Annotated in this window: 41 protein-coding genes, 1 tRNA gene and 2 pseudogenes; 31 read left to right on the plus strand and 13 right to left on the minus strand. The window is 74.6% G+C overall.

All coding sequences use genetic code 11. From position 1 onward, the window contains the following. Positions 1 to 137 precede the first annotated feature (137 nt). Positions 138 to 317: a hypothetical protein gene (locus PQI07_RS24985; RefSeq protein ID WP_043355784.1), complete on the plus strand. Its 180-nt coding sequence runs from the start codon at positions 138 to 140 to the stop codon at positions 315 to 317. 17 nt (positions 318 to 334) lie between these two features. On the opposite strand, the gene PQI07_RS24990 is transcribed toward PQI07_RS24985, so the two are convergent. The 3 genes from PQI07_RS24990 to PQI07_RS25000 all read right to left on the minus strand — a co-directional run bounded on the left by PQI07_RS24990 (position 335) and on the right by PQI07_RS25000 (position 1,654). Next, positions 335 to 592, minus strand: a complete 258-nt coding sequence (locus PQI07_RS24990; RefSeq protein ID WP_043756558.1) for a hypothetical protein — start codon at positions 590 to 592, stop codon at positions 335 to 337. A gap of 311 nt (positions 593 to 903) precedes the next feature. After that, positions 904 to 1,257: a hypothetical protein gene (locus PQI07_RS24995; RefSeq protein ID WP_043382308.1), complete on the minus strand. Its 354-nt coding sequence runs from the start codon at positions 1,255 to 1,257 to the stop codon at positions 904 to 906. A 208-nt stretch (positions 1,258 to 1,465) separates the two neighbouring features. Then, on the minus strand, positions 1,466 to 1,654 hold the full coding sequence (locus PQI07_RS25000) for a hypothetical protein (RefSeq protein WP_148311233.1): 189 nt from the start codon (positions 1,652 to 1,654) through the stop codon (positions 1,466 to 1,468). A gap of 159 nt (positions 1,655 to 1,813) precedes the next feature. Here PQI07_RS25000 and PQI07_RS37745 point away from each other — a divergent pair. The 4 genes and pseudogenes from PQI07_RS37745 to PQI07_RS25020 all read left to right on the plus strand — a co-directional run. Continuing rightward, positions 1,814 to 2,941, plus strand: a pseudogene (locus PQI07_RS37745) (catalase family protein). Then, entirely contained in the window at positions 2,938 to 3,117 is a 180-nt protein-coding gene (locus PQI07_RS25010) for a hypothetical protein (protein ID WP_043355788.1), read from the plus strand. Before PQI07_RS37745 ends, PQI07_RS25010 begins: the two are co-directional and overlap by 4 nt. A gap of 236 nt (positions 3,118 to 3,353) precedes the next feature. Continuing rightward, positions 3,354 to 4,394: an AraC-like ligand-binding domain-containing protein gene (locus PQI07_RS25015; protein ID WP_075379970.1), complete on the plus strand. Its 1,041-nt coding sequence runs from the start codon at positions 3,354 to 3,356 to the stop codon at positions 4,392 to 4,394. Between the two features lie 355 nt (positions 4,395 to 4,749). Further along, positions 4,750 to 4,899, plus strand: a pseudogene (locus tag PQI07_RS25020) (methyl-accepting chemotaxis protein); the annotation flags it as partial. 24 nt (positions 4,900 to 4,923) lie between these two features. Here PQI07_RS25020 and PQI07_RS25025 read toward each other — a convergent pair. Both PQI07_RS25025 and PQI07_RS25030 read right to left on the minus strand, forming a co-directional pair. Further along, entirely contained in the window at positions 4,924 to 5,067 is a 144-nt protein-coding gene (locus tag PQI07_RS25025) for a hypothetical protein (RefSeq protein WP_167380411.1), read from the minus strand. A 455-nt stretch (positions 5,068 to 5,522) separates the two neighbouring features. Further along, a complete protein-coding gene (locus tag PQI07_RS25030; protein WP_179698532.1) occupies positions 5,523 to 5,807 on the minus strand; it encodes a hypothetical protein in 285 nt (94 codons plus the stop codon). Between the two features lie 634 nt (positions 5,808 to 6,441). On the opposite strand from PQI07_RS25030, the gene PQI07_RS25035 reads away from it, so the two are divergent. The 9 genes from PQI07_RS25035 to PQI07_RS25080 all read left to right on the plus strand — a co-directional run bounded on the left by PQI07_RS25035 (position 6,442) and on the right by PQI07_RS25080 (position 20,815). Next, the gene (locus PQI07_RS25035; RefSeq protein ID WP_043382316.1) at positions 6,442 to 7,551 is read left to right on the plus strand and encodes an ATP-binding protein; all 1,110 of its coding nucleotides are present in this window, start codon (positions 6,442 to 6,444) and stop codon (positions 7,549 to 7,551) included. Continuing rightward, positions 7,548 to 9,053, plus strand: a complete 1,506-nt coding sequence (locus tag PQI07_RS37900; protein WP_446720973.1) for a DUF5682 family protein — start codon at positions 7,548 to 7,550, stop codon at positions 9,051 to 9,053. Before PQI07_RS25035 ends, PQI07_RS37900 begins: the two co-directional genes overlap by 4 nt. A gap of 835 nt (positions 9,054 to 9,888) precedes the next feature. Next, positions 9,889 to 11,019 (plus strand): WGR domain-containing protein, encoded by a 1,131-nt coding sequence (locus tag PQI07_RS25050; protein ID WP_274927638.1) that lies wholly within the window; start codon positions 9,889 to 9,891, stop codon positions 11,017 to 11,019. A gap of 141 nt (positions 11,020 to 11,160) precedes the next feature. Further along, the gene (locus PQI07_RS25055; RefSeq protein ID WP_274927639.1) at positions 11,161 to 11,580 is read left to right on the plus strand and encodes a hypothetical protein; all 420 of its coding nucleotides are present in this window, start codon (positions 11,161 to 11,163) and stop codon (positions 11,578 to 11,580) included. A 629-nt stretch (positions 11,581 to 12,209) separates the two neighbouring features. Continuing rightward, positions 12,210 to 13,742, plus strand: a complete 1,533-nt coding sequence (locus PQI07_RS25060) for a DUF4132 domain-containing protein (protein WP_274927640.1) — start codon at positions 12,210 to 12,212, stop codon at positions 13,740 to 13,742. A 14-nt stretch (positions 13,743 to 13,756) separates the two neighbouring features. Further along, positions 13,757 to 17,671 carry a DUF4132 domain-containing protein gene (locus PQI07_RS25065; protein ID WP_274927641.1) on the plus strand — a complete coding sequence of 1,305 codons (3,915 nt, stop codon included), beginning with the start codon at positions 13,757 to 13,759 and terminating at the stop codon, positions 17,669 to 17,671. Beyond that, positions 17,668 to 18,798 (plus strand): VWA domain-containing protein, encoded by a 1,131-nt coding sequence (locus PQI07_RS25070; protein ID WP_043756542.1) that lies wholly within the window; start codon positions 17,668 to 17,670, stop codon positions 18,796 to 18,798. Before PQI07_RS25065 ends, PQI07_RS25070 begins: the two co-directional genes overlap by 4 nt. 9 nt (positions 18,799 to 18,807) lie before the next feature. After that, positions 18,808 to 19,956: a YehQ family protein gene (locus PQI07_RS25075; protein WP_274927642.1), complete on the plus strand. Its 1,149-nt coding sequence runs from the start codon at positions 18,808 to 18,810 to the stop codon at positions 19,954 to 19,956. A gap of 220 nt (positions 19,957 to 20,176) precedes the next feature. Beyond that, positions 20,177 to 20,815, plus strand: a complete 639-nt coding sequence (locus tag PQI07_RS25080) for a hypothetical protein (RefSeq protein ID WP_490356182.1) — start codon at positions 20,177 to 20,179, stop codon at positions 20,813 to 20,815. A gap of 575 nt (positions 20,816 to 21,390) precedes the next feature. On the opposite strand, the gene PQI07_RS25085 is transcribed toward PQI07_RS25080, so the two are convergent. Next, on the minus strand, positions 21,391 to 21,873 hold the full coding sequence (locus PQI07_RS25085) for a hypothetical protein (RefSeq protein WP_274927644.1): 483 nt from the start codon (positions 21,871 to 21,873) through the stop codon (positions 21,391 to 21,393). Between the two features lie 961 nt (positions 21,874 to 22,834). On the opposite strand from PQI07_RS25085, the gene PQI07_RS25090 reads away from it, so the two are divergent. The 6 genes from PQI07_RS25090 to PQI07_RS25115 all read left to right on the plus strand — a co-directional run bounded on the left by PQI07_RS25090 (position 22,835) and on the right by PQI07_RS25115 (position 29,017). After that, entirely contained in the window at positions 22,835 to 24,061 is a 1,227-nt protein-coding gene (locus PQI07_RS25090) for a hypothetical protein (protein WP_274927645.1), read from the plus strand. Beyond that, on the plus strand, positions 24,058 to 25,722 hold the full coding sequence (locus PQI07_RS25095) for a hypothetical protein (protein WP_075379962.1): 1,665 nt from the start codon (positions 24,058 to 24,060) through the stop codon (positions 25,720 to 25,722). The genes PQI07_RS25090 and PQI07_RS25095 overlap by 4 nt, the downstream gene beginning before the upstream one ends. 328 nt (positions 25,723 to 26,050) lie before the next feature. Then, on the plus strand, positions 26,051 to 27,757 hold the full coding sequence (locus PQI07_RS25100) for a reverse transcriptase family protein (RefSeq protein WP_274927646.1): 1,707 nt from the start codon (positions 26,051 to 26,053) through the stop codon (positions 27,755 to 27,757). Continuing rightward, on the plus strand, positions 27,754 to 27,900 hold the full coding sequence (locus PQI07_RS25105; protein WP_274927647.1) for a hypothetical protein: 147 nt from the start codon (positions 27,754 to 27,756) through the stop codon (positions 27,898 to 27,900). Before PQI07_RS25100 ends, PQI07_RS25105 begins: the two co-directional genes overlap by 4 nt. Beyond that, positions 27,897 to 28,646 (plus strand): SEL1-like repeat protein, encoded by a 750-nt coding sequence (locus PQI07_RS25110; protein ID WP_274927648.1) that lies wholly within the window; start codon positions 27,897 to 27,899, stop codon positions 28,644 to 28,646. Before PQI07_RS25105 ends, PQI07_RS25110 begins: the two co-directional genes overlap by 4 nt. Further along, positions 28,643 to 29,017 (plus strand): hypothetical protein, encoded by a 375-nt coding sequence (locus PQI07_RS25115; RefSeq protein WP_274927649.1) that lies wholly within the window; start codon positions 28,643 to 28,645, stop codon positions 29,015 to 29,017. Before PQI07_RS25110 ends, PQI07_RS25115 begins: the two co-directional genes overlap by 4 nt. A gap of 65 nt (positions 29,018 to 29,082) precedes the next feature. Here PQI07_RS25115 and PQI07_RS25120 read toward each other — a convergent pair whose 3' ends face one another. From PQI07_RS25120 to PQI07_RS25130, 3 genes are all read right to left on the minus strand, one after another. After that, positions 29,083 to 30,186, minus strand: coding sequence for an adenylate/guanylate cyclase domain-containing protein (locus PQI07_RS25120; protein WP_274927650.1), 1,104 nt, complete (start codon positions 30,184 to 30,186; stop codon positions 29,083 to 29,085). A gap of 338 nt (positions 30,187 to 30,524) precedes the next feature. Continuing rightward, positions 30,525 to 30,600: transfer RNA gene (locus PQI07_RS25125), tRNA-Ile, on the minus strand. A gap of 37 nt (positions 30,601 to 30,637) precedes the next feature. Next, entirely contained in the window at positions 30,638 to 31,315 is a 678-nt protein-coding gene (locus tag PQI07_RS25130) for a DNA-3-methyladenine glycosylase family protein (RefSeq protein ID WP_274927651.1), read from the minus strand. 188 nt (positions 31,316 to 31,503) lie between these two features. Between PQI07_RS25130 and PQI07_RS25135 the strand changes: the two genes are divergently transcribed. The 3 genes from PQI07_RS25135 to PQI07_RS25145 all read left to right on the plus strand — a co-directional run bounded on the left by PQI07_RS25135 (position 31,504) and on the right by PQI07_RS25145 (position 32,765). After that, positions 31,504 to 32,061 carry a metallophosphoesterase gene (locus tag PQI07_RS25135; protein WP_075379960.1) on the plus strand — a complete coding sequence of 186 codons (558 nt, stop codon included), beginning with the start codon at positions 31,504 to 31,506 and terminating at the stop codon, positions 32,059 to 32,061. Positions 32,062 to 32,128: 67 nt separating this feature from the next. After that, positions 32,129 to 32,446 (plus strand): hypothetical protein, encoded by a 318-nt coding sequence (locus PQI07_RS25140; protein WP_075379959.1) that lies wholly within the window; start codon positions 32,129 to 32,131, stop codon positions 32,444 to 32,446. A gap of 154 nt (positions 32,447 to 32,600) precedes the next feature. Continuing rightward, entirely contained in the window at positions 32,601 to 32,765 is a 165-nt protein-coding gene (locus PQI07_RS25145; protein ID WP_274927652.1) for a hypothetical protein, read from the plus strand. Positions 32,766 to 33,003: 238 nt separating this feature from the next. Here the strand turns inward: PQI07_RS25145 and PQI07_RS25150 are convergent, their stop codons facing one another. Continuing rightward, on the minus strand, positions 33,004 to 33,765 hold the full coding sequence (locus PQI07_RS25150) for a sigma-70 family RNA polymerase sigma factor (RefSeq protein ID WP_043382349.1): 762 nt from the start codon (positions 33,763 to 33,765) through the stop codon (positions 33,004 to 33,006). Between the two features lie 371 nt (positions 33,766 to 34,136). On the opposite strand from PQI07_RS25150, the gene PQI07_RS25155 reads away from it, so the two are divergent. The 6 genes from PQI07_RS25155 (at position 34,137) to PQI07_RS25180 (ending at position 40,740) form a co-directional block, all read left to right on the plus strand. Next, positions 34,137 to 35,306, plus strand: a complete 1,170-nt coding sequence (locus tag PQI07_RS25155) for a YihY/virulence factor BrkB family protein (RefSeq protein ID WP_274927653.1) — start codon at positions 34,137 to 34,139, stop codon at positions 35,304 to 35,306. A 407-nt stretch (positions 35,307 to 35,713) separates the two neighbouring features. After that, positions 35,714 to 36,424, plus strand: coding sequence for a Crp/Fnr family transcriptional regulator (locus tag PQI07_RS25160; protein WP_274927654.1), 711 nt, complete (start codon positions 35,714 to 35,716; stop codon positions 36,422 to 36,424). 111 nt (positions 36,425 to 36,535) lie between these two features. Then, positions 36,536 to 37,963, plus strand: a complete 1,428-nt coding sequence (larC, locus tag PQI07_RS25165) for a nickel pincer cofactor biosynthesis protein LarC (RefSeq protein ID WP_274927655.1) — start codon at positions 36,536 to 36,538, stop codon at positions 37,961 to 37,963. Continuing rightward, entirely contained in the window at positions 37,960 to 38,781 is an 822-nt protein-coding gene (gene larE, locus PQI07_RS25170) for an ATP-dependent sacrificial sulfur transferase LarE (protein ID WP_182592955.1), read from the plus strand. The genes larC and larE overlap by 4 nt, the downstream gene beginning before the upstream one ends. After that, on the plus strand, positions 38,778 to 39,458 hold the full coding sequence (gene larB, locus PQI07_RS25175) for a nickel pincer cofactor biosynthesis protein LarB (RefSeq protein WP_043355532.1): 681 nt from the start codon (positions 38,778 to 38,780) through the stop codon (positions 39,456 to 39,458). Before larE ends, larB begins: the two co-directional genes overlap by 4 nt. A 157-nt stretch (positions 39,459 to 39,615) precedes the next feature. Beyond that, positions 39,616 to 40,740: an aldo/keto reductase gene (locus PQI07_RS25180; RefSeq protein ID WP_274927656.1), complete on the plus strand. Its 1,125-nt coding sequence runs from the start codon at positions 39,616 to 39,618 to the stop codon at positions 40,738 to 40,740. A 63-nt stretch (positions 40,741 to 40,803) separates the two neighbouring features. On the opposite strand, the gene PQI07_RS25185 is transcribed toward PQI07_RS25180, so the two are convergent. Beyond that, positions 40,804 to 43,077 (minus strand): xanthine dehydrogenase family protein molybdopterin-binding subunit, encoded by a 2,274-nt coding sequence (locus tag PQI07_RS25185; protein WP_274927657.1) that lies wholly within the window; start codon positions 43,075 to 43,077, stop codon positions 40,804 to 40,806. A 228-nt stretch (positions 43,078 to 43,305) separates the two neighbouring features. Then, positions 43,306 to 43,875, minus strand: coding sequence for a PepSY domain-containing protein (locus PQI07_RS25190; RefSeq protein WP_043382364.1), 570 nt, complete (start codon positions 43,873 to 43,875; stop codon positions 43,306 to 43,308). Between the two features lie 210 nt (positions 43,876 to 44,085). On the opposite strand from PQI07_RS25190, the gene PQI07_RS25195 reads away from it, so the two are divergent. After that, entirely contained in the window at positions 44,086 to 44,334 is a 249-nt protein-coding gene (locus PQI07_RS25195) for a hypothetical protein (RefSeq protein WP_043355542.1), read from the plus strand. Positions 44,335 to 44,338: 4 nt separating this feature from the next. Here the strand turns inward: PQI07_RS25195 and PQI07_RS25200 are convergent, their stop codons facing one another. Continuing rightward, positions 44,339 to 45,103 (minus strand): SDR family NAD(P)-dependent oxidoreductase, encoded by a 765-nt coding sequence (locus PQI07_RS25200; protein WP_274927658.1) that lies wholly within the window; start codon positions 45,101 to 45,103, stop codon positions 44,339 to 44,341. 395 nt (positions 45,104 to 45,498) lie between these two features. Between PQI07_RS25200 and PQI07_RS25205 the strand changes: the two genes are divergently transcribed. Beyond that, on the plus strand, positions 45,499 to 46,213 hold a 715-nt coding region (locus PQI07_RS25205), incomplete at its 3' end, for an SGNH/GDSL hydrolase family protein (protein WP_274927659.1).

Consider the following 46,213-nt stretch of genomic DNA (forward strand, 5'->3'; position numbering starts at 1 on the left):
TTCGGGGCGCCGTTCAGAGTGCAGAACGGTCGATCCGCGGTCGCGCGGACGGCCATGAACGATTGCGGCGTGCGGGAACCGGGCCTTAATCTTCCGACGGCCTGATGCCGCCGTCGGCTTCGCCTGAGTGTTCCGTGATGAGCTTCGCGATTATGATTGCCCTCGTTGCCGGAGCGCTCTGCCTCGGAGTCCTGTCCGCGCTCCTGCCGTTCGGGGGGCGGGAGGCTGAGGAACCGCAGGACCTGCTCCCGTACGAGGATGAGTTCTTCGATCTGGGCGGCCCGGTGATCGATCTCGAGGCGCGCCACACCCCCTGACCCCGCCGGGAGGTGTCCTACGGGATGCCGGATTCCACCGTGCCGGGCGGCGGCGTCTGCCGGGCAGACCAGACGACCCGGCCTGCGGGGTCCCTCAGAGCCGCCGAGCCCGACCGGCCGGAGAGCAGCTGCGTGAAGCGTGCCTTCGCGGTGGCGACCGCCGCTTCGTCGGTGGCGCCGGGAATCTGCTCGTCGTGGATAATGATGCCGCCGGCACTCTCCCGGTGGACGATGCATTGAAGCCGGTAGGGCACCGGGGTCTCGATCGGGGCCATGGCGATCTCCTGGCCGGTCATGGGGGCGGCGCGCCGCCAGAGCCGGCGCGGCGATGCAGGATTCCGGACGGCGGCCGTTTGTCGGTCCGGATGGCGAGGACGCCGCAGGACATCCGGCCGGCTTGGGATCGATGACTGGCTCACCTCCTTACCAGATTCCTTCGGCGCGGGCGGGGCTCCCAGCCGCGGTCTTCGCGCCCGCCCCGGCCGTCGCCGGGGCACCCCGGTGACACGTCTCAAGGCTCTCGAAGCGCGGTTCTCGCCCCTGCTCGCCCGCCGGGTCAGCGGCATCCCGGGCCGGCCATGGGGCCCTAGCCGCGCCGGCGCCCGATGACGCGTGGGCGGTGCGTCGGCCTGTCCGGCAGGCGGGATGGGCTCGATCCGGCCCGGTCGTCGGCCGAGGTCCGGGGCGCGGGCAGCAACAGGGGCGGGGGTCGGGGGCGCTCGACGACGACCGCCTCAAGGAGGACCGGCCGCATCGTCCGTGTGGGCCGCGTCACGGGCCCCGGACGTGTCGCGAGGGTTCCGAGGGCCCAGAGCCCGAGGCAAAGCAGGCCGATGAGGATCCCGTCCCAGGACGGCTCGGTCCGGCACATCAGGATGCCGGTCCCGGTGAGGGACGCCCCGGCCGCGAGCAGGCGCGGTGTCGGATCGGCGGAGTTCATGCCGTACCCTCCGTGGCGTTCCCTGAAGACGCGTGAACGGCATCGCTACACTTGTCGGCAACCCCCCTGTTCTCCCCGATGCACACAGCGGTCGCTGTGGTCGGTTCCGGCGAGCGCATCTCGATCCGCCAGCCCGGGATGGGATATCGGCGCCGCACGTCCAGCCGCACGTCCAGCCGCCCGGCCCGTTGCTCGGCGCGGCGCGGATTCAGACCTCCACCTCTTCGACATGGAGGCCTCCGGCCCGCAGGTGGCTCGGGATCCGGGTGCTGTCGCGGAAGCCGGCTGCGCGCGCCATCGCGTCGAGGGCTGCAAGGGGATCGAGCGCGGAGCCGATCCAGAGGATCGCCCCCGTCGCCGCCTGCATGATCCGGAACACCTTCACGCCACGCCCCAAGTCTCGACCTTCGGACAAGCTCGGGGGGCTGCCGGGTGTTCCCGGCGGAAACGGCGCGGCCCGCAGCTCCCGCCGCCCTAAATGCCCGGAACGGCCTGCATCCGAACGGTTTGCGGCTCGGATCCGCTGCCCGGCGCCCCCGAGTCTTCCCCGAGGCCCATGACCGCCTTCATTCGCTACGCGCCCGACCTGGAGGCTCCGCAGCCCGATGAGGCGGTGGTCCAGGCGGGCATGGTCGAGCAACTCGCCAAGATCCAGGGCATCACCCTGAAGGATGACGGCCACGCGGTGCGCGGGGTTCATGCCAAGGCGCACGGCCTGCTGGTCGGCTCCCTGGAGGTGCTGCCCGGACTGTCCCCCGCGTTCGCCCAGGGCGCCTTCGCGGCGCCGGAGCGCCACGATGTGGTTTTGCGCTTCTCGACCAATCCCGGCGACATCCTCGACGACAGCGTGTCGACACCCCGGGGCCTCGCCATCAGGAATCTCGGCGTTGCCGGCGAGTGCCACCGACACCCCGCAGGTGTTCAAGAAGGGCTTCTCGGCCCTGCTGCGCGGCGTCGAAGCGGTGCTTGAGGGACTCGGCACGAAAAGCCCGACAGTCATCGCCCTCGGCGGTCATCCCGAAACCCACATCCTGGGCGAGACCTTCTACAGCCAGGCGCCCCTGCGCTGGGGCGATTACGTCGCGAAGGTCGCGGTGGCGCCGGTCTCGCCCGAACTGACCGCGCTCACGGGCGCCGCCCTGAACGTCAACGGCCAGCCGAACGGCCTGCGCGAGGCGGTCGCGGCCTTCTTCGCCGCGCAGGCGGGCGTCTGGGAAATCTGGGCTCAACTCCTCACCAATTGCGAGACGATGCCGGTCGAGGACGCCTCGGTCCCCTGGCCCGAGGCCGAGAGCCCCTATCGCCCCCTGTGGCGCGCATCACCGTGCCGCGTCAGGAGGCCTGGAGCGACGCGAAGGCGCGGGCTCGCGATGACGGCCTCGTCCTCCGTCCTTGGCACGACCTCGCCGCCCATCGTCCGCTCGGCGCAATCATGCGCGCGCGCCGAGTGGTCTATCCCCGCTCGGCCGGCTTCCGGGCCGAGCACAACGGCTGCCCGATCCACGAGCCGGGCAGCGCGGCCGCATTCCGGGTCTGGATGCTTGCACGGGCATGCCCGAGGTCCGCGGCCGATTCGCGCCGCTCCCGTCCAGGCGGGAACAGGGCGGGCCGGGGGCGGTTCTCGAAGGCAAGCCGGCATGGGCCGGCACGTCGAGAATCCGATCGGGATCCAGGAGAGCCATGACCAGCCGAACCGTTCAATCCGCCCTGCTCGCTCTCGCCCTCGTCGCCGGCAGCGCCGGGATAGCCGCCGCGCAGAGCACGCCCAACGGCAACACCTCGTCCCCCGGCGCCCCTGCGGGCGACAACAGCACCGGCAACGGTGCCACCGGCAGCGGCGCAGCCCCGAGCGGACGGTAACGGGGCTCGACCATCAGGATCGCAGTCCGCGATCCTCACAACCGTGTCCCGTCCCGTCCCGCGGCCGACCGGCCTGCGGGACGTTCCGCATCCGGCACCGGATCCCGCAGGACAGGACGAGCCCGGAGCGCAGAGTCCGGTGTTTGGAACGGAGTGCCACTTTTCTAAGCAGCAGGAATCGCCATACTGGCGGCGGGGCCGATGCCATGTGCGCGGTCCGGACCACAACACGGGCGATGCGACCAAAACCGATCCTGCTGCTCACGGGTGAGAGCCCCGGTCATCGTCAAGCCGACGACTGGCGCGACGCCGTCGCGCCGTTCTGGGACTTCACGATCCGCAAGGAAGATCTGTCCGATTTCCGCGGTCAGTCGCGGGTTCGGCACCTCGGCACCGCGATCGTCTGCAGCGCCCGCGCCTCCGGGCTCCGGTTCGTGCGCGAGCGTGGCCTGGTGGCCCGGATGGGCGTCGATCACATCGTCGCCCACATGCGTGTCTCCGGACAATCGAGGGTGGCGGTCAGCGGCAGGGAGCAGGACTGCGCGCCGGGGGACATCTGCCTGTTCGACCTGTCGCGGCCCCTCTCCGCCGCCTCCACGGATTACGAGGCGATCACGGTCGTCCTGCCGCGGCCGCTCTTCGGCGTCCGGCAAAGCGCGCTCGACACCCTGCACGGGGCGGTGATCCGGGGTGCGACGCCGTTCGGCCGGATGCTCACCGACCACCTGCGCTCCCTCAGCACGCACGCGACCGGGTTCTCGGAGCCGGAGGCCGCTGCGGCAGCTGAGGCCACGGCGGCGCTGCTCGGTGTGGCGGCCTTGGGCCTGCCGCAGGAGGATGGGGGCGTCCAGCCACTCGAGCGGGCCCCCCTGCTCGTCGCCATCCGGCGCTTCATCGAGGCCGAGCTTGCGTCCACGGACCTGACCGCCGAGGCGATCGGGCAGCGGTTCGGCGTCTCGCGCAGCGCCCTGTACCGGCTGTTCGTCCCCCTCGGGGGCGTGTCCGGCTATATACGGCAGCGCCGGCTCGCCCGCGCCTATCGGGACCTCGCCGCCGGCGACGGGCGCTTCGCCCGCATCTCCGATGTGGCGTATCGCTGGCGGTTCGAGAGCCCCGCACATTTCACCCAGGCCTTCCGCGCAGAGTTCGGCTGCGCCCCTCGGGATGTCCGCGCGCAGGTCGCGATCGAACCCGGGAAATCGTCGGGCACAGAGCCGGCGGCCCCGTCGGAGACCTGGACCGACTTCTACGATTGGGTTCTCAAGCTGGCGGCCTGAGCGGATTCGGGCTCCGAACCGCGTGCCCCGGCTCCGGCGGGCGCTCTGGAGCCGCGATGACCTCCGGGATTCGGCAGCGGCACCCGCGGGTGTCGATCCCGGCCTCTCAGGGCACCTCCCGTGGCGCTGCCATCGGGCGATCCGCATGGAAGCAGCCGGGATCGCCTCCCCGGCGCTGCGGCTTCAGCCTTGCCCGATCCCGTCCGGTAGCCTGCCGCCGGCCCGGCGGCAGCGTCGTCCAGCCGATGGAGCCGCGCTGCGACGCACCGCCCGCCGGGACCTTCCGGTTCCTGCGGCAGGGGGGCGCCGGTCTGGTGCGGGGGATCGATCCTGGTTCGCTGAATGATGCGGCGTCGCCCCGATCGAGGCCGCCCGCGCCGGTGAGGCGGGCCGTGGCTTCGCCGTGGTCGCCGCGGCGGTGAAGGTGACCGCCGGACAGACCGCCCGGACGACGGACGAGATCGGCGGCCGGATCGCCGCGATCCAGGCGGCGACCGAACGGGCCGGGCCGGGGCGGCGGCGGTCTCGCTCAGGCCGGGAGGATGTGCAGCATCCCGCCGACCATGCCGAGCGCCCCCATGCCGATCAGCCCGACGGTGATGTACAGCCGCATCCGGCTCGCGTCGGCGGCCGACGACGGGGGGATGTCTTCGGGCAGGTCGGACCAATCCATCAGGTGAGTACAGCCGGTCGGGTGGGCGGGAGGCGCCGCCCTAGGCCGGCCCGATGACGGCTGGATGACGGGGCCGCCGCAGCGGCACAGGTCCCGGCTATGCTGCTGCCGCGATGCCGCCGCGGTGCGCCGCCGCGGTGCCGCGACGGCTTCACGAGCAGAACGTTCGCTGCCCGGGCGCGCAGGGGGACGGCGCCGCCGTCCTCGAATCCCGGCGTCTCCGGCAGGTCGACGGCCTTCGTCAGGGCCCTGCGACCGGCTCCGCCTCGACCTGGGCCATCACGGCCCCGCCCTTTGATCGCCGTCGCCGTGGCGGGGATATCGTTGCGCGCACCGTGCTCCATGGGGCCGCCGCATTGCGCGGCCCGTCCGGTTGCCGCCCCCGCCTGTCGCGGCTGGGGCTCCGGCTTCAGGGGCGGGATCGTGGGCCGGATCCCGCCCCGGCATGAGGCGAATCAGCGACGGTCCGGGGCTCCGGCCGCGCCGCCGGCCTTGTCGCCGCCCGGCTGGAAGCCGGCCGCATTCGGCGGTCCCTTCATCCGGCCGTCCTGTTTCGGCATCTCCGAGCCCGGTGATCCGGTCGTCGTCCCCGTCGTTGCGCCCTTCCCCGTCTCGTCCTTGCCCGTATAGCCGGCCGCATTGGGCGAGCCCTGCATGCGGGGGCCGGTATTCTCCGCGGCCGTGGCGGCCGCGCCCGTCGCCAGGAGGCCCGCGACGGTCAGGCTGATCAACGTCTTCATGTGTGAATCCTCGGAACGCTTCCCCAGGCTGCCTCTACCGGGCCTGTCGGGAGCAACGCGGCCGGACGGATCCCGTTCACGTCCCCGGGATCGGGGTTGCGCGAGCGCCGGGCCTGCGGGGAAATACTTGCTGCGATGCAATATTTCCGCGTCCGATAAGGCGCGGCGCGCGTTTCGCGGAGTGATGTATTAATTTATCTTCCGGCTTGCGCGGGTTCGAACAATTGCAATCCACGGCAAAATCTGATTGAATATTCGTATACGTCGCGTCCTATCGTGGTGACTGAATTCGCTTGTGGCCTCTCGGGCTGCGCGAGGAGGTCGAACATGTACGCTTTGGCCAAGACCAAAGAGAGAACCGACTGGGAGCTGGTCGTTGTCTTCGGTGGCTGGATCGTCTTCGAGATCGCGATCCTGACGTTGTGCTTGGTGTCGATGTAGACGCTCTCGGAAAGACATCCGTTCTGGCCCGTCCGGTGCCGTGCGGGCCGGCCGGACGCATGCGCTGGGCCACCAATGCTTGGAGATGCTCGGAGATGCTCGGAGGCGCTTGAGAGACATGCCCGTGCCGGGGCATGCTCTGCCGATCGCAGGACACGCCGACAGGATCGGCGCGACGGCAGGGGACGGGTGCATGGCGAAGGCGGTGCGGGCGGGCGGCGATCGCGAGGCGCGTCAGAGACCCCCGGCCGAGGACGTCCACGCTGCGGAACTCGCCCGCCTGCGGGCCGAGGATTCGGCGCCGCGGCCGCCCGGCTGGCAGCTCTCGCTCCAGGCCGTGCGGCGCTTCATCTGCGGTGACGGCGCGACCCCCGCCAAGGTGGTCTGCGCGCCCGCGCTGGTGGAGCGGGCCATGGTCACCCTGGCGACCTCGCGCGCCCTCCTGCTGATCGGGGAGCCCGGGACCGCCAAGAGCCTGCTCTCGGAACTCCTCGCCGCCGCGATCAGCGGGTGCTCGACCCTGACGATCCAGGGCGGTGCGTCGCTGACCGAGGACCAGATCCGCTACGGCTGGAACTACGCGCTGCTCGTCGCCGAGGGGCCGAGCCCCCGCGCCCTGGTGCCGGGCGCCCTCCATACCGGCCTCAGCGCGGGGCGGATCGTCCGCTTCGAGGAGCTGACCCGCTGCCCGCTGGAGGTGCAGGACAGCCTGCTCTCGGTCCTGTCCGACCGGGTGCTCGCCGTGCCGGAACTCACCGGCGCGGACGGGATGGTCTACGCGCGCGACGGCTTCAACCTCATCGCCACCGCCAACACCCGCGACCGGGGCGTGAACGAGATGTCGGCGGCCCTCAAGCGCCGGTTCGGCTTCGAGACCGTGTTCCCGATCGCCGATCTTGAGGCCGAACTCGCCCTGGTGCAGCGCGAGGCCACCGCGCTTCTGGCCCGGTCCGGCGTGCCCCGCAGCCCGGATCCGGAGGTGCTCGAACTCCTCGTGACCTGCTTCCGGGAGCTGCGCGAGGCCGTGGATACGGAGGGCACCGGCATGGAGCGGCTCTCCTCCGTGATGAGCACCGCGGAGGCGGTCAGCGTCGCCCACGCCATCGGGGTGAAGGGCCATTTCCTGCGGGGCGATGCCGGCCAGCCGGAGGACATTGTCGCCTGCCTCGCCGGCACCGCCGCCAAGGACGACGCGGAGGATCTCGCCCGCCTGCGCCGCTATCTCGACCAGCGCGTCAGCCGCCGCTCCGGCGCGGCGTGGCGCCAGCTCTACGCGGCGCGGCACCTCCTCACCCCGCAATGAGCGGTCCCGCGCCGGATTCCGGCCGCCTGACCGTCATCGGCGTACGCCACCATTCCCCGGCCTGCGCCGGGCTCGTCCGGCGCAGGATCGCGGCGTTGCGGCCGGCCTTCGTGCTGATCGAGGGTCCGGTGGACTTCAACCCGCACCTGCCCGACCTCGCCCTCGGCCACGACCTGCCGGTGGCGATCTTCTCGTTCCGGGCGGATGCGACCGGCAGCGCCGCCTCCTACACGCCGTTCTGCGCCTTCTCGCCGGAATGGCAGGCGCTGGAGGCGGGCCGGGCGGTGGGTGCGCAGACGCTGTTCTGCGACCTGCCGGCCTGGGACCCGGCCTTCGGACGCCGCGCCAACCGTTACGCCGACCCGCACGGGGCCCGCGCCGAGGCCGCCGAGCGGGCGCTGGCCGCCGCCCTCGGCGTTGCCGACCAAGACGCCCTCTGGGACGTCCTCGCCGAGGCGGCCTCCGAGGCGGAGCTGCCGGCCCGGCTCGACCGCTACTTCGCCCTGCTGCGCCCGCCGGGCACGGACGATCCCGCCGAGGCGGCCCGCGAGCGCTTCATGGGCGCCTACGCGGCCCACGCCCTGCGGGCGGCCGGCGACCGGCCGGTGGTCCTCGTCTGCGGCGGCTGGCACGCGGACGCCGTCCGGCGCCACGCCGCGCAGGCGGACGGGACCCGGCCCGAGCCGGCCGCCGCCAGGCCGGACCTGCGCACCGGCAGCTACGTGGTGCCCTACGCCTATCTCCGGCTCGACCGGTTCTCGGGCTACGCGGCCGGCATGCCGGCGCCGGGCTACTACGAGCGCGTGGCCGAGGCGGGCCTCGCCCCCGCGGCCGACTGGGCGATGACGGCGATCACCGCGGCCCTGCGTGAGGCCGGGCAGGTCGTCTCCACCGCCGACCGCATCGCCTGGCGGGTCCATGCCGAGGCCCTCGCCCGGCTGCGCGCCCATCCGGCGATCCTGCGCGCCGACCTGATCGACGCGGCTCTCGCCGCCCTGGTGAAGGACGCCCTCGACCGCCCGCCCGCCTGGGCGGCCGGCGGCGCCGCGCCCGGCCACCCCGCGCTCGCCGCGATGCTGCGGGCGCTCACCGGCCGGCGCGAGGACGCCTCGCTCCCGGCACCGGCAGCCGCCCCTGGTGGCCGACGTCGCCGAGCGTCTGCGCGCCGCCGATCTGGAGCCAGGGCCGGCGCGCCGCAGCATCGACCTCGACTGGGCCGCGCCGGGCGACCGGGCGCGGGCGCACCTGCTGCACCGGCTGGCGCTGCTCGGGCTGCCGGGGATCGCCCGCGAGGGCCGGACCGCGCCGAGCCCGGCCTGCCGCGGGAGCGCTTCACGCTCGTGCGCCACCCGCACTGGCTCGGCGCCCTGATCGAGGCCTCGCTCTGGGGCGGCACCCTGGAGATGGCCGCCGCCGCTCGGATCTCCGCCCGGGTCGAGGCGGCGCCGGATTCCTCGCCGTTCTCACCGGGGCCCTGTCCGACGCGCTGTTCGCCGGGCTGACCCTGGAGGGCGATCTGCTGGCCCGCTTGAGCGCCGGCATCGCGGCGGCACACGACGTGGCCGCTTTGGGCGCCGCCGGGGCCGGGATCGTGCGGCTGTACCGGTTCGGCGACGCCTTCGCGCCTTCGCGGCCCGCCCTCGCCCGCCTCTGCGCCGCTCTGGCGGCCGGGCGCTCTTCGTCGTCGAAGGCATCCGGGAGCCCCGCGCGGGGCTCGGCGCCCATCCCGCTGCTCCTCGCCTGCCGCGACTTGTTCCGCGAGGTCGGCGCCGAGGTTGCGGGCCTCGACGAGCTGCGCAGGCCCTTCGCCGCCATGCTCGGCCGGCGCCTCGCCGACCCGGAGACGCCCCCGGCCCTCGCGGGGCGGCCCTCGGCTTCCGGGTCGCCTGCGGCGCGGTCGGCTCGGACCCGGAGGCCGCCCTGTCCCGGCTGCGCCGCTTCGGCCTGCCCGCGACGCTGGGCGACTTCCTCGCCGGCCTGTTCGCCCTCGCCCGCGAGGAGATCGCCGCCGACGCCACCCTGGCCTCCGTCGAGGGGCTGGTGGCCGCCTGGGGCGATGAGAGTTTCCTGCGGGCGCTGCCGTCCCTGCGGATGGCCTTCGCGTGGTTCCCGCCCCGGGAGCGTGAGCGCATCGCCGTGGCGATCCTGCGCCGGAGCGGCCTCGGCGAGGCACGGGCCGAGGTCGAGGCCTGGCCTGGATGCGCCAGCGCGCCCGCCCGGCCGATCAGGCCGAGGCCCTGTCCGCGAGGCGCGGGTCGCCGCGCGGCTCGCCCGCTACGGGTTGACCTGAGACGCGACAAGGAAAATTTTACCGCCGCGCCACAGGGAGAGGACTGCATGCAGCGTTACGAGCTGACGGCGGGATCATCGGCGAAGTTCTGGGAGGCCGGGACCGAGGACAGCGTTCTCATCGTGAGATTCGGCCGGCTCGGCACGCAGGGGCAGTCCAAGACCAAGAGCTTCGCGAGCGCGCAGGCAGCTCGGGTCGAGCTCGACCGGCTGGTGCGGGAGAAGACCGCCAAGGGCTATCGCCCGGCCGGCGACGCCGCACCGGCTTCGGCCGCCGGGGCGACAGCCCAGGCCACGGTTGCCCAGGCCACGGTTGCCCGGGCCGCCGATTCCCGAAACCGCCGAGGCTTCGCCGGCCCCCGCCGCCCGGGCGGAGGCGCGCTGCACCCCGGCAACCGGCGGCGCCCCGATCTTCTCCGGCACGCCCCTGCCACGCGCACCCGCCCCGGGCCGCCCCTCGACGCCGCCGCCGACTGGGCCGCCTTCGCGGCGCGGATCCGCCCGCTTCTGGAAACCGCTCCCGACGAGGCCCGCGCGCCGGCCGAGGCCCTCGCCGCCCGGCTCGACGGCGCGCCGCCGGCCCCCGACCACGCCGAGGCCCGGCACTGGCTGGAGCAGCTCGAGGCGGCCTGCCCGGCGCTGAACCAGCGCCTCTGGGGTGCCAAGCCCGGACCGCAGGGGCCGGCGGCCCGGGCGGCGTTCACCCATTTCGCCCGCTGGCTCGTAGCCCGCTCCGGCACCGGGACGCTCGTGGCCCTGTTCGACCGGCTGCCAGCCCCGCCCCTCCGGCCGGTACGGCTCCCTGCCGGTCTCGGCCTGGGACATGCCCACCGCCTTCGGCATCCGGGCCGCCCTGGCCGCCGCCCCCGAGGCGGAATACGCGGCGGCCCTGGAGGCAGCCCTCCGGCTCGCCGCCGGAGCCGGAGCCGACCCTCGCCCGCTGGCTCGCGGCGGTCTTCGCGGATGACCGGCCCGGCGCCGACCATGCCCTCTGCGCCGCGCGGTGCTCGCGCGCTGCGACCCGCCGGATCCCAAGGCCTACGGCGAACTCCACGCCGCCCTGCCGCTGATCGTCGACCTGCCGCCGAGCCAGGCCGCGCCCCTGGTACGCCGCGCCGTTCCACCGGGCGACCCTGGCGACCTGCGATGTCGGGGCCGAGGAGGCCGCCGCCACGGTGATCGCCGTCGCCGACGCGGCCGGCAGGCCGGCCACCCCGCCCTCGTCTGGCTCCTGGAGGGAGCGGTCGGCCCGAGCGCACGCTCATCGCCCGGGCGCTCCTGGAGAGGGCCGCCGACGCCCTCGACGCCCTCCTGCCCTTCGTGGGCACCAAGCTGGTCCGCGACGCCCTCGACGCCGCAGACGCGGCCTTCCCCGACTGGATGCTGCGGGCCTATCTCAGGGCGCTCCATGGCAAGGGGGAGCCCGCCTTCGGCCCGCGGGTCGTCACGCTCGCCGAGCGCCACGGACATGAAGCCGCCCGCGCCTGGGCGGCGGCCGACAGGGGCCGGGGCGCGGGGCGCCTGGACCGGCTGCTCGCCGCCGGCGGCGGGCCGCAGGCGGCGCCGGAGGCTTTGCCGCCCGTGCTCCGGGACCCGCCCTGGCGGCGGCGCGGGGCCGCGCGCGCCCCGGCCGGAACGGGTGGTGGCGCCGATCCCGACGCCTTCGCGCACAGCCGCCCGAGCAGGCCCTCGACCGCAGCACCTTCTACTTCCAGGCCGGAACGCTGGTGGAGGCCATGACGGGCCTCGCGGCGCGGTCCGCGCCACCGAGGCGGAGGCCCTCTACGACATGCCGATCCCGCCGCCGGCCGAGCCCGTGCCCGCCGCCGACGCGGATCCCGCGGCGGCCCTGGCCTGGCTCGACCGCCGGCTCGACCTCACCCGGCAGTTTACGGGCTGCTTCTACTTCAACTACGGGCCCTGGTTCCGGATGGTCGGGTGGCAGCCCGAGCCCCTGGCGCTGATGCTGTGGGAGAAGACCGGGCCGCAGCGCGCCCATTACGTGGCGTGGCGGCGCACCATCGCGGTGATGCTGTCCCGCTTCGGCGAGCGGGCCGTGCCCGGCCTCGTCCGCCTCGTCGCGGCGGATCCGGCGCAGCTCCTGCCGGAGGTCGAGCCGGTGGACGCCGCCGAGCTCGCCCCGGTCGCCGCCCGGGTCTTCCACCGCACCCGCAAGCTCCGGCCGGCCGCGGCCGCGGCCTGCGCGCCCATCCCGCACCGCGGCGCTGCGGCTCCTGCCCGAGACCCTCGGGCCCGCCGGCCCGGACCGCGACGCCGCCGACGCGGCCCTGCGCTTCCTCGCCGCCGAGCCCGCGGGGCGCGCCGCCCTCGACGCCGCCGTCGCGGCCTATGCGGAGCGGGATCCCGGCGTGACCGAGGCGGTGGCCGCCGGGGTCGACAGCGACCCGCTGGAGCAGGTGCCGGCCAAGCCGCCGAAGCTCCCCGACTGGGTGGTCCCCGCCGCCCTGCCCCGCCCGGTCCTGCGGAGCGGCGGCGCCCTGCCCGACGCCGCCGTCACCGCCCTGTGCGAGATGCTCGCCTTCTCGGACCCGCTGACGCCCTACGCGGGCGTCGCGCAGGTCCGCGCCGCCTGCACGCCGGAGAGCCTCGACGCCTTCGCGGTCGCGCTGTTCCAGTCCTGGATCGCCGCCGGCGCCAAGGCGACGGGGGAATGGGCCCTGCAGGCGCTGGCCCTGATCGGCGGCGACCACGCCGCCCGCGACCTCACCCGTCAGATCCGCGCCTGGGGGCAGGCCGGCCTGAAGCCCCGCGGCCGGGCCGGCATCGCCGTGCTCGCCGGGATCGGCACCGACGTGGCGCTGATGAACCTCAGCGCCATCGCCGAGAAGAGCCCGCTGCTGCAACTGCGCGAGGCTGCCCGCGCCGCCATCGTCGACGCCGCCGAGGCGCGCGGCCTCGACGAGGTCGACCTCGCCGACCGGCTCTCCCCCGATCTCGGCCTTGACGCCCGGGGCGGGCTCGACCTGTCCTTCGGGGAGCGCCGGTTCCGGGTCGGCTTCGACGAGACGCTGAAGCCCGTCCTGCGCGACGCCGAGGGCCGGCGGCTCGCCGCCCTGCCCCGCCCGACCAAGGCGGACGATCCCGAGGCCGCCAAGGCGGCGTCCCGGCACTGGGCGGCCCTGCGCAAGGACGCGGAAGCCGCCGCCGGCCTGCAGGTCACCCGGCTCGAGGCCATGCTGGCGTCCCAGCGCCGCGTCGCCCCCGGGGTGTTCTGGCCGTTCTTCGCCGCCCACCCGCTGATCCGCCACCTCGCCGGGCGCCTCGTCTGGGGGTTCTATCCGGACGGTGCGCCCGCGACGCCGCCGGGGCACGTCTTCCGCCTCGCGGAGGATCTCTCGCCGACCGACGCCGCGGACGACGCCCTCGCCCTCGACGTCGCGGCGGCCGAGGGCGTGGTCGGCCTCGTCCATCCCCTGCACCTCGACCCGGAAGCGCTGGCGGCCTGGAGCGGCTTGTTCGCCGATTACGAGATCGCCCAGCCCTTCCCGCAACTCGCCCGCGAGACCTTCGCGTTCACCGAGGCCGAGCGGGGCGGCGCCGAGACCCTGCGCTTCGACGGAATCCGGGTGGGCGGCCGCCGCCTGCGCGGCCTGCGGCCCCAGGGCTGGTCGACCGACACCGGTGGCGAGCACGTCCATGCGGTGCAGCGGCCGGTCGCGCTGCCCGACGGAACCCGCCTCGTCGCGGTCCTGCGCTTCGAGGACGGGTTCTGGCACCGGCCCGGCCCGGAGGGCGACGGGATCCAGACGCTGCGGACCCTGACCCTGTCCGAGACCGGCTGGCGCGCCGCGGCGACCCACCGGTTCGGCGACCTCGATCCGGTGACCGCCAGCGAGGTCCTGCGCACGCCGAGCCTGCTCGCCGCCGCCGGCGACGCGTGAGAGGGAGACAGCCCATGGAACGCTACGAGCTGGTCGAGGGCAGCGCGGCCAAATTTTGGGAGGTCGGCGTCTCCGGCCCGACGCTCACCGTCCGCTTCGGGCGCCTCGGCACCCAGGGCCAGAGCAAGGACAAGACCTGCGCCGATGCGGCCGCGGCCGTGAAGGAGAAGGACAAGCTCGTCCGCGAGAAGACCACCAAGGGCTACGTCCGCGCCGAGGGATCGGCTCCCGCACCCGCCGCCGCCCCGGCCGCACCGGCTCGGACCGCGGATGCGGTTCAGGCGTCCGGGACGGCTGAGCGACCGGAGAGCGCCGCTGAAATCCCCGCCGAACCGGCCACCGTGACGGCCACCGACGAGACGGCACCCGTCGCGGCTCCGCCGGCGGCGGCCGAGCCCGCCCCGGACCCGGCCGCGCAGGAGCCCGCATTGCCCCCGCCCCGGCCGCGGTCTTCGAGGCGGTGCCGCTGCCGACCCGCCTGCGCCCCGGTCCGTGCCCGGACGCGGCGGAGGCTTGGCGGGCGATCGCGGCGCCGTTGGCGGCCGCGCTCGGCGATGCCGAGGCCGCGCGCCTCGCCGGGGGCGCCGCCGGACCGGGACGGCCTCGCCGCTTGGCTGGACGCGATCGTCGACGCCGCGGAGGCGCGCCGACAGGGAAATCCGTCCCGGGCCGCCACCGGCGACGCCATCCTGCGGCGGGCGCTGGAGGCGATCCTTCGCTACGCCGTGGCCCGGGGCGGGACGGAGGCCGTCGCCCGGCTGGCCGACCGGCGCCGCCCGACCCCGAAGACGCCGCGCCCCTACCAGCGCCTGTCCTGGGCGGAGCCGCTCCACCTCGCCCTGCGGGCCGCCCTGGTGCACGCCCCGGAGGCCGATTACGACGCCGCGGTCGCGTTCCTGAATGCGCGGATCGCCGAGGATCACGACTGGCCGGCGGCCTGCGCCTGCGCGTTCATCCTGGCCGACGACCGGCCCGCCCCGCACCCGCTCCAGCCCCGCGCCGTGCTCGAAGCCGCCGCTTCCGCGGGGATCGACGTGACGGCCGATACGGTCTACCTGCCGCTCCTCGCCGACGCGCCGCCGGAGGCGGTCGCGGCCTGGCGCGCCAAGCGCAGCTACCACCTCTACTTCGTCTACTGCGCCCTCGACGCGGCCGAGGCGGCCGCGACCCTGCTGGCGGTGGCCCGCGCCGCCGGTCAGCCGGCCCTGCCGGCCCTCGACTGGCTGCTGCACTACGCCACCGACGACCAGCGCCGGACGGTCGCCCTGGCGATCCTGTCGACGGGGGAGGCCGGCGCGCTGCCGGCCCTGCTGCCCCATCTCCACGAGAAGCCCGTCGCGGCGGCCCTCGACGCGGCGCTGGAGGCCGATCCCGCCGCGATCCTGCCCCGCTGCCTCGCCGCCCTCGCGGGCGGCCGATCGGAGCCGGCCCTGCGCGCCCGGGTGAACCGGGCGCTCGATATCCACGGCCTCGACACGGTCCGCGGCTGGCTCGCGGCGTCGGGCGGGCGCGGGGCCGGCATCCTCGATGCCCTGGCGGAGGCCCGCGCCGTGCCCCTGGCGGAGCCCGCCGCCTGGCCGCGGGTGCTGCGTGATCCGCCCTGGCGGGCCAAGGCCCGGACCCGGGACGACCTCGTCCTCGCCCTCGCGCCGCTGCCGACGCCGTTCGCGCACGCGGTGCCGGAGGTCGCCCCGAGCTACTGGCGGGCGCGGAACGCCGTGACCCTCGACGGCCCGGAGGCGCTGTCGGCCTTCGTGGCGGCCACCGAGCTTTCCCATCCGACGCAGGGCTGGAGCCGGATCCCGCCCGCGCTCTCCGAGCCGCCGCGCGACGACCCGCCGGCCCTGATCGCCTGGGTCGCCGCCCGCGTCGCCCAGATCGACGAGGCCTGCCGCTACTGGGCGAACTCGCCCTATCGCCAACTGGTCGGCAGCCTGGAGCGGCAGCCCGAGCCCCTGGCGCTCGCCCTCTGGGCCCAGTCGCGCGTCGTTGCGGGATGCTTCCACGTCTCGCAATGGCCGGAGATCGTGTGGGCGATGCTGGCGCGGTTCGGCGAGCGGGCGATGCCGGGCCTCGTCGGGCTGGTCGAGGCCGATCCGGTCGGGCTCCTGCCGGCGGTCCTGGCGGTGGACGATGGCCGTCTCGCCGTGCCTGCCGCCCGCGCCCTCACGAAGCTCAAGAAGGCCCGCGAGCCGGCGCTGGCCTGGCTGCGCCGCCATCCCGAGACCGCCCTCATCCGCCTGCTGCCCGACGCCGTGGGCCGGCCCGGGGCGCTGCGCGACGCCGGCGAGCACGCCCTGCGCGTGCTGGCGCAGGACCGGGCGGACGGCCGCGCCATCATCACTTCCGTGGCCGCGCGCTACGCGGACCAGGCACCGGACGTGACAGAGGCGGTCGCGCAGGTGCTCGACCGCGATCCCCTCGCCCGCGTCCCCGCCAAGGTCGGCAAGCCGCCCGCCTGGGTCGTGCCGTCCATGCTGACCCGCCCGCGTCTGCGGGACGGGACCGCCCTGCCGGACGCGGCGATCCTGACCCTCTGCGAGATGCTGTCCTTCACCAACCCGGACGCCGTCTATGCCGGCGTGCCGATGGTGCGCGAGGCCTGCACCGAGGCGAGCCTCGCGGCCTTCGCGTGGGACCTGTTCTCCGCCTGGATCGCCGCCGGGACGCCCTCGAAGGACGGCTGGGCCCTGCGCGCGCTGGGCTGGTTCGGCACCGACGCCACGGCCCGCGACCTGACCCGCCTGATCCGCCGCTGGCCCGGCGAGGCCGCCCACGCCCGCGCGGTCACCGGACTCGACGTGCTGGTCGATATCGGCACCGACGTCGCGCTGATGAACCTCAACGGCATCGCCGAGAAGCTGAAGTTCAAGGGGCTCCAGGAGAAGGCCCGGCAGAAGATCGCCCAGCTCGCCGAGGCCCGCGGCCTCACCCCCGAGGAACTGGCCGACCGGCTCGCCCCCGACCTCGACCTCAACGAGCGCGGCGGCCTCGACCTCGATTTCGGCCCCCGCGGCTTCCGGGTCGGGTTCGACGAGACCCTGAAGCCCTGGGTCCGGGACGCCGCCGGCCAGAGGCTCAAGGACCTGCCCAAGCCCGCCAAGGCCGACGATGCCGGCAAGGCCGCGGCGGCGGTGGCCCGCTGGGGTGCCCTGAAGAAGGACGCGCGGGCCGCGGCGAGCCTGCAGGTGGCCCGCCTGGAGGCGATGCTCGCCGGCGCCCGCCGGGTCCAGCCGACGGTGTTCGGCCCCTGCTTCGCCGCCCACCCGCTCGTGCGCCACCTCGCCCAGCGCCTCGTCTGGGCCACCTTCGCGGATGCCGACCCGCGGACCGGCCCGGGCCTGACCTTCCGGGTGGCCGAGGACCTGACCTTCACGGATGCCGACGACGCGCCGCTCGACCTCGACCTGACCGGGGCGGCCCCGGGCCTGATCGGCCTCGTCCATCCCCTGCAGCTCGATGCCGGGGCGCTGGCCGCCTGGGGGGCGCTGTTCGGCGACTACGAGATCGTCCAGCCCTTCCCGCAGCTCGCCCGCGAGACCTACGCCTTCACGGAGGCCGAGGCGGCCGCATCGACCACGAGCCGCTTCGCCGGGACCGTGGTGGAGGCCAACCGCCTGCGCGGCATGGCCGCGAAGGGCTGGCCCCTCGGGTCACCGCAGGATGGCGGTGTGGTCTGGTGGATCGAGCGCGCCGTCACCTTCCCGGGGGGCGCCGCCGGCCAGGCCTCGCTGATCTTCTCGGAGGGCCTGTTCACCGGCGCGGTGGAGTTCGAGGACCGGGAGCAGACCCTCGGCGACCTGACCCTCGGCTCGCCCTGGAGCAACCGGACGGAGCCGGGCCAGCGGACCTTCGGCGCGCTCGCGCCGGTGACGGCGAGCGAGCTCCTGCGCGGACCGAGCCTCCTCGCCGGGACGCGGCTGCGGTGAGCCTCGACCCCGTCACGCGCTGGCGGCTCATCCTGGGCGAGGCGGCGGAGTCCGCCTGCGCGGGGGCCGGCTGCGCCCTGTCGGGGGAGGCCGCCGCCATGGATCAGGCCCTCGACTGGCTCTACGGCCGCGACGCCGAGGGGACGGCGCGGGGGGAGCGGCGCCAGGGCGGCCGCGAGGGCTCGACCCTGACGGTGCCGGGCTGGATCAACGCGGTCCACACGCTCTTCCCCCGTGAGACCATCGAGCGGCTGGAGCGCGACGCGATCGAGCTCTACGCCATCGACGACGTGGTCACGAACCCCGAGGTGCTGGCCCGGGTCGCGCCGAACGAGACGCTGCTGAAGGCGGTCCTGCGCACCAAGCACCTGATGGCGCCCGACGTGCTGGTGATGGCCCGCAAGCTCGTCCAGGAGGTGGTGCGGCAGCTGATGGAGCGGCTGGCCCGGGACCTCGCGGTGGCGTTCTCGGGGGTGCTCGACCGGCGGCGGCACACGCGCCTGCCCGGCGCCCGCGACCTCGACCTGAACCGGACGATCCGCGACAACCTGCGCCACTACGATCCCGAGAGCCGGCGGATCACCGTCGAGCGGCTGCACTTCTTCGCTCGGAACCGGCGGCAGATGCGGCCCTGGCAGGTGATCCTGCTCGTCGACCAGAGCGGGTCGATGCTCGATTCGGTGATCCACGCCTCGGTGATGGCCGCCTGCCTGTGGAAGCTCCCCGGCATCCGCACCCATCTCGTCGCCTTCGACACGGCGGTGGTGGACCTGACCCGCGATTGCGACGACGCCTGCGAGCTGCTCATGAAGGTCCAGCTCGGCGGCGGCACCGATATCGGCGGGGCCCTGCGCTACGCGGCCGGCCTGATCGCGGCGCCGGAGCGGGCGATCGTGGTCTTGGTCTCCGACTTCTACGAGGGCGCGAGCGAGGCCGCCCTGGTCGCTCAGGTGCGGGCGCTCTCCGGCCAGCGCACCCGTGTGCTCGGGCTCGCGGCCCTCGATTCGGCGGCCCGGCCCGCCTACGACCGGGCGATGGCCCAGCGGCTCGTGGCGGCCGGTGCCGAGATCGCCGCGATGACGCCCGGCGAACTCGCCGGCTGGCTCGCCGCCGCGATCCGGAGCTGAGCCGCGGCGATGGCCCGCCCCGACCTCCGGGCCCTCACGGATGACGGCCTCGTCCAGCTCGCCAATGCCGGCCTGGTGAAGCGCGCGCTGCGCGAGGTGGCCGCCGGCCAGGGGCCGGCCCTCGCGGAGGCCGAGGACGGCACCGTCGAGGCGCGCTTCGCCGACGGCACGGTCACGCGACTCGGCCCCGGCCGGCCCCCGGGCGAGGCCAGCTGCACCTGCCCGGCGAGCGGGATGTGCCGCCACCGGGTCGCCCTCGTCGTCGCCTACCGGGCCGCGGCGGTCGCGGATGGACCGGCGCAGCCAGCCGCACCCGCGGCGGTCGCCTGGGATCCCGGCAGCCGACGGCGCCGCCTTCGAGGCGGGGCTCGGCGGCGCGGCGGCGGCGGAGCTGCGGCGCCTCCTGGCGGGTGGGATCACGGTCGGGCTGGAGCGCGGCGCCGTGCCGGCCGCGCGGCTCCCGACCGCGACGGTGCGCTTCCTCGTGCCCGACGCGGTCGGCTACGCCCGCTGCGACTGCGCGGCGGGGGCGGCTGCGCCCACGTCGCCCTGGCGATCCGCGCCTTCCGGGCGGCCGGGGGCGCCGCCGAGATCCGCCTGGGGGGGGCGGCGCCGGCCGGAGCGGAGGCGGGGCCGGCGGAGGAGGGACTCGCGGAGGCCGCCGACCGGGTGGTCGCCGGCCTGCTGGAGGCCGGGGTGGTATCCGGTCCGGAAGCCCACGACGCCGCCCTCGTCCGGCTGCGGCGGGCGGCCGAGAGGCGGGGCGCCACGCAGATCCTGCTGGCCGAGGCGGACCTGGCCGGGCAACTCGCGGCCTATGCCGGGCGTCACGCCGCCTACGACGCGGCCGTGGTCCTGGCGCTCGCCACGGAACTCCTCGGCCGCGTCCGGGGTGGGGAGGCCGCCCTCGGCGTCGGCCAGCCCTACGAGACCGCCATGGGCAGGACGCGCCTCGTTTCCCTGGGCGCCCGGCTCCTCGCCCGCGGGCGCGGCGCCAGCGCCCGGTGGCCCTGGCCGACACCGATACCGGCGCGCTCCTGGCCCTGGAGCGCGATTTCGCGCCGGGCGAGGCCGAGGTGGATTTCGTCGGCAGCCTGCCCGGGCGGCTCCTGGGATCGGGCCTGTCCGTCTCGGGCACCGGCCAGGGCCAGATCCTGACCAGCGTCGCCCGGCGCCGGGCGGACGGGCTCCTCGCCCTCGGCCGGGGCGCGCAGGGCCGCACGGCCCTGCTGCCGCGGGACGCCTGCGTGACCGTGCCGGCCCCCCTGGCGGCGCGGGACGTCCCGTCGATCCTGCGCCGTCTGGCCGAGCGGCCGCCGGCCTTCCTGCGGCCGCGCGACCGGCTGGAGGCCTTCCACATCTTCCCGTCGACGCGGTCCTGGGACAGGCCTGGGCACCGGGCGCCCAGACGTGGCAGGCCGCCGTCGAACTGCCGGAGGCGGGCGGCACGCTGCATCTCGCCCGCGCCTACGACCCCGCCGCGCCGCACGCCCTGGACGCCCTCGCGGGCGCCTGCTCGGGGCGCTGGGGACCTGTGCGGCAGGTCGCCGGCCCGGTGCGGATCGCCGACGGGGCCCTGGTCTGCGATCCCTGGTCGGTGTCGGTCGACCGGCTCGTCGTGCCCGACCTCGCCGCCCCGGACGGCGCCGGCCACCCGATCCCGCCGGCACCGGATCTGGGGCCGGCCACGCTCCTCGACGAGGCGGCGGCACTCCTGGCGAACGCCCTCCATGCCGGGCGGCGGGCCTTCGCGGCGAACGCCCGCGCCGGCGGGGCCGACCTCGTGGCGCGCCTCGCGGCGGCGGGGCATCCCGCCACCGCCGCGCGGCTCTCGGCCTTCCTCGCCGCCGCCCTGGCCCCCCGGGCGCGGAGCCCGATCCTTTCGCCTGGGCTGCCCTCTGGGTCGCCGCCATGCGGGATGATCCCGGGCCGGCGGAGGGCTGATCACGGAATCGTGGGGACGCGGTTGCCCCATCCGGCGCCCTGGGGCAGCTTGCCGCGGTTTCGGGCGCCGTGATCTGCCGGCCGTCCCGTCCCGATCGTTGCGTGAGGAGCCCGAATGCGCGGATCCGTCGATCGTCGCCCAGGCCTGGGCCATCCCGTTCGTCCGGCGCGCGGCCCGCACGCCCACGCGGTGGCATGAGGGTCGTCCGCGCGGCGCGCCTCCACCTGCGGGACGCCACCTCCGACAAGGTCTACGACGTCGATCTGATCGAGAACGAGGCTCTCGGGACGCCCGAGCGCTACTTCGTCAACACACGCTACGGCCGGCGCGGCGCGACCCTGCGCGAGGGCTCCAAGACACCCCAGCCCCTCACCGCCGAGGCGGCGGCCCGGGTGTTCGACAGCGTGATCGTCGCGAAGATCAACGGCGGCTACCGGCGGATCGACGGCCCGGAGCCCTCCGCCGCGTCGGAGCCGTCGGCCGACGGGCGCGCGGCCGTGCTGCGGGCGCGGCTCTCCGCCTGCCTGCACCAGCGCTGGCCCGAGCGGAGCGCGACCGCCTGCTCTGGCGCATCGGCGAGCTGCGGCTGGCCGCGGCGGCCCGGACCTGATCGCCCTGGCGCGGGCCCTCGGTCCGGCGCAGGCGAGCTACGCTCTGGTCTGGGCGCTCGCCCGGGCGGCCGGCGCGGAGGCGGCCCGATCCTGGACGCGATCGCCGCCGACGCCCCCGGAAGCGTCGTCCGGGACCTCGCCCGCTTCGCCCTGGCCGCCCCGCTCACCGGGGCGTACCGCCTGCCGGAGGCCGAGCCGGACCTGCCCGGCATGGTCGCCCGGCCGGCCGAGGCGGGCGACGTCGACGGCCTGTGCGGGGCGCTGGACGGCCTCGCCCGGCATGATCCCGGCCGGGTCGGGCCGGCCCTGGTGGCGCTGGGCCGGCTTGCCCAGGGGCGGCCCGCGCTCCACGCGACGCTCTGCGCCGCCCTCCTCCGGCCGCCGGCGCGGCCACCCTACCTGATCGGCCTGCGGCGCCTGTTCAAGCACGCCGAGATGGCCGACGATGCCGCCCTGTTCGGCGCCGCCGCCCAGCGCTTCGAGACCGCGCAGGCGATGTACCAGGCCGGCCGGAGCCACGCCTACGTCCCCGACCTCCGGCGCTACGTCGCGGTGGACGCGGCGCGCCACGGCCCGGAGGCGCGGCTCGGCCTGTCCACGGCCACCCGCGCCTACATGAAGCGGCGGATCTGGCGCGCCCTGCGCAAGCGCGGCGCCGTCGGGGACCCGGCCTTCACCGCGCTGGCGACGGGCTTCCTGCTGGCCCTGGGCCGGAGGATCTCGACCCCCGACCCGCTGGACCGCCTGGGGGCGCAAGCCGGACGGGACCTGGGGCCGGCAGGCGCGGGCACGGGGACCGCTCGGCCGCAACTGGACGGCGAGCCAGCTCCTGTACCGCCACGCCCCGGAGGCCCGGCCGCGGACGGGATCGCTGACCTTCCTGGAGACCGGCGCCGTCGATCCCGACCGGCGCGACGAGGCCTTTCCGGATCTCTGGAGCGCCCGTCCGGACCTGGCGCTCCGCCTCGCCGCCGAGGGGCGGATCGAGCCGGTGGCGCGGCTGGGGCTGCGGGTGCTGCGCGCGGACCCGGGGGCCTGCGCGGCTCTGGACGCCGCCGCGATCGGGCGCCTCCTGGCGGCCCCGCACGACGCCGTGCGGACCTTCGCCTTCCAGATCGCCCAGGCGCGCCTCGCCGCCGGGATCGCCGATCCGCCGACCTCGCCGCCCTGGTGGCGGCGCTGCTGGCCGCAGCCCTGCCGGAGGCGCGGGCGCTTGCCCTGCGGCGCCTCGAGGCCGGGGCGCCGGTCGTCTGGTCGGATCCGGACCTCGCCGCCGCGCTGCTCACGAGCCCGGAGCCGGATGTCCAGGCGGCGGTCCCGGGGCTCGCCCGGGCGCTGCCCCAGGGCTCGCGGCGCCCCTGGTCGCGCGGCTGGTGGCGTGGCTGCGGGCGATGCCGCCGGAGCCCGACGCCGCCGCGACGGCCGCGATCCGGGCCCTGCGCGCCGCCCTGCCCTCCTGTGGCCGGACCACGACCTGCCGGTGCAGCCCGAGACTGCCGCCGCCCTGATCGCGCACCCGGCCGCCGCCGTCCGATCGGCCGGCCTCGCGCTCCTGGCGCAGTCTCCTGCCGGAGCCGACGGCCTGCCCCCGGAAAGCTGGGACGCGCTGATCGGCACGGGCTCCGAGGACATCCGGATTGCCGCCCTGGTCCTGCTGGCGCGTCTCGACGACGCGCGGCTCGGACCCTACGCCGAGCGGATCGTCGCCTTCGCCAGCGGGCCCGGCAGCGCCGTCCGGCAGGCCGCCCGGCCCCTGGTGGCGCGCCTCGCGGCGGCGGATCCGGGTCTCGCCCCCCGCCTCGCCCGGGAGCTGATCGGCAGCCTGTTCCGCGCGGCCCCCGACGACGCCTACGCCGCCGACGTCGTGGCCCTGCTGCGCGAGGCCCTGCCGGGGGAATGCGCCGCCCTCGACGACGGCACCCTGTGGCGCCTGCTGCAGGCCCGCGCTGACGGCGCCCGCCGCCTCGGCGCCGCCCTCCTGCCCGACCGCCACCCCGCGGCCATCAGCGTCCGCCAGATCGCCCGGCTCGGCGGCCACCCGTACCGGGCGGTGCGGGACTGGGCGATGGCGGCCTTCGCGGCCGACCCGGCCCGGTTCCAGGCCGCGGCGGCCGAGGCCGTGCTCCTCGTGGAGAGCGACTGGCCCGACACCCTCGCCTTCGCCCGCAGCTTTTTTGAAACGTGGCCGGAGGCTGCCTGGACGCCCGGGGCGCTCGCCGTGGTCACCGACAGCGTCAAGCCGGAGGTCCTGGCCTTCGCCCGCCATCTCCTGCGCAGCCGGCTCCGGCCCGAGGATGCGGAGGGGCAGGTGCTGCGCCTGCTGGAGCACCCCGCTCCGTCCATGCATCTCCTGCTCACCGAACTCCTGACCGAGCAGGCCGTGGCGAGCGAGGCGGCCTTCGTACGGCTGATCCCCCTCGCCCGCATCGTGATGCTGCAGGTGCTGCGGGGCCGGGTCGCCAAGGACCGGATGGCCACCTTCCTCCGGGCCGAGGCCCTGCGCAGCCGCGCCCGCGCCGAGGCGCTGCTGCCGCTCTTCGCCGATCTCACCCTGAGCGGCACGGCCCGGGACCGCAGCGCCGCGATCCTGGCGCTGCGCGACATCGCCGAGGCCCATCCCGGCCTCGCCGTGCCTCTCGTCCGGCGGCCGCCGGAGGTGCGGGGGCCCATCTCTCCCTCGGCACCCGTCTCGGAAGGGGCTCGATGAACTTCGTCCATCGCTACCTCGGCGAGAGCCGGGCCGTCTCGGATGCGGACGCGACCCGGCTCGGCTTCGTCCCCGACACGTTGCGCGAGCCGACCTACTTCGCCGGGACGGTGGCGCGACACCTGCCGTTCCGCGAGGCGATCTCGGCCCTGCATCACGTCGTCGTGTCGGACCTGCGCTTCAAGCCGAAGGACCGCACCGCCTATTTCGCGTGGCTCCAGGCCCACGAGCAGGAACTCCTGGCCGAGGCCCTCGCCGAGAAGGACAGCCTGCGCGCCGAGATCGAGGCGCTGCGCGCCGAACACCGGGACATCGCGGCCCGTTCCGACGCGGTGATGCGGCCGTTCTACGACGCGCGGAAGCGGTACTTCGACTACCTCTACCGGGAGAATTTCGACGCCTGGATCGTCCTCGACCCGGTCATCACCGTCCATCCGGACGAGGTCTTCTTCGAAGCGTTCAGCCTCGACGAATCGAGCTACGGGCGCCTGTCCTGCGACCACGACACCTTCGCGCGGATCGGCGACATGGCCTGCGGCACGACCAACATCGACTACAGCCACGCGCTCTACGACGAGTTCCAGAAGATCCGCAGCTACCGCGACACCGAGCTGGCGATCGACCCGACCGGCTTCGCGGTCCAGACCTCCGGCGAGGCCGCCTATCGCGAGGACAAGATCGAGCTGCCGGATTCCTGGATGCGGGGCTTCCTGCAGGTGTCGAGCGCCATGGCGCAGCCCGCCCACGTGGTGGACCTGCACCCGGTCGACATGCACGCGATCCTGACCCGCCTCGCCGCGCGCCGGGAGCGCCACGGCCCGCGCGCCCTGCGGTTCCTGCTCGAGCCCGACCGGCCGGTCAGCGTGCTGATCGAGCCGTGGAACGAGCGGCTGACCTTCCGGCGCTCGATCTACCGCGGCGGCGAGGCCGCGGAGATCCGCCTGTGGGGCCGGCGGCGCCTCGCCATCCTGGCCCGGACCCTGCCGCTCGCCCGGTCGGTGCGGCTGCACCTCCTCGGCACCGGCCTGCCGAGCTTCGCGGTGGTGGATTTCGGCGGCCTGCGCTTCACCCTCGGCCTGTCGGGCTGGACCGCCAACGACTGGTCCCGGGCCGGGCAGTTCGACCTGCTCGCCCCCCGGGGGGAGGTCGAGGCCGACACCGCCGCCCGCGTCTTCGCGGCGCTCCGGCGCCACCACGCCGCCGGGACCGGGCAACTCGCCGCCGAGACCGGCCTCGACCGGTCGACCGTGGAGGCGGCGCTCGGCGGCTACGTGCAGGCGGGCCGCGCCATGTTCGACCTCGACAAGCGGGTCTACCGCCTGCGGGAGCTGACCCGGGAGCCACTAGCGCCGGGCGCCCTGCGCTTCGCCTCCGAGCAGGAGGCCAAGGCCGACCGGTTCCTGGCGGCCGGGCTCGTCACCCTCGGGCCCGTCGAGCAGGCGGGGGACCGGCGGCGCCTGAGCGGGACCGTGCTGGATGACGGCCGGAGCCTGACGCCCGCGGTGGAGCTCGATTCCGACGACCGCATGGTCGGCGGCTCCTGCCAGTGCGGCTTCTACACCCACAACCGGCTCACCCGCGGCCCCTGCGCGCACATGCTGGCCGTGCGCCGCTTCTTCCACGCCCAGGTCGAGGGCAAGCCGGCGCGGTGGCAGGCGTGAGGCAGACCCGATTGATGCGGCCGCAAGCCTGGCCTATCCTGACCGTGACGAGGGGCGTCGGCCGGGGCGGACCTTGCATTTCGGGCGGCGATTCGCCGTCCCTGCACCCTGCCCGGCAAAGCGTCACTGGCCCGCTCTTCACTGGGCCGGCACTGACCACCGGTGCGCGTTCGCGGTTTGGGTTCGCTGAACCCAAACGCGCACCGGTGGTCGTGCCGGCGTCGAGTGGACCGGGCCAGTCCCGAGACTTGACGAAGGCATCCTGGCCGACGTCCCCCGTCACGCTTCCCCCCGTCACGCCTCCCGCCGCCCGCGCCGGAGGCCGCCGATGAGCCCGCAGCCCGGCAGCCTGACCCGCCAGCAGCTCTACGACCGGATCCGCGAGAGCTCGAAGGACGAGGTCATCCTCGAGGAGATGATCCGGCTCGGATTCTGGCCGGACGGGGCGGAGCAGCCCAACCCGCCGGACGACCTGATCCGCCGCCGCGGCGAGATCGCCCGCGCCCTCGCCGATCTGCACCGGCGGGAGGCGGCGTGGCGCGACCCCGAGGCCGCCCTCAAGGAGATGCATCGCCGCCGCAAGACGGCGGCGCTGGAGCGGCGGCGCGAGACGAAGCTGCGCAACGCCCGCGACCGCCACGCCCGGGCGCAGGCGTGGCACGCGCGCCGGGAGGCGGAGATCCTCCATCTCGGCGACGGCGTCTCGGCCGGCCTCGCGAACGCGGATGCGCCCGCGCGGGGGCCCGCCCCCGGTCTTCCCGCCCTGGCGAGCCCGAAGGCGCTGGCGGAGGCCATGGGGATCGGCCTCGGCGAGCTGCGCTTCCTCGCCTACGACCGGGCGCTCAGTGCGGTGAGCCATTACCGGTGCTTCACCATCCCCAAGAAGGCGGGCGGCCTGCGCCGCATCTCGGCGCCGATGCCGCGGCTGAAGCGGGCGCAGTACTGGATCCTCGACGCGCTCCTCGCCCACGTTCCCGTGCACGGGGCGGCCCACGGCTTCGTGCCCGGCCGCTCGATCGTCACCAACGCCGCCGCCCATGTCGGGCGGGACGTGGTGGTCAATCTCGACCTCAAGGACTTCTTCCCGAGCCTCGACTACCGGCGGATCAAGGGGAAGTTCCGGGGCTTGGGCTACGCCGAGCCGGTGGCCACCGTGCTGGCGCTGCTCTGCACCGAGCCGGACGTGGACGCGGTCGAGATCGACGGCGCGCGCCTCTACGCCGCCCGGGGCCCCCGCCGGCTGCCGCAGGGCGCGCCGACGAGCCCCGCGCTCACCAACCTCGTCTGCACCCGGCTCGACGCCCGGCTCACCGGCCTCGCCGCCAGCCTCGGCTTCACCTACACGCGCTACGCCGACGACCTGACCTTCTCGGCCTCCGGCGCGGCCGCCGGGAAAGTCGGCGCGCTGCTCAAATACGTCCACGCCATCGTCGCCGGGGAGGGCTTAACCGTCCATCCGGACAAGACCCGGGTGATGCGCCGCGGCCGGCACCAGGAGGTGACCGGGCTGACCGTCAACGAGCGCGTCGGCGTGCCCCGGGAGACCCTGCGCCGCTTCCGCGCGCTGCTGCACGGGCTCGATCGGCACGGGCCGGCCGGGCGGCGCTGGGGCGCGGCCGGCGAGGGCGACGTGCTCCGCGCCGCGGTCGGCTTCGCGCAGTTCGTCCGGATGGTCACGCCGGAGACCGGTGCGCCGCTGGTGGCGCAGGCCCGCGCCCTCGCGGACCGCCACGGGCTGCGGCCTGCGGTGCGGCCGCAGCCGGACTTCCGCGCCCGGTCCGCGCGGGGAGCAATGCCGCTGGCCCGCTGGTGGGCGCCGGCCCCCGTCCCGCGCCCGAGCCGGACCCGATCCTGGCCGAGGCCGAGGCGGCTGCCGCGCGGGCGGTCGCCGAGGCTGCGGCCCGCGCGGCCGCGCCGGTGCCGGGCCGCAGCGGCGTGCCGGCCTCCGGGCGCCCGCGGTTCGGTACACCCGAGCCGGTCGCCCCCGCGCAGGCCGCGCCCGGCACGGTCGCGGAGGCCGACGACGCCCCCATGAAGCCCTGGAAGGTGGTCCTCGGGGTCTTCGTCCTGTTCCAGGCGGGCGCCCTGCTGCATCCGGCGCTCGGGCTGCTCGTCCTCGTGGTCGCCCTGGTGCTCGGCCTCCGACGCCTGCTGCGCCGCTGGCGCCGGCGCCGGTGAGCCCGCCCCGGCGCCGTCTGGCCGGGCGAATCCTGGCCAGCCTCGCTGCGGCCCTCGCCCTCGCGCGCGGGCCGGCGGCCCGGGCCGAGGAGGCGCCCGGCACGATCATCTTCAACAAGGCGGAGGCCGCGGGGATCGGGAAGCCGCTGCGGCAGGACCCGGCGCTGCTGCGCAGCTTCCCGGCCTGCCCGGCCGACACCTTCGCGCGGGAGCGCCCGGTCTGGCGGCGGGCCTTCGCGCCCCGGCGGCCCACCGAGCGCCGCTGCGCGCGCGAACCCGCGGCCTGCTTCGTGCTCTGCACCCGGTGGTCGAACGCGCCGGCCTGCTTCGACCTCGCCCTCGCCTTCGAGCACCATTCCCTCGACGTCCCGGATATCCTCGACAAGGAGCGCCTCTACGCCCTCGCCTGCGCGGGCGGGTTTCCGGCGGGCTGCACCAACCGGGCCGCCGGGATCCGCAACGGCGGCTACGCGGCCGATCCCTTCCGCGATGCGCCGCGCGCGGACACGGACGCCTGCCTCGCCCGGAGCTTCCGCCTCGATTGCGACCGGCGCGGCGCCTGGGGCTGCGCCATGCTCGGCCAGGCCTACCGCCTGGGCGAGGGCGTCCCCGCCGAGGCGTCCCGCGCCCGGGCGGCGTTCGACATGGCCTGCGCGATCAACCCGGACTTCGCGGCTTGCGCCTTCGCCAAGCGGCAGGTGGCCGAGATGGACGCGCCGCCGGACAGCGCGGACGACCCGCCGTGAGGTCCGGCGAGGCCGGGGCGGATCCCGAGGCCCTGCGGGTCCTCTACGGGCGGAGCGATCCGTGGCCGGCCGGTCCCCCTGCCCCGGGCCTCAGGCGCGCCTGCCTGTGCGTGGAGGTGGACGAGGCGGACGACGTCGCCGCAGCGGAGCGCTGGATGCTGGCCCATGCCGGCCGGCTCACCTGCGTGCGCAGCACCGGCTGCGGCTGCTGCGTGATCGGCTGGGACATCGAGGGGCCGGCGGCGATCATCGACACCCTGCCGGCGGCACTGGCTGCGGCGTTCGACGGGCCGAGCCCGGCGGCGGCCCCCCGGCGCGCGCCGGTCGCCTGGGGGCGGCGCCTCTGGAACCGCTGCTTCCGCCGCGGCTGAGACGCGATCCCGGACCGGCCACGCCGCGCGCCGGGCGCCGGCCGGGATGCGCGGCATGCGACCTCCTAGCGCCGTTCCGCGACGACCTCCGGGCGATCCGGCGCCCTCGGATCCGGCCTCCGCCCCGGGATCGGCCTCTCCGCCACCGCGGCTCCGCGTTCGAGGGTGGCGACCGCCAGGGGCGCCCCCCGGCCGCGCAGGGCGTGCAGGCCCAGGGGGCGGGCGCGGACGCCGTCGGGCAGCGGGTCCAGCCGTCCGAGGAGATCCTGCGAGATCAGGATGCCGACGCCGAGCGGGCGGCACAGGGCCTCGATCCGCGCCGTCACGTTCACGGCGTCGCCGAAATACGCGATCTTGTGGCGGTCGACTCCGACCTCGGCCGTGACCACCGGGCCGCCATGCAGCGCCGCCCGCAGCCGCGGGACCGTCCCGAACCGGGCGGTCCAGGCCGCGGCATCCGCCTCGATCCGGTCGAGCACCGCGAACAGGCCGGTGACGCAGCGCGCGTCCTTGAGGCCGCGCCTCATCGGCCAGGTGATCATGGCGAGATCGCCGACATAGTCGTCCACGGAGCCGCCGTTGCGCCGCACCGGCTCGGCCAGCGTCGCGAACACGGCCCCGAGATACTCCTGGGCGCGCAGATCGCCGTGGGTCTCGGCGAAGGCGGTGGAGCCGACGACGTCGAGGAACAGGAAGATCCGCTCCTCCTGCACCGGCTTGTGGTAGCGGCCGATCATGAAGTTCACGAACACGGCGCCGCCGATCAGGTCGCGCATCCGCATGGCGAAGACGAGGAGGGCCGACACGGCCAGGGAGTAGGCGAGAAACCGCGGCGTGATGCGCACGGCCGTGGACAGGCTGTCGCCGGTGAGGCCGAACCCCCAGACGACCAGGCCGCCGAGGGCGCAGCCGACAGTGATCAGCACCACGTAGAGCAACTCGGCCGCGAGCATGTAGACCAGCGCCGGCAGGCGGCGGATCCGCGGCTGGAGACCCGACAGGGTCAGGGCGGGGACGAAGGCCAGCACCGTCCCGCCCACTGCCAGGGCGTAGACGAGGCCGGCGAGCATCGAGGCCCCGCCGACGAAGAGCACATTGTAGAGGAGGCCCGCCCCGCCGCAGGCGAGGAGGAGGGTCAGGGCCCAGAGCCAGCGGTAGTGCGGAAGCATGGGCTGTCGGCGGGAGAGAGCGTGGCGGCGGGCGCGGTGCGACCGACGCGATGGCAGGGGAGGAAGGCGAGAGAGCGACGAACGCGGCAAAGACTCGGTCTGATTCGGTACGCCGCAGACTGGCCGTTCGCGCTTGATCGATCGGGATCAATGCGCACCGTCCACATCACGGTGTCGGGCGGTGTCGCGGCCGTGCCACAGGGCGCGTTCGGCCTCGCCGTCGTGAGCGGCTCCTAGGCGAGGGACCGATCCGGGCTCGGCCCCTGTGGGTCGGCGGAACCGCGTGAATGCGGGATACGGGGGGCCGGCGAGGGTGGTGCGGCTGCCCGCGGCCAGCCTGGTGGGCCCGGCAGGACTCGAACCTGCAACCAGACCGTTATGAGCGGCCGGCTCTAACCATTGAGCTACGGGCCCGGGAGGCGCCGACGGATAGCCGATCCCCGGCCGTCCGTCACCCGGATTTCGCCGACCCGCGCAGGCGCCGGGTCCGGGGGGGCGGGGCCTGACGGGCTGATTCGTCCCCCGGCAGGGGCGCCCCGTCCTTGATGCGCCACAGGTAGCGCGCCAGGATCGAGCGGTACGGTGCGAAGGCCGACGCCACCGCGCCGGCATCGGCCTGCCCGGTGAGGCGGCGCAGGCACCCCACCGCCGCCACGTCGCCCGCGGGCCAGATGTCGGGGTCGTGGAAATGGAAGATGCCGACCATGTCGGCCGTCCAGGGGCCGACGCCGCGTATGCCGCACAGGATCGCCGCCCGCTCGGGATGCGGCAGGCCGGCGAGGCCGGGGCCGAGCAGGCCCGCCGCCTCGGCCGCCACGATCGCCTGGAGGGCCCGCACCTTGTTGCCCGAGATCCCGCAGGCCCGCAGCAGGTCCGCGTCGCCGGCCTCGAACAGGCCCCGGGGGCTCGAATCCGCCGCCGCGGCGGCCGCCTCGATCCGGGCCCAGATCGCCCCGGCCGCCCGGGTGGAAAGCTGCTGGTTGACCACCTCGACGAACAGGCGGTCGGCGACGCGCGGATGCGCCGGCGGCTCGATCCGGATCGGACCGGCCTGAACGAGGGCGGCCCGCAGCGCCGGATGGGCGCGCGCCGCGTCCAGGAGATGGGCGTAGATCGCGGGATCGAGCATCGCCTCAGCCCATCCGGCCCGCACGGCGCTCCGCCCCTCGGGGAGCCGGCCGGCCTCGCGCGCCGCACCCGTATCCGAGCCGCGGCCCCGTTTCCAGTCCGGCAGACGGGATGCCGCGCAGCGCCATCTTGTCCGGGCCTCTCCGGCCGGTCTGGACGGAACGCGATGGCGGCCCAGGTCTCGACGGCATGGCGATCTTCTTCACCGCGGACACGCATTTCGGCGACCCGCACATCCTCCGCCACCGCGGGGCGCGGTTCGGCAGCCTCGAGGCCCACGACGAGGCCCTGGTCGCCGGGTGGAACGCCGTGGTCGGCCCGGAGGATGCCGTCTGGCATCTCGGCGACTTCGCCGCCCATGCGAGCCCCGCCCATTGCGCGGCGATCTTCGCGCGGCTGAACGGCACGAAGCGCCTGGTCCGGGGCAATCACGATTCGAACCGCGTCCTCGACCTGCCCTGGGCGGAGCCGCCGGTTGAGAGCGCCCGCCTCTCCGTCGCGGACGCGCAGGGGCGGCCGCACCGCCTGTTCCTGTCGCACTACGCGCATCGGGCCTGGCCCGGGCTGTGGCGGGAGACGCGCCACCTCTATGGGCACAGCCACGGCTGCCTCGCCGACACCACGCGCTCCTGCGATGTCGGCGTGGATGCCTGGAACGACCGTCCGGTCACCCTCGACGCCATCCTGATCCGCCAGGACGCGGCCGCGGGCGTGCCGGAGGAACTCGCGGCCCACGGCCTGCGCTGATGACAGGCCGCCGGCGCGCGCTATCGTCCGCGGGAGACGCGAGATCCCGGCAGGAGGCCGCATCGCCATGACCGACATCCCCGCCCCGCCGTCGGGCTGGACCGCCGCCGCGACGCAGGCCGCGGCCGAACTGGGCCTCGGCACCGATTGGGTCGCTCTCGCCGCGCCGGACTGGACGCGGCTCTGCCGACGGGCCGGCGAGATCGTCGCCGGCCAGGGTCACGCGCCTCCGGCCGGCTGGGAGGGCGCCCTGGCGCGCGCCCTCGGCCGCCCCGATCCGGCGGTGGCCCGGGACGAACTGGCCCGGGACGAGTTGGCCCAGGACGCCGCGAACACCGTGCTCGCCGAGCGGGGCGAGGTGTTCGCGCCGGAGGACGATGCGTGAGGCGGACGACCCGGGCGCGCCTTCGCGCCGGCAGGTGGTTGCCGTCGCGGGGGTGCGGGCCGATGTAGAAGGCATGCCTTATCCCGAACGCCGGCGCGCAGCCCCGAGACCGACCGAACGCTATGGCCCCGGCCCGGCGCCCTCCGCTTTGCGCGTGGTTCCCCTCTCGAGCAGCCCGGTTCTCGACGCGCAGACGCGCCTGCGCCTCGGCCACCAGATGCGGGCGATGTACGATCCGGTGATCGACGAGGCTCTGGATCCCCGACTGGCGGAGCTGCTGCAGCAGCTCGACACGGACCGGGGCGGCGGTTCGACCTGAGGTCTGGGCTGAGACCCACCTCTGCCCGGCACATCCGCCGGAGATGCGGGAAGAGGCCCCCATCGGTGGATCGGGGGGATGTCACACCGATGGGAGCCGAGCCGAGTCGACGGATCGACCCAACCCGCTTCATATCGCCCAGGCGCCGGCCCGGACGCTTTCACCTAAGTCAAATTTCCTGCCGAATACGGCGGTCTGAGTGTCGAATTGGCTTATTCGACCTGGAGAATCGTCCCGATCAGGCCGAGCTGCCGGTCACCGACAGCATGACCCCGTCGCTGCCGATCTCGGCTCCACTGTATCCGAGCATCCGCGCGAGCTGTTCGCGGGCGCGCCAGACGCGGCTCTTCACGGTCCCGATCCGGCAGTTCATCACGGCGGCGGCCTCGTCATAGCTCAGGTTCTCGATCGCCACGAGAACCAGCGCCTCCCGCATCACCGGGGCGAGGCGGTCGAGGGCCGCGCGCACGTCCTGAAGATCGAGATGGCCCCCCTGCTCGGGAATGCTGGTCAGCCGCTCGGCATAGGTGCCGTCGGTGTCGGCGACCTCGCGGCCCTGCTTGCGGTGCTGGCTGTAGAAGACGTTCCGGAGGATCGTGAACAGCCACGCCTCCAGATTGGTGCCGGGGGTGAAGCCGCCGCGGCCGCGCCAGCCGCGCAGCAGGGTGTCCTGCACGAGATCGTCCGCCGCAGCCGGGTCGCGGGTCAGCGAGACCGCGAATCGGTGCAGCGCCGGCACCACCTCCAGCAGACCCGCCCGGAACAGCTTGTCCCGCTCGCCCTCGGCCTGCGCGAGGGCCGTCTCCAGGCGCGCCAGCAGGTCGGCGAAGGGGTCCGAGGCGGGCTCCGACCCGAGGCCGATCCGGTCGTAGGCGCGGCCGAGCAGGGTGCCGAGATGGGCCCGCACGGCCTCCGGCAGGCCGTGGCGGGTCTCCGCCCCGGCCTCCTCTGCACGATCCGTCACGGGATCGAGGAGCGATGAGCCTTCGGTGTCGGGCATACGGTCCGGTCGTCGGCGAGTGGGCCGGTTGCGCCCATGGGACCGTTTGTGGCGTGCCCGGGCCGCCCATGCCGCAACATGGGTTAGCGCTTTTCCCGAAGGGGGCTCGGCCGCGGGGCCGCGCCGGCGCGCAGCGCCGTCGGGACGGGCCGGCCGATGCCGCCCGAGGTGCCGGTCACGACCGCCGACCCGCCGCTCAGGCGCGCCGATCAGTCCCTGCGTCCCGCGTTGCCGTCGTATTGCAACTGGACGGCGAACCCTTGCCCGCGCCGCGGTGTTTGCCTTCGCAGCTGCAGCCGGTCGGGTGCGCCGTCATGCGCGGCCGACCGGCCTGCGCCGACACGTCCGCCCGAACCCCGCCGAGGTCACCGATGCCAGCCCCCGATCCAGCCCGCACCGCGGGTTCCGCTCCGGAGGGGAGCGCCTCGACGGTCTGGACGCTCGCCCTCGCCACCGCGCTGATCGGCCTCGTCGCCCTTCCGCGCCGGACAGGGCCGCCGGCCCCACGCCCCGCCGACCGCTCCGCCGGGCGGGACGGGGCGCGCCGGACGTCGCCCTCGCACGCGGGCCAGGAGGCGCAGGCCGTCGCCCGGACCCAGGCCGATCGCGGGCGAGGGGCCTCGACGCCGGCCGAGATCCCCGCCAAGGGTTGGAAGGACATCGCGCTGCGGGCCTATCACGACATCGGCGAGAACCGCCTGTCGCTGATCGCGGCCGGCGTCACCTTCTTCACGCTCCTGGCGATCTTCCCCGCGGTGGCGGCCCTGGTCTCCTGCTACGGCCTCGTGGCCGATGCGGCGACCATCAACGACCAGCTCGCCAGCCTCCAGGGTATCCTGCCCCAGGGCGCCCTGGAGATCGTCGGCGACCAGGTGAAGCGGCTGAACGCGGAGGGCAACAGCACCCTCGGGCTCAGCCTGGTGTTCGGCGTCGTCCTGTCGGTGTGGAGCGCCAATGGCGGGGTGAAGCACGTCTTCGACGCCCTCAACCTCGTCTACAACGAGCGCGAGAAGCGCAACTTCTTCGTGCTCAACTTGGTCTCCCTCGCCTTCACGGCGGGCGCGCTGCTGTTCCTCGTCCTGGCGCTGGCCGCGGTGGTGGCGGTGCCGGTGATTCTCGCGTCTGTCGGGCTCGGCGCGGATGCGTGGTGGCTGTCGCTGCTGCGGTGGCCGGTTCTGCTCCTGGCGGTCCTGCTCGGGCTCGCCCTGCTCTACCGCTACGGGCCGAGCCGGGACGCGCCGCGCTGGCGCTGGGTCACGCCCGGGGGCGCCCTGGCGGCTGTGCTGTGGCTCGGCGCATCGGTGCTGTTCTCCTGGTACGTCGCCCATTTCGGCAGCTACAACAAGACCTACGGCTCCCTCGGTGCGGCGGTCGGGTTCATGACGTGGATCTGGCTCTCGACCATGATCATGCTGGCCGGCGCCCAGGTGAACGCCGAGATGGAGCACCAGACCGCCGAGGACACCACCGTCGGCGCGCCCCAGCCCCTGGGCACGCGCCGGGCGCGCATGGCCGATACGGTGGGCGCCGCCGCGGACTAGCGCCGCACCCGGTCCGGCGCGAACGGTCTTTCCGAGCGACCCGCGCGTACGATCTGCGCGAACAACCTGCGCGGGCGCACCGGATCGACGCGTCCCCCGTCCTCAAGCCCGGGAACGACGACTTAACACAGGTTGGCGCACGTTTTTCTGCTGCAGGCACAAGCCGATCAAGATGATCCGGACTTCGATGTTCGGATGACGGTTTGGTCCCTGCCGATAGAAATATCCTTGTCCCATTATTTCACCGATACCCCCGGCGGCACCGTCGTGCGGGACGCTTCGGACGCGCGCGACGTCCCCCGGTCCCGTGCACTTGGCCGCGATGCGGCCGAATCTCCGGTCGGGCCCGTCTCCCTCCCGAGGGTCGCCGACACGCCGGTGTCGCGGTGATCTGACCGGAGGGGGACGTGGTGAACCCGTTCGTGCGGAAGATGGAGCGGCACGTCCGGCTCGCACCCGAGGACCGCGCGGTCCTCGACGGGCTGGGGCGCCAGCACGTCCGCCATGTCGCGGCCCGTCAGGATATCGAAGGGCAGCAGAGCGACCCGTCCCACACGCACCTCATCCTCGACGGCTGGGCCTGCCGGTACAAGCAGTTTCCGGACGGGCGGCGGGCGATCGTCGCGCTGCTCCTGCCGGGCGACCTGTGCGATCCGTTCGTCTTCCGCCGGGCGCACATGGACCACGCCATCGGTGCGCTGACCTCCGTCACCGTCGCCCGGATCGCGCCGGACCAGCTCGGCGACGCGATCCGCGGCCGGCCGGCCGTGGAGGAATGCCTGTGGCGGGAGATGCTCGCCACCACGGCCCTCCACCGGGAGTGGATCGCCAGCGTCGGCCGGCGCTCGGCGATCGAGCGGCTGGCGCACCTGTTCTGCGAGCTGCACCTGCGGCTGACACGCGTCGGCCTCGCGGACGGGATGACGCTGCCGATGCCGGTGACCCAGCCCGATCTCGCCGATGCCCTCGGCCAGACGAGCGTACACATCAACCGCACCCTGAAGGAGCTGCGCATCAGCGGCCTCGTCGCCCTGCGCAGCCGGCGCCTGACGATCCGCGACCTCGACGGGTTGATGGAGCGGGGGCTGTTCGATCCGGCCTATCTGCAGCTCTCCTGACCGGCGCGGGCGATACGCCGCGGCCCCGCAGGCCGGCCGAACCTTGCCGCGGAACCGCCGCGGCCGATCTGAGGCGGACCTCCCTCCCGGCACGGGCCCGCGCGACACACGATGCACATCCACCTCGACGCGCTCGGCGGCGTGGCCGGCGACATGTTCGCCGCCGCCCTGCTGGACGCCTTCCCTGAGCATCAGGCCGGCGTCTCCGCCAGCATCCGGGCGGTCGACGGGCGCATCGCCTGCGCGGTCCGGGCGCACAATGACGGGATCCTCAGCGGCGCGCGCTTCGCCGTTTCGGCCCCCGGGGTGGAGCCCGGACCCGCGCCGCACCGACACGACCACCCGGCACGCCACGACCATCCGCATCCCCACGATCACGATCACGATCACGCCCACGATCACGCCCATGATGACGGCCACGGTCACGGCGATGGCCACGATCACGCCCACGATCACGCCCACGATCACGCCCACGATCACGCCCACGATCACGCCCACGATCACGCCCATGATGACGGCCACGGTCACGGCGATGGCCACGATCAGGATCACGGTCACGGACACCGGCCCTGGTCGGAGATCCGCGCCGCGCTGGAGGCGGCGGATCTCGCGCCGGCGGTCCGGGCGCAGGCCCTCGCCATCTTCGGCCACCTCGCCGCGGCCGAGGCCCGGGTCCACGGCATCGCGGTCGAGGCGGTGGCGTTCCACGAGGTCGGCGCCTTCGATTCCATCGCCGACATCGTCGCCGCCGCCCACCTGATCGCCGCGCTGGGGGCGCGGAGCTGGAGCGTTTCGGCCCTGCCGCTGGGCTCCGGCCGGGTGCGGACCCAGCACGGTCCCCTCCCCGTCCCGGCCCCAGCCACGACGCTGCTCCTCGAGGGCTTCTCGACCCTCGACGACGGCGTGCCCGGCGAGCGCGTCACCCCCACCGGCGCGGCGATCCTGCGCCATCTCTGCGGCGAAGACCCCGGGCGGGGCCGTCCGCGGGGCATTCTCGGGCGCACCGGCATCGGGTTCGGCACCAAGGTCCTGCCGGGCCTGAGCAACTGCCTGCGCGTCCTGGTGCTGGATGAGGCGGCCGCCCGTCCCGGCCGGCGGGACCTCGCGGTGATCGCCTTCGAGATCGACGACCAGTCCGGCGAGGATCTCGCCATGGGCCTCGACCGGCTGCGGGGTGAGCCCGGAATCCTGGACGTCGTGCAGGCGCCGGTCCTCGGCAAGAAGGGCCGGATGATGGCCCGGATCCAGATTCTGGTCCGCCCGGAGAGCCTGGAGGCGGCGATCGCGGCCTGCTTCCGGGAGACCACCACGATCGGCCTGCGCTACCATCGGGTCGAGGGGGCGGTGCTCGACCGCGAGGCCCGCACGGTGGATCATGCGGGCCGACCCGTCCGGGTGAAGGTCGTGGACCGCCCCGGCGGGCGCACCGCCAAAGCCGAGGCCGACGATGCCCGCGACCACGCGGGTCACGCCGCACGGGCGCGCTTGCGCCGCGAGGCCGAGCGCCTCGCCCTGACTGTGCCGGAGGAGGAGCGGTGACGCGCCAGAAACTCGAAGCCGTCCTGGCGGGACTCGGCCCCGTCGCCGTGGCGGTGAGCGGCGGGGTCGACAGCCTGACCCTCGCCACCCTCGCCCACCGGCTGGCGCCGGGCACGACCCTGGTGGTGCACGCGGTCTCGCCGGCCGTGCCGGAGGAGGCGACCGCGCGGGTCCGCGCCGAGGGCGCCCGCGAGGGCTGGACCCTGCGGGTGATCGAGGCCGGCGAGTTCGCCGACCCGGCCTACCGGGCCAACCCGGTCAACCGCTGCTTCTTCTGCAAGACCAACCTGTACGGGGCGGTCCGGCAGGTGACCGACCGGCAGATCCTCTCGGGCGCCAACCGCGACGACCTCGGCGAGTACCGCCCCGGCCTCGACGCCGCCCGGGAGCACGGCGTGCGCCACCCCTACGTGGAGGCGGGGTTCGACAAGGCTTCCGTGCGGGCGCTCGCCCGCGACCTCGGCCTCGGCGCCGTGGCGGAGCTGCCGGCGGCCCCGTGCCTGTCGAGCCGGGTCGAGACCGGCATCCCGATCGAGCCGGAGACGCTGGGCTTCATCCACGCCGTCGAGCGGCTGGTGGGGGGCGCCCTCGCTGCGGGGACCGGCGCCAAGCGGGCGGTCCGCTGCCGGGTGCGCGCCGAGGGCGTGGTGGTGGAACTCGATCCCGGGAGCCTGGCGGCCCTCGACGCGGACAGCCGCGCCGAACTCGGGGCCGGGATCCGGGAGATCGCACCGGCGCGTCTCGCCGGCCCGGTTCGGTTCGCGCCCTACCGGGTCGGCAGCGCCTTCCTGGTGCAGCAGGGGGAGGCCCGTTCGTGAGCGTCGCTGAAGAATTCACCCTCGACTTCGCCCGGTCGGAGCGGATCGGGCTGGAGGAGGCGATCTTCTGCGCCGGCAAGAGCCCTGAGCAGATCGACGCGATCCTGGAGTCCGCCCGCGCCCGGGGCGCCTCGCTCCTCCTCACCCGCCTCGATCCGGAGAAGCGCGACCGGCTCGATGCGGCGGCCCGCCTCGACTATTGCCCGGTCTCCCGGACGGCGGTGTTCGGCGAGGCGCCCCGGATCACGGGCCCGGCCCGGGTCGCCGTGGTGGCGGCCGGCACCTCGGACGTGCCCGTCGCCCGCGAGGCCCTGCGGGTGCTGGCCTATGCCGGCCGGGCTGCCGCGCTCTTCGCCGATGTCGGCGTCGCCGGCCTGTGGCGGCTGACCACGCGGATCGAGGAGATCCGCGCGCATCCGGTGGTGATCGTCGCCGCCGGCATGGATGCGGCGCTGCCCAGCGTCGTCGGCGGCCTCGTGGCCGGCGCGGTGATCGCGGTCCCGACCTCCGTGGGCTACGGCGTCGCCGCGGGCGGCCGCGCCGCCCTCGACGCCGTGCTGGCGAGCTGCGCCCCCGGCATCACGGTGGTCAACATCGACAACGGCTACGGCGCCGCCTGCGCCGCCCTGCGCCTGCTCCACGCGGCAGGACGCCTCGCCGCGGAGACCGAACGATGAGCCGGCGCGAACCGTTATCCCACGCCACACGGCAGGCAGCGCGACGAGCCCCCTCCCCCGCACGGGAGAGGCGACACGCGCCGCCTTTTTCGACGGCAGCAGCCCCGACACGGGGCCTGCCGGCACCGATCCCCACATCCTCGAACGGAGACAGCCGATGGAACGCCGCAGCTTCCTCCAGGGCGCCGTGCTCGGCGCAGGCCTTTCGGGCGCAAGCTTCGCGGGCGCCGGCAGCGCAGGTGCGGCCGTGAACGCCCCCGTGCTCCCGGGCAACCGCCCGCAGGACCCGGCGGACCTGCCCTTCGTCACCGATCCCGGCGAGCGCCGGGGCGAGATGCTCTACCGGACCTTCGGGAAGACGTCGGAGAAGATCTCGGCGATCGGCATGGGCGGGTTCCACCTCGGCAAGAAGGCCGTGACCGACGACGAGGCGACGCGGCTGATCCATGCCGGGATCGACCGCGGCATCACCTTCATGGACAATTGCTGGGACTACAACGACGGGCGCTCCGAGCTGCGCATGGGCGCGGCCCTGGCCCAGGGCGGCTACCGCGACAAGGTCTTCCTGATGTCCAAGATGGACGGGCGGACCAAGGAGGAGGCGATCAAGCAGATCGACCAGTCGCTCCTGCGCCTGCGCACCGACCGGATCGACCTCGTCCAGCACCACGAGATCCTGCGCTTCGACGACCCGGACCGGGTCTTCGCCGAGGGCGGGGCGATGGAAGGCTTCCTGGAGGCCAAGAAGGCCGGCAAGCTGCGCTACATCGGCTTCACCGGCCACAAGGACCCGCGCATCCACCTGCAGATGCTGGAGGTCGCCGCCGAGCGCGGCTTCCACTTCGATTCCGTGCAGATGCCCGTCAACGTGATGGACGCGCATTTCCGCTCGTTCAGCCACCTCGTCCTGCCCTATCTCGTGCAGAACGGCATCGCGCCGCTCGCCATGAAGACTTTTGGCGACGGGGTGATCCTGAAGGCGGACGCGCCGATCAAGCCGATCGAGTACCTGCACTTCTCGCTGAACCTGCCGGTCTCGGTGGTGATCACCGGCATCCAGAACCAGCGCGACCTCGACCAGGCCTTCGAGGCGGTGAAGACCTTCAAGCCGATGGACAAGGCGGCGGTGGCCGAGCTGCTGTCGCGGTCGAAGCCCTACGCGCTGGAGGGCAAGTACGAGCTGTTCAAGACGAGCGCGACCTTCGACGGCACGGCCAAGAATGCCGCATGGCTGGGCGAGGATGTGGCAAGCGTGAAGAAGCTCGCGCCGACGATGGAGTAGAGCGGGTCGCAGAAAGGCGCGCCCTCCCTCCCCCGCAGAGGGGGGAGGGAGAAGCGGCCGGCGTTACGCCACGTCCTCCAGCCGGATCGGCAGGCTGCGGATGCGGCGGCCGGTGGCGTGGTGGACGGCGTTGGCGATGGCCGCGTTCACCCCGATGATCCCGAGCTCGCCCAGGCCCTTCAGCCCCAGGGCGTCCACTTGCTCGTCGGGATCGGGTACCAGCAGCGCCTCGACCTCCGGCGCGTCGGCCGCCGTGGGGACGAGGTATTCGGCCAGATCCGGGTTGCGGTAGGCGGCACCGTCGAGCACCGTCTCTTCGAGCAGCGCCGAGCCGAGGCCCCAGATCATCCCGCCCGTGAGCTGGCTCCGCGCGGTCAGCGGGTTGAGGATGCGCCCCGCCGCGAAGGCGCCGGTGAGCCGGGCCACCCGGATCTCCCCGGTCTCGGCATGGACGTGGATCTCCGCGAACTGCGCGCCGAAGCCCCAGGACACGGCCTTCCCGCCCCCGCCCAGGCTGAGCCCGATATGGCCCTGCCGCAGGCCCTGGAGCGCCGTCTCGCGGTCGCCGCCTTCGGGCACGAACGCCGCGACGGTCTCCACGCCCGCCGGGCCGACCGCCTCGGCCAGCGCGATCCCGGCCCCGTCCGGGGCCGCGAGCCGCCCGTCCGCGAGGCGCAGCGTCCCCGGATCATGGCCGGCGAGGCGGCCGCCCTGCCCGGTCGCGGCCTGCGCGAGGGTCTCGCGGATCTGCCCGCAGCCCAATGCCAGGGCGTTCATCAGGCTGGTGGTCGTGCTCGATCCGCCCGAGATACCCGCCGCAGGCAGGTCCGTGTCGCCGAGCCGGACCGTCACCCGCTCAACCGGCACCCCGAGCCCGTCCGCCGCGCCCATCGCGAGCAGCGTGGTGATGCCGTTGCCGATCTCGTGATGCGCGCAGGCCACCTCCGCGGACCCGTCCGGGCCGAGCCGGACCCGCATCGTCGCGGCGGCGATCTTCACCGGCCGCACCGAGGTGGCGCAGCCGAGACCCACCCGCCAGGGACCGTCGCGCATCGAACCCGGACGCGGCACCCGGCGCGACCAGCCGAAGGCCTTGGCGCCCGCATCGAAGCAGGCCAACAGCGGCCGGGTCGAGAACGGTTTTCCGCTGACCGGATCCACCGCCGTGTCGTTGAGCCGGCGCAACTCGATCGGGTCCATGCCGAGCGCGGCCGCCATCTCGTCGACGGCGCTCTCCAGGGCGAACAGGAACGGGACCTCCGGGGGCGCCCGCATCGGCCCCGGCGTGTTGCGGTCGACCCGCACGGCCCGCTCCTCGGTCCGGATGTTCGGGCAGGCGTAGAGGCTCGCGGTCACCTCCGCGCCCTCCATGACGAAGGGATCGAAGCGCGAGGTCACGGTGTCGGCTTCGTGGACCAGGGCGGTGAAGCGGCCCGTCCGGTCGGCGCCGAGCCGGATACGGTGGCGGGATTCCGGCCGGTAATTGGCGATGGTGAAGCATTGCCGCCGGCTCGGGACCAGGGAAACCGGCCGGCCGAGGCGCTTGGCTGCCAGGGCGACGAGCGCCGTGTGCTGCGACAGCGCGAATTTCGAGCCGAAATGGCCGCCGATCAGGCCTGCCACCACCCGCACCTGCGCGGGATCGAGGCCCAGTTGCGCGGCGAGTCCGTGCTGGACCGCGCCGACGTAGCGGGTCGGCTCGTGCACCGTCAGTCTGTCGCCGTCCCAGGCGGCCCGGGTGGTGAACAGCTCGATCGGGTTGTGGTGCTGGACCGGGGTCTCGTAGCGCGCCTCGATCCGGACGGCCGCCGTATGCAGGGCGGCTTCGGCATCACCGCGGGCGATGTCCTCGTGATGGGGCTTCAGGTCGGCCAGCCGCACGGTCTCGGCGCCGGGCGCATCGAAGCCGCCGGCGGCGGGCTCGGCCGCGTAGGCGACCCGGACCGCGCCCGCCGCCGCCGCGGCCGCTTCCTGCGTCTCCGCCACGACCAGCGCCACGATCTGGCCGGCATAGGCGATCGCCTCGGAGTCGAGGGGGCGGTGCGAGCTGTTGGCGAAGCCGCCGGCCATCAGGTGCTTCACCGGCGCCACCGCGCCCGCGAAATCCCGGTGGGTGAAGATCCCCAGGAGACCCGGCACCCGCCCGGCGGCTTCGAGGTCGAAGCCGGTGATGCGGCCCCGGGCGATGGTGCTGGTCACCAGGGCGGCGTGGGCCGTGGCGGTCTCCGGGCCGACACGGTCGGAGCTGTAGAGGGCCCGGCCCGTGACCTTGTCGGGACCCTCGACCCGGGTATGGGCCCGTCCGAGATGACCCTCGTCCAGCGCGCGTGCGTCCATCCTGCCCTTCCCGTCCGCGGCCGCTCCGGCCGCCGCTTACGAAGGGAATGGACGAGACGGTGGTTCGGGTCCGCTTGCCGCGGGGCGACAGGTTGCAGCGGCCGCTCCGGCCGAGCCGTCCTCGCGCATGAAGCGCTTCGGGGCAGCGCGGCCTGGATCGGCCGGGCGTCCCCCGGATTGCGCGCGCCCCGCGCGAGGACGGGGCGGCCTGCGCCGCAGCCCGGCGCCTCAGTTCAGGACCTTGCCGTCCGGCCCGACCTTGATCTCCTGCTCCTTGTCGGCGCCGGCGACCTTGATCTCGTACTGGACCGCGGAACCGTCCTTCTCGACCTCGGCCTCGTAGGCCTTGCCGCCGCCGGCCTTCTGCTCGGCGATGGCCAGCGCGTCCTTCAGCGAGGTCTTGGCGTTCTGGAAATCGGAGGCCTTCAGCCGGGTGAAGTAGCGCTCGATCGGCTGGTTCTCGGTCTTGTAGAGGGCGCCGGTATCGGCGTTGATGCCGTATTCGACCAGCTTGCCGCTCGGGTAGACGACCTTGATCGCGTAGTGGGCCGGATCCTTGCTGTCGGCCTTCTCGAAGTCGGCGTCGATGGCGCGGCCGCCCTTCTCGTCGCCCTGCGACTCGGCGGTGGCGAGCGCCTGGGCGAGGCCGACCTTGGCGACCTTGGCGACCTGCCACTCCTTCAGGTTGCTGTCGGCCTTGGTGGCGGGTTCGGCGGGGGTCGCGGTGGGGGTCTGGGCCACGGCGAAGCTGGCGGAGAGGGCGAGCAGGCCAGCGGCGGCGGTGAGGCGGGTGATCATGGCGGGTAGTCCCTTTGCGGGCTCGTTCACGGGAGCGTGAAACGTCGGGTCCGGAAATCCGGTTGCCCGCGCCCGGAAAAAATTCTGCCGCCGTCGCCCCGGAGCGCGGCCGGGCGCCCCGCGAGACGGGCGGCCGGGGCCCCTGTATGAGACGCTGACGATCCGGCGTGCCCCTCGGCGACGGCGGAGCCCTCACGGATGGAGCAGGCCATGACCGCGCACGAGCCCGAGCCGCTGGACGATTTCACGCGCCTGCACGCCAAGCTGTCCGCCCTGGAGATCGTGCTCGGCGTCCTGATCGGGCGGCTCTCCGAGGAGAACCCGGAGATCCGCGAGGACGTGAAGCGCGACGTGGCGGCGATCCTGTCGGATATGCCGATCGACGGTCCGAGCGAGGAGATGATCGCCGCCGAGGTCCGCCGGGCCGCCGCGGTTCTGACCAGCGTGTCGATCGGCTGAGCCGTCAGCGCGGCGGCATCCGCAGCGCCCCGTCGAGGCGGATCGTCTCGCCGTTCAGCATCGGGTTCTCGCAGATGTGGCGGACGAGGTCCGCGTATTCCGACGGGCGGCCGAGGCGCGGCGGGAAGGGCACGCTCTGGCCGAGGGTGTCCTGCACGTCCTGGGGCAGCCCCGCCATCATCGGGGTCTCGAAGATGCCCGGCGCGATGGTCACCACCCGGATGCCGTGCCGGGCGAGTTCCCGGGCGAGGGGCAGCGTCATGGCGACCACGCCGCCCTTCGAGGCCGCGTAGGCGGCCTGCCCGATCTGGCCGTCGAAGGCCGCGATCGAGGCGGTGTTGACGATCACGCCCCGAGCGCCCGCCGCGTCCGGCGCCTCCCGGGCGATGGCGTCGGCCGCCAGTCGGATCATGTTGAAGGTGCCGACGAGGTTGATCGAGACCGCCCGCGCGAAGGTCTGGAGCCGGTGCGGCCCGTCGCGGCCGACCACCTTCTCCCCCGGCGCGATGCCGGCGCAGTTCACCAGCCCGTGGAGGTGCCCGAACGCGTCCAGCGCCGTCCGGACCGCCGCCGCGCCATCCGCCTCGCGGGTGACATCCGTCTCGACGAAGCGCGCCTGCGTCCCGAGATCCGCCGCCACCCGGGCGCCGGCCTCCCGGGCGATGTCGGCCACGACCACCCGGGCCCCCGCCGCCGCGAGGCCCCGCGCCGTCGCCTCCCCGAGGCCGGAGCCCGCGCCCGTGACGATGAAGACCCGATCCCTGATCATCTCGCTGGCCATCCTGGCCCCCCGACGGTTCCGGGCGACCGACGGCGCCCCGCGGCCACCGACCTAGCGCGGCGCCGCAGCGGCCGGAAGTCGTCCCCGTTCGGATCCGGGACCGATCCGTTCCGCTGCACGATTGACGTGTGAAATTTTCCCACATAGAAGATGCGAAGACGATCTGCGGTCGCGGATCGGATGTCCCCGTGTTTCCCGCGCTTCGGTGCCCGGTCGCCAAGTCATGCCGTGTCCATGTCAGGGAACGGCCAAGTCATGGTGCGGCCGAGTCATGGTGCGGCCGAGTCGTGCGGTCGTGACGGTTCTGTCGCGGGCCGCACCCGTCATTCTCCGGTCCCGGCCATCCGGGAGCGGCCGAGCCCTCACGCCTGATCAGGACAGTCATGGACGTCCCCTGGATCGAGACCGCCGCCCGGCACTGGCGGCATGGGCGGATCGTCGGGCGCCGGTTCGCCGACCGGCGTCCCGGCATCCGCGCGGCCCTGCGGGCGGCCGCGCCGGACAGCGTGCTGCTGGCCGGCAACTCCCACGCGGAGTTCGTCGGAACGCCGGATCTCGGCGGCCGGGCCTGCATCAACATCGCCGTCGGCGGCAGCACCGCGGCCGATTGCGGCCGCCATCTCGCGGAGCTGCGCGTTCCGGCCCGCTGCGCGGCCGCGGTGCTGATCATCGGCACCAACGACCTCCAGCGCTGGCGGCATCCCGAGCGGGCCCGCGTGGTCGACCGGTTCGAGGCCGATGTCCGGCGCATCCTGCGCAGTCTGGAGGCGTGGTCGGCACAGGTGTTCGTCGCCGCCGTACCGCCGGTGGGAATCGGGGCGACCGGCCGGGATCCCGCCGCCGTCGCGGTCTTTTCGGACCGCTTGGCGAGGCTGTGTGCCGAGGGGGGCCACACCTTCTTCGACCCGTTCGCGGCGTGGCGCGCCGGCACCGGGGGGCTCGCCGGCCCCGGTCTCCACCGGGACGGCGTGCATCTGGCCGATTACGCGCCCCTGGCCGCGGCGCTCTCCCGCGCGGTGGCGGGCATGGTCCCTCCGGCCGGGCGGCCGCTCCGCCCGGATGTGCTCTGTCCCGGGCCCCGCCCGGCGCCTGCCGCGA

Source organism: Methylobacterium sp. 092160098-2, assembly GCF_028920805.1.
Lineage (GTDB): Bacteria > Pseudomonadota > Alphaproteobacteria > Rhizobiales > Beijerinckiaceae > Methylobacterium > Methylobacterium fujisawaense.

Coding starts and splice junctions, on each gene's coding strand:
- PQI07_RS25025 (WP_167380411.1), bottom strand. CDS start 5,067: ATGGATTGGTCCGACCTGCCCGAAGACATCCCCCCGTCGTCGGCCGCC.
- PQI07_RS25010 (WP_043355788.1), top strand. CDS start 2,938: ATGACCAGCCGAACCGTTCAATCCGCCCTGCTCGCTCTCGCCCTCGTC.
- PQI07_RS25035 (WP_043382316.1), top strand. CDS start 6,442: ATGGCGAAGGCGGTGCGGGCGGGCGGCGATCGCGAGGCGCGTCAGAGA.
- PQI07_RS25155 (WP_274927653.1), top strand. CDS start 34,137: ATGCCAGCCCCCGATCCAGCCCGCACCGCGGGTTCCGCTCCGGAGGGG.
- PQI07_RS25100 (WP_274927646.1), top strand. CDS start 26,051: ATGAGCCCGCAGCCCGGCAGCCTGACCCGCCAGCAGCTCTACGACCGG.
- PQI07_RS25015 (WP_075379970.1), top strand. CDS start 3,354: ATGCGACCAAAACCGATCCTGCTGCTCACGGGTGAGAGCCCCGGTCAT.
- PQI07_RS25065 (WP_274927641.1), top strand. CDS start 13,757: ATGGAACGCTACGAGCTGGTCGAGGGCAGCGCGGCCAAATTTTGGGAG.
- PQI07_RS25130 (WP_274927651.1), bottom strand. CDS start 31,315: ATGCTCGATCCCGCGATCTACGCCCATCTCCTGGACGCGGCGCGCGCC.
- PQI07_RS24995 (WP_043382308.1), bottom strand. CDS start 1,257: ATGAACTCCGCCGATCCGACACCGCGCCTGCTCGCGGCCGGGGCGTCC.
- PQI07_RS25135 (WP_075379960.1), top strand. CDS start 31,504: ATGGCGATCTTCTTCACCGCGGACACGCATTTCGGCGACCCGCACATC.
- PQI07_RS25190 (WP_043382364.1), bottom strand. CDS start 43,875: ATGATCACCCGCCTCACCGCCGCCGCTGGCCTGCTCGCCCTCTCCGCC.
- PQI07_RS25140 (WP_075379959.1), top strand. CDS start 32,129: ATGACCGACATCCCCGCCCCGCCGTCGGGCTGGACCGCCGCCGCGACG.
- PQI07_RS25200 (WP_274927658.1), bottom strand. CDS start 45,103: ATGATCAGGGATCGGGTCTTCATCGTCACGGGCGCGGGCTCCGGCCTC.
- PQI07_RS25120 (WP_274927650.1), bottom strand. CDS start 30,186: ATGCTTCCGCACTACCGCTGGCTCTGGGCCCTGACCCTCCTCCTCGCC.
- larC (WP_274927655.1), top strand. CDS start 36,536: ATGCACATCCACCTCGACGCGCTCGGCGGCGTGGCCGGCGACATGTTC.
- PQI07_RS25180 (WP_274927656.1), top strand. CDS start 39,616: ATGGAACGCCGCAGCTTCCTCCAGGGCGCCGTGCTCGGCGCAGGCCTT.
- PQI07_RS25075 (WP_274927642.1), top strand. CDS start 18,808: ATGGCCCGCCCCGACCTCCGGGCCCTCACGGATGACGGCCTCGTCCAG.
- PQI07_RS25195 (WP_043355542.1), top strand. CDS start 44,086: ATGACCGCGCACGAGCCCGAGCCGCTGGACGATTTCACGCGCCTGCAC.
- PQI07_RS25185 (WP_274927657.1), bottom strand. CDS start 43,077: ATGGACGCACGCGCGCTGGACGAGGGTCATCTCGGACGGGCCCATACC.
- PQI07_RS37900 (WP_446720973.1), top strand. CDS start 7,548: ATGAGCGGTCCCGCGCCGGATTCCGGCCGCCTGACCGTCATCGGCGTA.
- PQI07_RS25050 (WP_274927638.1), top strand. CDS start 9,889: ATGCAGCGTTACGAGCTGACGGCGGGATCATCGGCGAAGTTCTGGGAG.
- PQI07_RS25030 (WP_179698532.1), bottom strand. CDS start 5,807: ATGAAGACGTTGATCAGCCTGACCGTCGCGGGCCTCCTGGCGACGGGC.
- PQI07_RS25150 (WP_043382349.1), bottom strand. CDS start 33,765: ATGCCCGACACCGAAGGCTCATCGCTCCTCGATCCCGTGACGGATCGT.
- PQI07_RS25105 (WP_274927647.1), top strand. CDS start 27,754: ATGAAGCCCTGGAAGGTGGTCCTCGGGGTCTTCGTCCTGTTCCAGGCG.
- PQI07_RS25095 (WP_075379962.1), top strand. CDS start 24,058: ATGAACTTCGTCCATCGCTACCTCGGCGAGAGCCGGGCCGTCTCGGAT.
- PQI07_RS24985 (WP_043355784.1), top strand. CDS start 138: ATGAGCTTCGCGATTATGATTGCCCTCGTTGCCGGAGCGCTCTGCCTC.
- PQI07_RS24990 (WP_043756558.1), bottom strand. CDS start 592: ATGGCCCCGATCGAGACCCCGGTGCCCTACCGGCTTCAATGCATCGTC.